At 66.4% G+C, this 57,435-nt stretch carries 49 protein-coding genes (1 of these 49 only partly in view); 21 read left to right on the top strand and 28 right to left on the bottom strand.

The genetic code is table 11. The features are described from left to right. The 12 genes from QZH66_RS06400 to QZH66_RS06345 form a co-directional block, all read left to right on the top strand. Positions 1-815: the 3' portion of a NarK family nitrate/nitrite MFS transporter gene (locus QZH66_RS06400; RefSeq protein WP_305805129.1), read on the top strand. It extends 601 nt beyond the left edge of the window; 815 of the gene's 1,416 nt are visible here — the last part of the coding sequence; its start codon lies beyond the left edge, outside the window; its stop codon occupies positions 813-815. Positions 816-888: 73 nt separating this feature from the next. Then, positions 889-4,683, top strand: a complete 3,795-nt coding sequence (locus QZH66_RS06395; RefSeq protein WP_305805128.1) for a nitrate reductase subunit alpha — start codon at positions 889-891, stop codon at positions 4,681-4,683. Further along, positions 4,683-6,221 (top strand): nitrate reductase subunit beta, encoded by a 1,539-nt coding sequence (narH, locus tag QZH66_RS06390; RefSeq protein WP_305805127.1) that lies wholly within the window; start codon positions 4,683-4,685, stop codon positions 6,219-6,221. Before QZH66_RS06395 ends, narH begins: the two co-directional genes overlap by 1 nt. Beyond that, positions 6,218-6,901, top strand: coding sequence for a nitrate reductase molybdenum cofactor assembly chaperone (gene narJ, locus QZH66_RS06385; protein ID WP_305805126.1), 684 nt, complete (start codon positions 6,218-6,220; stop codon positions 6,899-6,901). The genes narH and narJ overlap by 4 nt, the downstream gene beginning before the upstream one ends. Beyond that, positions 6,898-7,608, top strand: a complete 711-nt coding sequence (narI, locus tag QZH66_RS06380) for a respiratory nitrate reductase subunit gamma (protein ID WP_305805125.1) — start codon at positions 6,898-6,900, stop codon at positions 7,606-7,608. Before narJ ends, narI begins: the two co-directional genes overlap by 4 nt. A gap of 5 nt (positions 7,609-7,613) precedes the next feature. Continuing rightward, complete coding sequence (locus QZH66_RS06375) at positions 7,614-8,516, top strand: peptidylprolyl isomerase (protein ID WP_345783836.1); 903 nt, start codon at positions 7,614-7,616, stop codon at positions 8,514-8,516. Between the two features lie 130 nt (positions 8,517-8,646). Continuing rightward, positions 8,647-9,987 carry a nitrate/nitrite transporter gene (locus QZH66_RS06370; RefSeq protein ID WP_305805123.1) on the top strand — a complete coding sequence of 447 codons (1,341 nt, stop codon included), beginning with the start codon at positions 8,647-8,649 and terminating at the stop codon, positions 9,985-9,987. A gap of 44 nt (positions 9,988-10,031) precedes the next feature. Further along, positions 10,032-11,276 (top strand): coproporphyrinogen III oxidase, encoded by a 1,245-nt coding sequence (locus QZH66_RS06365; RefSeq protein WP_305805122.1) that lies wholly within the window; start codon positions 10,032-10,034, stop codon positions 11,274-11,276. Between the two features lie 36 nt (positions 11,277-11,312). Beyond that, a complete protein-coding gene (locus QZH66_RS06360; protein ID WP_305805121.1) occupies positions 11,313-12,083 on the top strand; it encodes a helix-turn-helix domain-containing protein in 771 nt (256 codons plus the stop codon). Between the two features lie 51 nt (positions 12,084-12,134). After that, complete coding sequence (gene modA, locus QZH66_RS06355; protein WP_305805120.1) at positions 12,135-12,911, top strand: molybdate ABC transporter substrate-binding protein; 777 nt, start codon at positions 12,135-12,137, stop codon at positions 12,909-12,911. Continuing rightward, positions 12,901-13,581: a molybdate ABC transporter permease subunit gene (gene modB, locus QZH66_RS06350; RefSeq protein WP_305805119.1), complete on the top strand. Its 681-nt coding sequence runs from the start codon at positions 12,901-12,903 to the stop codon at positions 13,579-13,581. Before modA ends, modB begins: the two co-directional genes overlap by 11 nt. Further along, the gene (locus tag QZH66_RS06345) at positions 13,581-14,270 is read left to right on the top strand and encodes an ATP-binding cassette domain-containing protein (RefSeq protein ID WP_305805118.1); all 690 of its coding nucleotides are present in this window, start codon (positions 13,581-13,583) and stop codon (positions 14,268-14,270) included. The genes modB and QZH66_RS06345 overlap by 1 nt, the downstream gene beginning before the upstream one ends. Positions 14,271-14,297: 27 nt before the next feature. Here the strand turns inward: QZH66_RS06345 and QZH66_RS06340 are convergent, their stop codons facing one another. From QZH66_RS06340 to QZH66_RS06320, 5 genes are all read right to left on the bottom strand, one after another. Then, positions 14,298-14,537, bottom strand: a complete 240-nt coding sequence (locus QZH66_RS06340; protein WP_305805117.1) for a hypothetical protein — start codon at positions 14,535-14,537, stop codon at positions 14,298-14,300. A 73-nt stretch (positions 14,538-14,610) separates the two neighbouring features. Next, on the bottom strand, positions 14,611-15,840 hold the full coding sequence (locus QZH66_RS06335; RefSeq protein ID WP_305805116.1) for an NnrS family protein: 1,230 nt from the start codon (positions 15,838-15,840) through the stop codon (positions 14,611-14,613). Positions 15,841-16,074: 234 nt separating this feature from the next. Next, positions 16,075-16,830, bottom strand: a complete 756-nt coding sequence (locus QZH66_RS06330; RefSeq protein ID WP_305805115.1) for a helix-turn-helix domain-containing protein — start codon at positions 16,828-16,830, stop codon at positions 16,075-16,077. Between the two features lie 508 nt (positions 16,831-17,338). Continuing rightward, positions 17,339-18,844 carry a YifB family Mg chelatase-like AAA ATPase gene (locus QZH66_RS06325; RefSeq protein WP_305805114.1) on the bottom strand — a complete coding sequence of 502 codons (1,506 nt, stop codon included), beginning with the start codon at positions 18,842-18,844 and terminating at the stop codon, positions 17,339-17,341. A 10-nt stretch (positions 18,845-18,854) separates the two neighbouring features. Continuing rightward, positions 18,855-19,124 carry an accessory factor UbiK family protein gene (locus tag QZH66_RS06320; protein WP_305805113.1) on the bottom strand — a complete coding sequence of 90 codons (270 nt, stop codon included), beginning with the start codon at positions 19,122-19,124 and terminating at the stop codon, positions 18,855-18,857. A 176-nt stretch (positions 19,125-19,300) separates the two neighbouring features. On the opposite strand from QZH66_RS06320, the gene QZH66_RS06315 reads away from it, so the two are divergent. After that, positions 19,301-19,639: a P-II family nitrogen regulator gene (locus tag QZH66_RS06315; RefSeq protein ID WP_054662546.1), complete on the top strand. Its 339-nt coding sequence runs from the start codon at positions 19,301-19,303 to the stop codon at positions 19,637-19,639. A 200-nt stretch (positions 19,640-19,839) separates the two neighbouring features. Here the strand turns inward: QZH66_RS06315 and speE are convergent, their stop codons facing one another. Then, positions 19,840-20,691, bottom strand: a complete 852-nt coding sequence (gene speE, locus QZH66_RS06310) for a polyamine aminopropyltransferase (protein ID WP_305805112.1) — start codon at positions 20,689-20,691, stop codon at positions 19,840-19,842. A 277-nt stretch (positions 20,692-20,968) separates the two neighbouring features. On the opposite strand from speE, the gene speA reads away from it, so the two are divergent. Further along, entirely contained in the window at positions 20,969-22,867 is a 1,899-nt protein-coding gene (speA, locus tag QZH66_RS06305) for an arginine decarboxylase (RefSeq protein WP_305805111.1), read from the top strand. A 741-nt stretch (positions 22,868-23,608) separates the two neighbouring features. On the opposite strand, the gene QZH66_RS06300 is transcribed toward speA, so the two are convergent. The 12 genes from QZH66_RS06300 to radC form a co-directional block, all read right to left on the bottom strand. Then, positions 23,609-24,097 carry a hypothetical protein gene (locus QZH66_RS06300; RefSeq protein ID WP_305805110.1) on the bottom strand — a complete coding sequence of 163 codons (489 nt, stop codon included), beginning with the start codon at positions 24,095-24,097 and terminating at the stop codon, positions 23,609-23,611. Positions 24,098-24,147: 50 nt separating this feature from the next. Continuing rightward, complete coding sequence (locus QZH66_RS06295) at positions 24,148-24,552, bottom strand: hypothetical protein (protein ID WP_305805109.1); 405 nt, start codon at positions 24,550-24,552, stop codon at positions 24,148-24,150. A gap of 204 nt (positions 24,553-24,756) precedes the next feature. Next, complete coding sequence (locus tag QZH66_RS06290) at positions 24,757-25,407, bottom strand: OmpA family protein (RefSeq protein ID WP_305805108.1); 651 nt, start codon at positions 25,405-25,407, stop codon at positions 24,757-24,759. A 38-nt stretch (positions 25,408-25,445) separates the two neighbouring features. Beyond that, positions 25,446-26,966, bottom strand: a complete 1,521-nt coding sequence (locus QZH66_RS06285; RefSeq protein ID WP_305805107.1) for a hypothetical protein — start codon at positions 26,964-26,966, stop codon at positions 25,446-25,448. Then, positions 26,963-28,222 carry a hypothetical protein gene (locus QZH66_RS06280; RefSeq protein ID WP_305805106.1) on the bottom strand — a complete coding sequence of 420 codons (1,260 nt, stop codon included), beginning with the start codon at positions 28,220-28,222 and terminating at the stop codon, positions 26,963-26,965. Before QZH66_RS06280 ends, QZH66_RS06285 begins: the two co-directional genes overlap by 4 nt. A gap of 4 nt (positions 28,223-28,226) precedes the next feature. Then, on the bottom strand, positions 28,227-29,165 hold the full coding sequence (locus QZH66_RS06275) for an ATP-binding protein (protein WP_305805105.1): 939 nt from the start codon (positions 29,163-29,165) through the stop codon (positions 28,227-28,229). Positions 29,166-29,189: 24 nt separating this feature from the next. Next, positions 29,190-30,212: a WYL domain-containing protein gene (locus tag QZH66_RS06270; protein WP_305805104.1), complete on the bottom strand. Its 1,023-nt coding sequence runs from the start codon at positions 30,210-30,212 to the stop codon at positions 29,190-29,192. A 79-nt stretch (positions 30,213-30,291) separates the two neighbouring features. Further along, complete coding sequence (locus QZH66_RS06265; RefSeq protein WP_305805103.1) at positions 30,292-31,044, bottom strand: HEPN domain-containing protein; 753 nt, start codon at positions 31,042-31,044, stop codon at positions 30,292-30,294. 324 nt (positions 31,045-31,368) lie between these two features. Then, a complete protein-coding gene (locus QZH66_RS06260) occupies positions 31,369-32,121 on the bottom strand; it encodes an SDR family NAD(P)-dependent oxidoreductase (RefSeq protein WP_305805102.1) in 753 nt (250 codons plus the stop codon). 1,012 nt (positions 32,122-33,133) lie between these two features. Next, positions 33,134-34,006, bottom strand: a complete 873-nt coding sequence (locus tag QZH66_RS06255; protein WP_305805101.1) for an SPOR domain-containing protein — start codon at positions 34,004-34,006, stop codon at positions 33,134-33,136. Between the two features lie 18 nt (positions 34,007-34,024). After that, positions 34,025-35,713 (bottom strand): arginine--tRNA ligase, encoded by a 1,689-nt coding sequence (argS, locus tag QZH66_RS06250; protein WP_305805100.1) that lies wholly within the window; start codon positions 35,711-35,713, stop codon positions 34,025-34,027. A gap of 126 nt (positions 35,714-35,839) precedes the next feature. Then, a complete protein-coding gene (gene radC, locus QZH66_RS06245) occupies positions 35,840-36,514 on the bottom strand; it encodes a DNA repair protein RadC (RefSeq protein WP_305805099.1) in 675 nt (224 codons plus the stop codon). Positions 36,515-36,610: 96 nt separating this feature from the next. Between radC and coaBC the strand changes: the two genes are divergently transcribed. From coaBC to QZH66_RS06230, 3 genes are read left to right on the top strand one after another with little or no spacing between them, the layout of a single operon-like run. After that, positions 36,611-37,870: a bifunctional phosphopantothenoylcysteine decarboxylase/phosphopantothenate--cysteine ligase CoaBC gene (coaBC, locus tag QZH66_RS06240; protein ID WP_305805098.1), complete on the top strand. Its 1,260-nt coding sequence runs from the start codon at positions 36,611-36,613 to the stop codon at positions 37,868-37,870. After that, the gene (gene dut / locus QZH66_RS06235) at positions 37,867-38,340 is read left to right on the top strand and encodes a dUTP diphosphatase (RefSeq protein WP_305805097.1); all 474 of its coding nucleotides are present in this window, start codon (positions 37,867-37,869) and stop codon (positions 38,338-38,340) included. Before coaBC ends, dut begins: the two co-directional genes overlap by 4 nt. 15 nt (positions 38,341-38,355) lie before the next feature. Continuing rightward, complete coding sequence (locus QZH66_RS06230) at positions 38,356-40,686, top strand: phosphomannomutase/phosphoglucomutase (RefSeq protein WP_305805096.1); 2,331 nt, start codon at positions 38,356-38,358, stop codon at positions 40,684-40,686. Between the two features lie 80 nt (positions 40,687-40,766). On the opposite strand, the gene QZH66_RS06225 is transcribed toward QZH66_RS06230, so the two are convergent. From QZH66_RS06225 to pyrE, 8 genes are all read right to left on the bottom strand, one after another. After that, positions 40,767-41,510 (bottom strand): response regulator transcription factor, encoded by a 744-nt coding sequence (locus tag QZH66_RS06225; protein WP_305805095.1) that lies wholly within the window; start codon positions 41,508-41,510, stop codon positions 40,767-40,769. Then, positions 41,491-44,151 (bottom strand): sensor histidine kinase KdpD, encoded by a 2,661-nt coding sequence (locus tag QZH66_RS06220; RefSeq protein ID WP_305805094.1) that lies wholly within the window; start codon positions 44,149-44,151, stop codon positions 41,491-41,493. The genes QZH66_RS06225 and QZH66_RS06220 overlap by 20 nt, the downstream gene beginning before the upstream one ends. A gap of 37 nt (positions 44,152-44,188) precedes the next feature. Further along, entirely contained in the window at positions 44,189-44,827 is a 639-nt protein-coding gene (kdpC, locus tag QZH66_RS06215; RefSeq protein WP_305805093.1) for a potassium-transporting ATPase subunit KdpC, read from the bottom strand. Continuing rightward, entirely contained in the window at positions 44,824-46,881 is a 2,058-nt protein-coding gene (kdpB, locus tag QZH66_RS06210; protein WP_305805092.1) for a potassium-transporting ATPase subunit KdpB, read from the bottom strand. The genes kdpC and kdpB overlap by 4 nt, the downstream gene beginning before the upstream one ends. Then, positions 46,878-48,614 (bottom strand): potassium-transporting ATPase subunit KdpA, encoded by a 1,737-nt coding sequence (gene kdpA / locus QZH66_RS06205; protein ID WP_305805091.1) that lies wholly within the window; start codon positions 48,612-48,614, stop codon positions 46,878-46,880. Before kdpA ends, kdpB begins: the two co-directional genes overlap by 4 nt. A gap of 10 nt (positions 48,615-48,624) precedes the next feature. Further along, positions 48,625-48,717 (bottom strand): potassium-transporting ATPase subunit F, encoded by a 93-nt coding sequence (locus QZH66_RS06200; RefSeq protein WP_305805090.1) that lies wholly within the window; start codon positions 48,715-48,717, stop codon positions 48,625-48,627. A gap of 409 nt (positions 48,718-49,126) precedes the next feature. Further along, entirely contained in the window at positions 49,127-49,792 is a 666-nt protein-coding gene (locus QZH66_RS06195) for a hypothetical protein (RefSeq protein WP_305805150.1), read from the bottom strand. Between the two features lie 18 nt (positions 49,793-49,810). After that, entirely contained in the window at positions 49,811-50,470 is a 660-nt protein-coding gene (gene pyrE / locus QZH66_RS06190; RefSeq protein ID WP_305805089.1) for an orotate phosphoribosyltransferase, read from the bottom strand. A gap of 112 nt (positions 50,471-50,582) precedes the next feature. On the opposite strand from pyrE, the gene QZH66_RS06185 reads away from it, so the two are divergent. From QZH66_RS06185 to QZH66_RS06175, 3 genes are all read left to right on the top strand, one after another. Continuing rightward, complete coding sequence (locus tag QZH66_RS06185) at positions 50,583-51,383, top strand: exodeoxyribonuclease III (RefSeq protein ID WP_305805088.1); 801 nt, start codon at positions 50,583-50,585, stop codon at positions 51,381-51,383. After that, on the top strand, positions 51,380-52,672 hold the full coding sequence (locus tag QZH66_RS06180; protein WP_305805087.1) for an MFS transporter: 1,293 nt from the start codon (positions 51,380-51,382) through the stop codon (positions 52,670-52,672). Before QZH66_RS06185 ends, QZH66_RS06180 begins: the two co-directional genes overlap by 4 nt. An 82-nt stretch (positions 52,673-52,754) precedes the next feature. Continuing rightward, complete coding sequence (locus tag QZH66_RS06175) at positions 52,755-52,982, top strand: hypothetical protein (protein ID WP_305805086.1); 228 nt, start codon at positions 52,755-52,757, stop codon at positions 52,980-52,982. Positions 52,983-53,208: 226 nt separating this feature from the next. On the opposite strand, the gene QZH66_RS06170 is transcribed toward QZH66_RS06175, so the two are convergent. Further along, the gene (locus QZH66_RS06170) at positions 53,209-54,336 is read right to left on the bottom strand and encodes an anhydro-N-acetylmuramic acid kinase (RefSeq protein ID WP_305805085.1); all 1,128 of its coding nucleotides are present in this window, start codon (positions 54,334-54,336) and stop codon (positions 53,209-53,211) included. Between the two features lie 74 nt (positions 54,337-54,410). Beyond that, positions 54,411-55,865: a peptidoglycan DD-metalloendopeptidase family protein gene (locus QZH66_RS06165; protein ID WP_305805084.1), complete on the bottom strand. Its 1,455-nt coding sequence runs from the start codon at positions 55,863-55,865 to the stop codon at positions 54,411-54,413. Between the two features lie 168 nt (positions 55,866-56,033). Here QZH66_RS06165 and tyrS point away from each other — a divergent pair, with 168 nt between their 5' ends. Beyond that, positions 56,034-57,245, top strand: coding sequence for a tyrosine--tRNA ligase (gene tyrS, locus QZH66_RS06160; protein WP_305805083.1), 1,212 nt, complete (start codon positions 56,034-56,036; stop codon positions 57,243-57,245). The last annotated feature ends 190 nt before the right edge of the window (positions 57,246-57,435 follow it).

Genomic DNA, 57,435 nt, shown 5'->3' with positions numbered 1-57,435 from the left:
TCGCCGGCGGCCCGCAAACCACCACCGCCGGCGGCACGCTGTATTTGCAGAACGCCGGCTTCATCTGGGTGCCGGCGCTGGCGTTGATGGCCATCGTGGCCTGGTTCGGCATGAACGACCTGACCAGTGCCCGCTCGTCCTTCGGCGAGCAGGCGGTGATCTTCCGGCGCAAGCACAACTGGCTGATGTGCTGGCTGTACGTGGGCACCTTCGGTTCCTACATCGGCTTCTCCGCCGGTTTCCCGATGCTGGTCAAGAGCCAGTTCCCCGGCGTCAACCCGATGACCTACGCCTTCATCGGCCCGCTGCTGGGGGCGTTGATGCGCTCGGCCGGTGGCACCCTGGCCGACAAGGCCGGTGGCGCGTTGCTGACGTTCTGGGTGTTCGTGCTGATGATCGTGGCGGTGATCGCGGTGCTGTACTTCCTGCCGGCACACGGCGATCCCGGCAACTTCTACGGTTTCCTGGCCGCGTTTCTGGCGCTGTTCGTGCTGAGCGGCATCGGCAACGGCAGCACCTTCCGCATGATCCCGGTGATCTTCCGCACGCTGCACGAACGGCTTTCGGCCCACCAGCCGGAAGCGCAGAAAAGCGATTCGATGCGCCAGGCCGGTATCGAGTCCGCCGCCGTGGTCGGCTTCTCCGGGGCGATCGGCGCCTATGGCGGGTTCTTCATTCCCAAAAGCTACGGCACGGCGATAACGCTGACCGGCAGCCCGCACCTGGCGCTCTACGGTTTCATCGGGTTCTACGTCAGCTGCCTGGCGCTGACGTGGTGGTTCTACTACCGCCGCGGCGCCGAAACGCCGTGTTGATGCACAGGCAAGCCGCTTCATTCCTGCACCTGCCCCTGGCCAAGACGTACGCGACAGCGATGGGAGATCCACCATGAGCTATTTCCTCGACCGGCTGCAGTTCTTCAAGCGCGAGCCGGAAACGTTTTCCGATGGTCACGGTGTCACCCGCAGCGAGAACCGCGACTGGGAGGACGGCTATCGCGCGCGCTGGCAGTACGACAAGATCGTGCGCTCCACGCATGGCGTGAACTGCACCGGCTCATGCAGCTGGAAGATCTACGTCAAGAACGGGCTGGTCACCTGGGAAACCCAGCAGACCGACTATCCACGCACGCGGCCGGACCTGCCCAACCACGAACCGCGCGGCTGCCCGCGGGGCGCCAGTTATTCCTGGTATCTGTACAGCGCCAACCGGCTGAAGTACCCGCTGGTGCGCGGCGCGCTGTTGCGCCTGTGGCGCGAGGCGCGCAAGACGCTGGACCCGGTGGATGCATGGGCCAGCATCGTCAACGATCCGGTAAAGGCCACAAGCTACAAGACCCAGCGCGGCATGGGCGGTTTTGCGCGTGTGGGCTGGGACGAGGCCAACGAGATCATCGCCGCATCCAACCTGCACACGGTCAAGCAGCATGGCCCTGACCGCGTCGTCGGCTTCTCGCCGATTCCGGCCATGTCGATGGTGTCCTACGCCTCCGGTGCGCGCTATCTGTCGCTGCTCGGTGGCGTGTGCCTGTCGTTCTACGACTGGTATTGCGATCTGCCGCCGGCCTCGCCGCAGGTGTGGGGCGAACAGACCGATGTGCCCGAATCGGCCGACTGGTACAACAGCCGCTACATCATCGCCTGGGGCTCCAACGTGCCGCAGACGCGCACGCCTGATGCGCACTTTTTCACCGAGGCGCGCTACAACGGCACCAAGACCGTGGCGATCACGCCGGACTATGCCGAAGTGGCCAAGCTCACCGACCACTGGCTGCATCCCAAGCAGGGCACCGACGCCGCACTGGCGTTCGCCTTCGGCCATGTGATCCTGAAGGAATTCCACGTCGACCGGCCGGCCGGCTACTTCCTGGAGTATTGCCGCAAGTACACCGACATGCCGCTGCTGGTGCGGCTGGAACGGCGTGCCGACGGCCGCCTGGTGCCGGAGCGCTTCCTGCGCGCCAGCGATCTGGGCGGGCTGGGCGAGAGCAACAACCCCGAATGGAAGACCCTGGCCTGGGACGAGAACAGCGGCGAGGTCACGGTGCCCAACGGTTCGATCGGCTTCCGCTGGGGCGAGAAGGGCAAATGGAACATCGAGGAGAAGGACGGCGCCGGGCGTGAAACACGCTTGCGGCTTTCGCTCAAGGATGCCCACGACAGCATCGAGGCGGTCAGCTTCCCCTACTTTGGCGGCATCGAACATGACCGCTGGACCGCGTCGCGTTTCGACGAGATCCTCGAGCGCAACATCCCGGTGCGGCGCCTGCAGCTGGAAGACGGCAAGCAGTGGGAAGTGGCCACCGTGTACGACCTGTTGCTGGCGCAGTACGGCGTGGACCGCGGCTTTGGCGGCGGCAATGTCGCCGGCAGCTTCGACGATGACCTGCCGGGTACCCCGGCGTGGCAGGAAAAAATCACCGGCGTGCCGCGCGCCGACGTGATCGAGATTGCCCGCGAGTTCGCCAACACCGCGGTCAAGACCCGCGGCCGCAGCATGATCATTGTCGGTGCCGGCATGAACCACTGGTTCCACAACGACATGAACTACCGTGGCCTGATCAACATGCTGATGATGTGCGGCTGCATCGGCCAGACCGGCGGCGGCTGGGCGCATTACGTGGGCCAGGAAAAGCTGCGTCCGCAGACCGGCTGGCAGCCGCTGGCGTTCGCGCTGGACTGGAGCAAGCCGCCGCGCCAGATGAACGGCACCTCGTTCTTCTACTTCAACTCGGACCAGTGGCGTTACGAAAAGCTGCAGATGAAGGAGATCCTGTCGCCGCTGGCCGATCCGGCCAGATACGGCGGCAGCCAGGCGGACTTCAACCTGCGCGCGATCCGCATGGGCTGGCTGCCGAGCGCACCGCAGCTGGACCGCAACCCGCTGGGCATCGTCGGGCAGGCCGAGGCCGCCGGGGTCACGCCGGCCGACTACGTCGTGCAGCAGATGCGGCAGGGCACGCTGGATTTCGCCTATGCCGATCCGGACGCACCGCAGAATTTCCCGCGGGTGCTGTTCATCTGGCGCTCGAACCTGCTCGGTTCCTCGGGCAAGGGCCACGAGTACATGCTGCGCCACCTGCTGGGCACGCGACACGGCATCCAGGGCAAGGATCTGGGCGAGGCCGGCGCGGTCAAGCCGGAAAGTGTCACCTGGCGTGACGAAGCACCGGAGGGCAAGCTCGACCTGCTGGTCACGCTCGACTTCCGCATGTGCACCACCGCGCTGTACTCCGACGTGGTGCTGCCGACTGCGACCTGGTACGAGAAGAACGACCTCAACACCTCGGACATGCATCCGTTCATCCATCCGCTGTCCAAGGCGGTGGACCCGGCCTGGGAATCGCGCAGTGACTGGGACATCTTCAAGGGCGTGGCGCGCACCGTGAGCGGGATGGCGCCGGGCGTGCTCGGTGTCGAAAGGGATGTGGTGCTGACCCCGGTGCTGCATGACACCCCCGGCGAGCTGGCGATGCCGATGGGGGTGCAGGACTGGACCCGCGGCGAGTGCGATCCGGTCCCGGGCAAGACCATGCCCGCGATTACCGTGGTCGAACGCGACTATCCGAACCTGTACAAGAAGTTCACCTCGCTCGGGCCGCTGCTGGACCAGCAGGGCAACGGCGGCAAGGGCATGAGCTGGGATACAAAGGACGAGGTCAAGTTCCTGGGCGAGCTCAACCATCGCGTGCTGGAGCAGGGCATCAGCGCGGGCCGGCCGAATATCGACAGTGCCATCGACGCCTGCGAGGTGATCCTGCATCTGGCACCGGAAACCAACGGCCACGTCGCGGTCAAGGCGTGGGAGTCGCTGGGCACCTTCACCGGCCGTGACCATACCCACCTGGCGGTGGGGAAGGAGCACGAGGCGATCCGCTTCCGTGACATCCAGGCGCAGCCACGCAAGATCATCTCCTCGCCGATCTGGTCCGGGCTGGAAGACGAGCACGTCAGCTACAACGCCTGCTACACCAACGTGCACGAACTGATTCCGTGGCGCACGTTGACCGGTCGCCAGCAGTTCTACCAGGACCACGAGTGGATGATCGCCTTCGGCGAAGGTTTCATGAGCTACCGGCCTCCGGTGGATACCAAGACCGTCGAGCCGCTGCACAACACGCGCAGCAACGGCAACAAGGAGATCCTGCTCAACTGGATCACCCCGCACCAGAAGTGGGGCATCCACAGCACCTACAGCGACAACCTGATCATGCAGACGCTGGCGCGCGGCGGTCCCATCGTTTGGCTGAGCGAGACCGATGCGCGCGAAGCGGGCATCGAGGACAACGACTGGATCGAACTGTTCAACGTCAATGGCGCGATCGCCGCACGTGCGGTGGTCAGCCAGCGGGTGATGGCGGGCATGGCGATGATGTATCACGCCCAGGAACGCATCCTCAACATCCCCGGTTCGGAAATCACCGGTACCCGCGGCGGTATCCACAACTCGGTCACCCGCATCGTGCTCAAGCCCACCCACATGATCGGGGGCTACGCGCAGCTGTCGTACGGTTTCAACTATTACGGCACTTGCGGCACCAATCGCGACGAATTCGTGGTGGTCCGCAAGATGGGCAGGATCGACTGGCTGGATGATGAACAGGGAAGTCCGGACGCCGCGGGCGCAGGACGCGCAGCAGCGGCGGGCGATGGTGTCCCGGCCGCCGCCAAGGAGGTGGTGTGATGAAGGTGCGTGCGCAGATTGCGATGGTGCTGAACCTGGACAAGTGCATCGGGTGCCATACCTGCTCGATCACCTGCAAGAACGTGTGGACCTCGCGCGAAGGTGTGGAGTACGCCTGGTTCAACAACGTGGAGACCAAACCCGGCATCGGCTATCCCAAGGAATGGGAGAACCAGGACAAGTGGAACGGCGGCTGGGTGCGCACCCGCGCCGGCAAGCTGGTGCCGCGCGCCGGCGGCCGCTGGCGGATGCTGGCCAAGATCTTCGCCAATCCGGACCTGCCGCAGATCGACGACTACTACGAGCCGTTCGATTTCGACTACCAGCACCTGCACACGGCGCCGGAGCTCAAGCACCAGCCCACCGCGCGGCCACGTTCGCTGATCAGCGGCCAGCGCATGCAGAAGATCGAATGGGGCCCGAACTGGGAAGAAATCCTCGGCACCGAATTCGCCAAGCGGTCCAAGGACCGCAACTTCGACAACGTGCAGAAGGAGATCTACGGCGAGTTCGAGAAGACCTTCATGATGTATCTGCCGCGCCTGTGCGAGCACTGCCTGAATCCGGCGTGCGTGTCGGCGTGTCCGTCCGGCGCGATCTACAAGCGCGAGGAAGACGGCATCGTGCTGATCGACCAGGACAAGTGCCGCGGCTGGCGCATGTGCGTGTCGGCCTGCCCGTACAAGAAGATCTACTACAACTGGAAAAGCGGCAAATCCGAGAAGTGCATCTTCTGCTACCCGCGCATCGAGATGGGCGAGCCGACGGTGTGTTCGGAAACCTGCGTCGGCCGCATCCGCTACCTCGGCGTGATGCTGTACGACGCCGACCGGATTGAAGCGGCGGCCTCGGCACCGGCGGAAAAGGACCTGTACCAGGCCCACCTGGACATCTTCCTGGACCCGTTCGATCCGGACGTGATCGCGGCCGCGCGCAAGGAAGGCATCCCCGACAACTGGCTGGACGCGGCCAGGGCCTCGCCGGTGTACAAGATGGCGATCGAATGGAAACTGGCGCTGCCGCTGCATCCGGAATACCGGACGCTGCCGATGGTGTGGTACGTGCCACCGCTGTCGCCGATCCAGTCCGCGGCCGAGCGCGGCCGGGTGGGCATGAACGGCGAACTGCCGGACGTGGCCTCGCTGCGCATCCCGGTGCGCTACCTGGCCAATCTGCTCACCGCTGGCGACGAGAAGCCGATCATCCTCGCCCTGGAGCGGTTGATGGCCATGCGGGCGTGGCGCCGCGCGCTCAATGTCGACGGGGTGGAGGACCACGCCGTGCTGCGCCAGGCCGGCCTCACCGCCGCCCAGGCCGAGGAGATGTACCGCTACCTGGCCATCGCCAATTACGAGGACCGCTTCGTGATTCCCACCGCCCATCGCGAATACGCCAATGATGCGTTCGGTGAGCGCGGCGGCTGCGGCTTCACCTTCGGCGACGGCTGCAACGGCGGCAGCCCGGCCGACCTGTTCGGCCAGCGCAAGACCACCACGTTCTCGGTGCGCCCGGCGCGCAAGCCGGAGGTGGTGAAATGAGCCTGCTCAAGCTGGTGGGCGTGCTGCTGGACTACCCGCGCGATGAACTGTGGCAGCACCGCGAGGAGCTGCTGGCCGCCGCCGCCGATCCGGCATTGCCCCGGCACCGTCGCGCCGATCTGGTGCGGTTCGTGGGCGAGCTGCTGGACAGCGATCCGCTGCAGGCGCAGGAAGCGTGGCTGTCGCTGTTCGACCGCGGCCGTTCGATGAGCCTGCTGCTGTTCGAGCACATCCACGGTGAATCGCGTGACCGTGGCCAGGCCATGGTCGACCTGATCGAGGCCTATCGCAAAAACGGCTTCCAGCTGGATGCGCGCGAGCTGCCGGACTACCTGCCGCTGGTGCTGGAATACCTGCAGCAGCGGCCAGTGGAAGAGGCGCGTGACTGGCTGCATCACGTCGGCCATATCGTCGCGCTGCTGGCGGCCCGTGCCGAGCAGCGGCGCAGCCCGCATGCGCTGCTGTTCCAGCTGCTGCTCGAATACACCGATGGCAAGTTCAACCTGGAGGTGATGCGCCAGCGTGCCGCGCAGGAGCCGCGCGATGACACGCCCGAAGTGATGGACAAGGTGTGGGAAGAGGAAGCCATCCGCTTCGGCGCCGAAGCCCCCGATGAGAACTGCGCGCCGCCCACCCGTTCCCCCGCACGCCCCGCCGCAGCCAGACAGGTGCAGCCATGAACCCTTACCTCCACCAGTTCGCCTTCCAGATCTATCCCTACATCGCCCTGGCGGTGTTCTTCATCGGCAGCTGGGCGCGCTTCGACAAGTCGATGTACACCTGGCGCACCGGCTCCAGCCAGCTGCTGTCCGATCGCGGCATGCGCATTGGCAGCAACTGCTTCCATGTCGGCATCCTGGCCATTCTCGGCGGCCACCTGGTCGGCCTGCTGACCCCGCACCGGCTGTATGAGCCCTTCATCACCGCCCCGCAGAAGCAGGTGCTGGCGATGGGAGTGGGCGGCATTTTCGGCCTGCTGTGCCTGGTCGGCATTGTCATCCTGACGGTGCGCCGGCTGTTCAATCCGCGGGTGCGGGCCACCGGCACGCGGGGCGATACGCTGATTCTTTTGCTGCTGCTGGCGCAGCTGCTGCTGGGCATGGTCAGCATCTTCTATTCGGCCGGACACATGGATGGCGGGGTGATGATCATGCTCGGCGAATGGGCGCAGCATATCGTCACCTTCCGCTGGGGTGCGGCCGACTACATCACCGATGTGGCATGGGTCTACAAGCTGCACATCTTCCTGGGCATGACCCTGTTCCTGGTGGCGCCGTTCACCCGTCTGGTGCATGTGTGGAGCATTCCGGTCAGCTACCTGTGGCGGCCCTACCAGGTGGTCCGTCGCCGCCAGGCCACGCTGGACTATGGCAACAAGGAGCGGTGATGAACCTGGCAAAGCCGCCGGCACGGACGTTGCCGATCACCATCATCGACTCGCAGCAACCGGTGGCGCAGGAGGCGCGCGCGCATCACCACGCTCACGCCGGGGAAGGCCCGCGCTCGCTCGGACAGCCGGCACCGTGCCTGCTGTTCGTGGGTGATACCGCGATCAGCGAGGCCGACATCGCCCGGGAGATGCAGTTCCACCGCGCCATGCGCCCGGAGCAGTCGCGTGCCGATGCCGCCCGGGCATTGGTGGTGCGCGAACTGCTGCGACGGGAGATCGGGCAGCTGGATCTGGCCAACGAGGCGCAGCCGGTAGGCGGCGAATCGGCCGAGGAGGCGCAGATCCGGGTGTTGCTGGAGCGCGCGATCGATGCACGGCTGCCGGACGAGGAAGACTGCCGGCGCTATTTCGAGCAGAACCGCGAACGCTTCCGCTCACCGGATCGCATGCGCGTGCGCCACATCCTGCTGGGCGCGGCCGCCGATGACATCAACGGCCGCTTCACCGCCCGCAGTGAAGGCGAGCGCCTGATCGCCGGGCTGAAGGAGAACCCGGTGCTGTTCGCCGACTTCGCCTTGCGCTTCTCCGACTGTCCGTCCAGAACCGGCGGCGGCGACCTTGGCTGGTTGCAGCGCGGCCAGACCACGCCTGAATTCGACCGCCAGCTGTTCCGGCTGAGCGCCGGGCTGACGGCGTTCCCGGTCGAGTCGCGCTGGGGCTACCACGTGGTCTGGGTCGACGCGGTGCAGACCGGCCAGCCGCAGCAGTTCGAACAGGTGCGGCAGCAGCTTTCCGACTATCTGGAACTGCAGTCGCGGCAGCGGGATCTGCAGCGTTATCTGTTGCAGTTGCAGGACCGCTACGGGGTCCGGGGGCTGGCCGAGATCGAGGCCGCCGCCGACTGAGCATGTCTGCCACCTGCAAAACGTTTCAGCGGATGCGTCGCCACGGAAGGGAGGGTGGCATCCGCACAGAGGATCCCTCCACGCGTTGCGATCAGCACCGGGCCTTGTCCCCACAACCGGAACCACCATCATGTCCGATCCAGCCCAGGTGACGGGCGGCCAGCAGCAACGGGCGCTGTGGCTCAGCACGTTCGCCTTCACCACCTGTTTTGCGGTGTGGATGATTTTTTCGATCATCGGCATCCAGATCAAGCAGCAGCTTTCGCTCAACGACACCGAGTTCGGTCTGCTGATCGCCACCCCGGTGCTCAGCGGTTCGCTGCTGCGGATCTTCCTCGGCGTCTGGGCCGACCAGGTCGGCGGCCGCAGGATGATGACCTTGGTGATGCTGTGTGGCGCCATCGCCACCTGGATGCTGACCTATGCCCACAGCTATGTGCAGTTCCTGCTTGCGGCGCTGTTTGTCGGTATCGCCGGCAGCTCGTTCTCGGTCGGCGTGGCCTATGTGTCCAAGTGGTTTCCGGCGTCGCGGCAGGGCACGGCGCTGGGCATCTTCGGCGCCGGCAACATCGGCGCGGCGGTGACCAAACTGCTGGCACCGATGGTGATGGTGGCGGCCGGCTGGATGATGGTTGCCAAGCTATGGGCGGTCGGCCTTGCTGTGGTCGCCATCCTCTATTACCTGTTCACCCAGGAGGATCCGTCACTGGCCGAGCGGCGCCGCACCGGGGTCAAGCCGATGCCGTTCCGCGCGCAAATGGCGCCGCTGAAAAACCTGCAGGTGTGGCGTTTCTCGCTGTACTACTTCTTCGTGTTCGGCGGCTTCGTCGCGCTGGCGCTGTGGCTGCCGCGCTATCTGATCGGTGCCTACGGCCTGGACGTGGCCACCGCCGGCCTGCTGGCGGCGTGCTATTCGATCCCGGCCAGCCTGTTCCGGGTGGTGGGGGGCTGGATGTCCGACAGACTGGGCGCGCGCAAGGTCATGTACTGGACCTTCGGTGTCTCGGTGGTCTGCACTTTCCTGCTGGCCTATCCCGATACCCGCTACATCGTGAAGGGCATCGAAGGCGACATCGCCTTCCATCTGGCGATCGGCCTGCTGCCTTTCACCGTGCTGGTGTTCGTGCTGGGTTTCTTCATGTCGCTGGGCAAGGCCGCCGTGTACAAGCACATCCCGGTGTACTACCCGCAGTACGTGGGCGCGGTCGGCGGTGTGGTCGGCATGATCGGCGGCCTGGGCGGGTTTGTGTTGCCGATCGCCTTCGGCGCGCTCAACGATCTGACCGGGGTATGGACCAGCTGTTTCATGCTGCTGTTCGTGGTGGTGGCCAGCGCGCTGGTGTGGATGCATTTCGCCATCCGCAGGGCCGAACGTCGCAGCTTCCCGCAGCTGGACCAGCAGACGGATCTGCCCGAGGCCATCGACGCCGCGGCGGCCTACCGCTGCCAGCTGCGGAAACAGCCGGTCTGAGCCTGCGCCTGCCCACCGCCATCCCCCGGAGACAGGGTTCAAGCATGGATACCACGCCCAGGATTTCGCGTCCGCCGGTTGTGCCCGGTGGCCTTGCAGCGGCTGGCGGATGGGCGCTGCATCCGCAGCCGCAGCAGTACATGGCCGGTTTCGGCGATGCCGCCTTCCGCCGCGCGGCCACGATCAGCAACGGCCACCTGATTCCGCGTTCGCTCACGCTGTCATTCGCCACGCCCGGGACCGCCGTGGTGGCGGGGGTTGCAGCCGACGCCTATCTGCACGCGCTGATGCTGGCGTTGCGGCGGACCACCGAGCTGTTCGATGAGGACCGTGAAGTGATGCATGTGGTGCTGGCGCAGGGACTGGCCGAATACCTCGGGCTGCGCAACCTGGGCGACCTGCTCGATGCGGTGCCGCGCTATCTGCGCACCACGGCGTTGCCGGAGGTTGCGGTCACCATCACCCCCGGCAGCCCGCTGGTGCCGGCGCAGCTGGTCGCGGCTGGTTGCAGCCGCTGCATCCTGGTCGACGACAGGGGCGGCGCCGAGCCGGAATTTGGGAGCGCCTGGGCGGACGCCGGATTCCAGTTGACCGAGTACCGGCTGGACGTGGGCCTGTCCTGCGCGGATCGACCGGCGCTGGCACGGATCGAACGGGCACTGGCGTGGCAACCGGACCAGCTGCGGCTGCCGTGGCCGGGGCCGGAGCCGGACGGTACCGCGCCAGCAGTGGCGGGGGGATGCGCGGTTGCGGCCACGCTGGAGCGGCACGGCTACGTGGCCGGCGGCGCCGATACGTATGTCAGGCACGCCGCGGTGCCGTTGCGAGCGGTGCCACCGGGAGCCCGCTATTGCGACCTCCACGGTCTGCTCCGCGCCGAGCGCACCGACCTGGTGGGTGTGGGCCCGGGTGCGGCCAGCCAGGTGGGGGACGTCTACTGCCAGTTCGGCGGGGACTACCCGCGTTGGCACGCAGCGCTTGAACGCGGGCATCTGCATGTCGCGCGCGGATTGATCCTGTCGGCGTGGGAAAGCATGGTCGCCGAAACCCTGCAGTCGCTGGCCTGCGACTACGCGCTGGATACCGTGGCAATGGAATCCCGGCACGGGTCGTTGTTCCTGCAGCTGAGGCACGCCGCGAGGCTCCGTCTGCAGCGCGTGCTGGATGACGGCCTGGCGGTGTGGGAGCGGAAAACTCTGCGGCTGACCCCGCGCGGAAAACCGTTGTGGCGCGGGGTGGCCGATTGCTTCGGTTCTCCGGATGTCGCTGCGCCTGGCCTGGAAATGTAATCTGGTGCGGTCTTCATTACGCCCAAGGACAGCCCGATGAGCGCTGCCCCGCTCGACAGCCGTGGATCGCCGGTGGTGCCGCTCAATCCCGCTGCGGCCGATGACGGCACCCCGCTCCGGTTCTGCCGGACCTGTGCGTTCTCCGAGGCCTGCCTCACCCAGGGCTATGACAAGGCGGCCTTGTCCGAGCTGCACATCCTGGTCGACCATGTGGGCCCCTACCATGCAGGCGATCCGGTGTTCAGCACCGGCGAGGAATTCAACGCGATTGCCGCGGTACGCGCCGGCATGGTCAAGACGTTCGTGATCGACAGCAGCGGCAATGAACAGGTACTGGGTTTCAGCCTGCCGGGCGAGCTCATCGGCCTCAATGCCATCCACACCTCGCGCTATCCGTGCAATGCGGTCGCGCTGGACACGGTGCACCTGTGCCGGTTCTCGTTTCCGCGGATGAGCCTGCTGGCATGCCGGATGCCGGGATTGCAGGACAAACTGTTCAGCCTGCTCAGTGCGGAGATCGGCAAGGCCGGGCTGCTGGCGACCAACTGCCGTACCGAAGCGCGGATGGCCGCGTTCCTGCTGGATCTGTCCGAGCGCTATGCGCAGCGGGGTTTTTCCGCGACCCAGTTCAACCTCGCCATGAGCCGGGCCGACATCGCCAATTACCTGAGGATGGCGCCGGAGACGGTGAGCCGGGTGCTGAAACGGTTGTCCGATGAAGGCGTGATTGCAGTGAAGCAGCGTGCGGTGGCAGTGCTGGATCCGGAGCGCTTGGCCGGTTTCGCAGCGATGGCCGGCAATGATTGAGCCGCGCGCCCGTCGCGCGGCATTGCGCGACACCCCCTGGGGAAACCGGACATGGGCATGAATCCCTGCGCCACACTGCGGATCATCGGACTGCTGCTTTTTTCCGCCGCGGCGCAGGCCGGCGAGCTGACAGTTTCGGCGGCCGCCAGTCTCGGCACCGCCTTTACCGATATCGCCCGCGCCTATGAACAGCAGTACCCGGGAACCCGGGTCCATCTGAATACCGCCGCGTCCGGCGCGCTGATGCAGCAGATCGTCCATGGCGCACCGGTGGATGTGCTGGCTACCGCCGATGAATTCACCATGGACCAGGCCAGTGAACGCGGGCTGGTCATCGCCGCCGACCGCCATGTGTTCATTGCCAACACGCTGGTGGTGGTGGTGCCCAAGGCCGTGGTGCAGAGGCCCGCCGGGCTGGCGCAGCTGGCATTGCCGCGGATACGCACAATCGCACTGGGCAATCCGGACTCGGTGCCGGCCGGCCGCTATGCGCGTGGCGCGCTGGAGGCGGCCGGGCTGTGGAGCGTGCTGGCGGACAAGCTGATCACCACCCAGAACGTGCGCCAGGCGCTGGATTACGTGGCGCGCGGCGAGGTGGATGCCGGCTTCGTCTATGGCAGCGATGCCCGGACCCTGCGTGAGCGGGTGACGCCGGCGTTCCGGGTGCCGACCACGGTGCCGATCCACTATCCCATCGCGCCGGTGGCCAGCAGCAGGCAGCCGCAGGAAGCGCGGCGTTTCATCGCTTTTGTGCGTTCGCAGCGCAGCCGGGACATCCTGCTTGGCTACGGTTTTGTGGCGGCGGAGCGCCACGGCGATGATGGTTGAATGGACCGCGCTGCTGCTGTCGCTGAAAGTGGCCGGGTGCGCCATCGCGCTCAACCTGGTGGCGGGGGTGGGGCTGGGGGCCGTACTGGCGCGCTGGCGCTTCCCGGGCCGGGAGCTGCTGGACACCTTCTGCACCTTGCCCATGGTGCTGCCGCCGACTGTGCTGGGCTACTACCTGCTGGTGCTGATCGGCAGGAACGGGCCGCTGGGGGCGTGGCTGGAGCGGTATTTCGGCATCCATCTGGTGTTTACCTGGCAAGGCGCGGTGATCGCCGCGGCGATCGCCTCGTTTCCACTGGTATTCAAGCCGGCGCGCGCCGCGTTCGAGAATGTGGATCGGCAGCTGGAGCAGGCGGCGCGGGTGCTGGGCGTGGCCGAAGCCGGCATCTTTTTGCGGGTGAGCTTGCCACTGGCCTGGCGCGGCATCCTGCCCGGAGTGCTGCTGGGCTTCGCGCGGGCGATGGGCGAGTTCGGCGCGACGTTGATGGTGGCCGGCAGTATTCCGGGCAAGACCCAGACGCTGTCCATCGCCATCTATGAAGCGGTCCAGGCCGGCCAGGACGGCCGGGCCAACTTCCTGGTGCTGGTGACCTCGGTGATCTGCATCGTGACCCTGCTGCTGGCCGGCACCGTGGGCGCGCGCCGCATCGTGCCCGGGCAACGTCGCTGATGCTGTTCGATTTCCATATACGCAAGGTGCTGCGGGCCGCTGATGGTGAATTCAGGCTCGATGTCAGCCTGCACACCGACTGTCGCCGCGTGGTGGTGCTTGGCGATTCCGGGGCCGGCAAGAGTCTGACCTTGAAGGCGGTGGCCGGCTTGCTGCGCCCGGATTCGGGATTCATCCGCGTGGCCGGCACCTCCCTGTTCGACCGGGCCGCGGGCGTGGACCTGGCACCGCAGGCACGCGCGCTGGGTTACGTGTTCCAGGATTACGCCCTGTTCCCGCATCTGACGGTGCGCCAGAACATCGGTTTTCCATTGCACAAGGGGCTGTTCAATCCCCGCCGCGGCCGCCGCTGCGAGGCGGTGGACTACTGGTTGGACGCGTTGCAGATCGGCCATTTGGCGGAGCATTACCCGGGCCAGATATCCGGCGGCCAACGGCAGCGCACCGCGGTGGCGCGGGCACTGGTGGCCCGGCCGCGGGCCCTGCTGCTGGATGAGCCGTTTGCCGCGCTGGATCAGGGCCTGCGCCGCAGCCTGCGCCTGGAGCTGTTGAGGCTGCTGGACGTGGCGGGGATTCCGCTGTTGCTGATCACCCATGACCGCGAAGACGAGGCTGCATTTGGAGGGCAGGTGCTGCACCTGTCGCAGGGGCGCAGTGTCGACTCCGGCGCGCCGTTCGCCGCACCCTGAGCCGCGCTGTGTGACCTGGCAAAGCAATCAGCCGCCGCAGCCGCCACAGCACACCGACGGCAGCCGTTCGATCTGCGCCAGCGTCGCGGCACAGCCGGCGTTGCCGAGGATCATCAGCAGCTCGCTCTGCCTCACGTTGGCGCAAACGCGCAGCGTCGTGCCCGACCCGGCCACGTCCACCAGTCCGGCCGGGTCCAGCTCCTGCAGTCCGGTTTCAATGGCGGGAAGGTCGATCTGTGCGGAGGCCAGGCGGACAGTGAATTCCATGGTGGAATCCCGGAGGTGGGTGGTTGATGAGGGGCACGACCGGGCCGGGCCGGCCAGCGGCGCCGGCGGTCGACTATCCGGGCCGGCCGTCGAGACGCGGACTGAGATAGATCCAGCCGATGCGGCTGACCCACGGCAGCAGCGCCAGCAGCCAGCCGGCCGCGGACAGCACTTGCCACAGCAGGGCATCGGGAACGATCTCGGCCACCACCCGCATCACCGCCACCCCCTGCAGCGTGAAGAAGGCGAACCAGGCCGCGGCATACATGGCCAGCGGCCGCCCGGAATGGCCCTGGGTGACGCGGGTCACCATGGCCACCAGCACGCTGCCGAAAAAGCCGATCGACAGCGCATGGATCGGCGCCCGGCCCAGAATGAATTCACCCGACAGCGCGTAGACCGCGCTCTGCAGCAGATACAGCGAGAAGGTGACCGGCAGCCAGGCCAGGCCAATGAACAGCGCCGCCAGCAAACCCGGCATCCGCGCGCGCGGCCACCAGTGCCACAGCGCCTGCAGGGACAGCAGCAGCAATGCCGCATCGGCGACCCACAACCACTCATGGACCTGCGCCAGTTCCAGCGGCAGCCGCAACAGCAGCGCCGTCCACACCGCCGTCAGCCACGGCAGCGGCCGCCACAGCGTGTAACCGGGCACCACGTTGCCGGCGAAGAACGGGAACATGCGGTGTGCCACGGTCAGGTACACCGGCAGCAGCAGGCCCATGCCACCGAGTTTGATGCTGAGCAGCGCCAATGCCGGCGGGGCGCCCACGGTGAAGGCGATGAAGCACAGCACGCCGGCATAGCCGATCAGCAGCGCGGCAAAGCATGAGCGCGCATGCCAGGTGCGGCCTTTTTCGGCGAACAGCAGCCGCCCCAGGATCAGCAGCCCGGCCGTCCAGCCGGCCGCCGCCAGGAGCAGGCCCGGAATGAACAGCAGGCGCCAGCCGCTGAGCGACAGCAGGATCAGCAGTTGCCCGCCCATCAGCCCCGCGCCGACCGGGACATGGCGCCAGCGCAAAAGATCCGGCAAGCCCATCCAGCGCGGGAATACGGTCAGCAGGAAGCCGAAGATGAAGCTGGGCAGCACCAGGTACAGCATGACGAAGGCATGCACCCAGCCGGCATACACCGGCGTCTGCGGCATCGGCCAGCCCTTGCCCAGATGCGAGGCCAGCCACAGCGCCCACCACAGCATCGCCAGCAGCAGGTTGCTGGCCCCGACGAAGAACAGCAGGCGATGCGGGGCCTGCAGCAGTTGCCGGGCCGAGGCACCCTGGGCCAGTGCGGAAGCGGTCTCCATGGCCGCAGTCTGCGGTGGCCGAGCGCGCGCTACCTTGACGTGGGTCAGGTGAAGCGCAGATTGCGGGTGCAGGCGCCGCAGGCCTGGGCAGCCGGGGCGGTGCGGTGCAAGAAAGCCTGCGCAGCGGCAGGTGGGGACCAGTGGCGCAAGGCGCGGATCGGCGCGGCGCGGGCACAAGCGGACGGTGGCGATGCTGCAGGCAACGCCTCGCCCCCCGGGCGGGGCGGCAGGGTGTCAGTCGCGCAGAACGGCGCGGGCCAGCGTTTCCAGCCGCGGCATGTCCAGGATTTCGACATCGCGCTGTCTGATGCGCACCAGCCCGTCCTGCTCGAACCGGCGCAATATCCGGCTGACCGTTTCCGGGGCCTGCCGCAGGTAGTTGGCAATGTCGGTTCGCGACATCGTCAGCTGGAAACGCCGCGGCGAGAAACCGCGCACCGCCAGTCGCCGCGACAGGCCGATCAGGAACGCCGCGATGCGTTCGTCGGCGGTGTTGTCACGGGCGAACAGCGAGGCCACGCCGATATCGCGGCTCATCAGCCGGAACAGGTGCTGCTGCAGGTTGGGCAGGCGGGTGGCCAACAGCGCGATCCTGGGGAAGGAGAACCGGCACAGCATCACCGTATCCAGCGCGACCGCATTGCAGGGATAGCGATCGCCATCAATCCCGTTCAGACCGATCACTTCGCCCGGCAGATGGAAACCCAGGACCTGCTGCTGGCCATCGGGATCGACCCGGTAGGTCTTCACGGTGCCGGCGCGCACGGCGGCGATCGTGCCGAATGCATCGCCTTCGCGGAACAGGTGCTCACCGGCATGCAGCGGTCCGACATGCTCGACCAGCACGTGCAGCTCCATCAGCGCCCGCTTGTCCATCCCTTCCGACAGGCAGGCCTGCGAAAACGCACAGGTGGAGCAGAAGCGCAGGGCATTGCCATCGTCGGACAGCACGCTGCCGTCGGTGCGCGGGAAAACCACCGGTGAACTCATGCGGGCGCTCCCGCGGCGCGGGCCGGACCGTCACGGGAAACCGTGCCGGTGCAACTCTTGACCGCGCAGGGGAGGTTCAGTCGTAGCACCGCGCCATGATACATCCGCCACTTCGCGTGATACCCGGGCCGATCCGTGCGCGCGCGCCGATCAGGTGTGGCGGGCCGTCTTGCGCCACTGCCGCGCGACCGGGCCGCAGCGGCGGTGGATCCGTCTGCGCCTTGTGGATATTCCGGTAGTCCCGGTTGTCAGCCGGCCCGTGTTTGCAAGGAACTCCACGCTAAGGCCGCCTTGCACCGGCCTGGGCGGGTCGGCCCCGGTGCGACGCAGGAATGCGGCGCAGGCGGCGTGCGTCATCGCCTGATCCGCCACATAGGAAATGGCAACAGGCGATGTGCGCTCTTGCCTCGTGGGGTCGGCGCCAGAATGACTGGCCGCTTCCCGCCAGACGCAGTGAAGCGCCCCCGATCGCGTTGTCGCAGGCCGCCGGCGTGCGCGCTGGGGCGGATCAGCCGGTGACGGCCCGGTCCAGCTGGCGGTAGCCGATCGCTTCGCTCAGATGCGCGCTCCGGATGTCGGCCGCGTCCGCCAGGTCGGCGATGCTGCGCGCCACCCGCAGGATGCGATGCATCGAGCGCGCCGACAGCTGCAGGCGGTCCATCGCCCGCTCCAGCAGGGCGTCGTCGGCCGGGGTCAGGCGGCAATCGCGCAGGGTCTCGGCCTGGTCCAGATGGGCGTTGGCTTTGCCGGCGCGCTGTTGTTGCAGCGCCCGCGCGCGCTGCACGCGTTCGCGCACCATCGCCGTGCTTTCGCCGTCGGCGCGGTCCGCGCGCAGATCGGCCGGCGGCAACCGCGGCACCTGCACATGCAGGTCGATGCGGTCCAGCAATGGCCCGGAAATGCGCGCACGATAGCGGCGGATGTGTTCGCCCGAACAGCGGCAGCGGCCGCTGCTGTCGCCGGCCCAGCCACAGGGACACGGGTTCATTGCGGCGATCAGCTGGAAGCGGGCCGGAAACTCGGCGCTGCGCGCCGCGCGCGACACGGTGACGCTGCCCGATTCCAGCGGTTCGCGCAGCACTTCCAGCGCATGCCGGTTCCATTCGGGCAACTCATCGAGAAACAGCACGCCGTTGTGGGCGAGCGATATTTCTCCCGGCCGTGGATGTGAGCCGCCACCGACCAGCGAGACCGCGCTGGCGGTGTGGTGCGGCGCGCGATAGGGGCGCTGGCGCCAGCGGGTCGGGTCCACCCCGCGGCCGCTGACCGAGGCCACCGCCGCGGTTTCCAGCGCCTCGGCCTCGCTGGCCTCGGGCAGGATGCCGGGCAGGCGCGAGGCCAGCAGCGTCTTGCCACAGCCCGGTGAGCCCATCAGCAGCAGGTGGTGGCACCCGGCTGCGGCGATTTCCAGTGCGCGGCGGGCCTGCAGCTGTCCGCGCACGTCGGCCAGATCGGCCACCCGCGCCGGCTCGGCGGCCGGTGCCACGGCATCCGGCAGCTGCCTGCTTCCGCCCAGCGCCGCACAGACTTCCAGCAGCGTACGCGCCACCTTGACCGTGGCCTGCTGCGCCAGCGCCGCCTCACCGGCATTGCCCGGCGGCACCACCAGGATGCGGCCATCGCGCGCGGCGGCAATCGCCGCCGGCAACGCGCCATCCACGCTGCGCAGTTCGCCGGTCAATGCCAGCTCGCCGAGGAATTCATAGCCGGCCAGCGCCTCGCGCTCGATCTGGCCGCTGGCGGCGAGAATGCCCAGCGCGATCGGCAGGTCGAAGCGGCCGCCCTCCTTGGGCAGATCGGCCGGGGCGAGGTTGATGGTGATGCGCCGGGCCGGGAACTCGAACTGGGCGCACAGGATCGCCGCGCGGACCCGGTCGCGCGACTCGCGTACCGCCGCTTCCGGCAGGCCGACGATCTGGGTGGAGGGCAGGCCGCCGGAAAGATGGACCTCGACCCGCACCGGAGGCGCATTCACCCCCGCGCGGGCACGGCTGTGCACCAGCGCCAGGCTCATGGGGGCCGGTTCAGGGGGCGGCGGAAGGCGGGGTGGCGGCGGCGCGCGATTCCATTGCGGCCACGGTCCGTTCCAGTGCGTCCAGTTTCTCGCGGGTGCGCAGCAGCACCGCGCGCTGCACTTCGAACTCCTCACGGGTGACCAGGTCCAGCCTGGCCAGCCCGGCCTGCAGCGCGTTCTTGAACGTGGCCTGCAGTTCCTCGCGCGATTCGCGCAATCCCGGCGGCACCAGGTCGCTCAGGCGGCGGGCAAGCTCGTCAATATGGTTGAGGTCGATCATGGTCGGTCTCCGCAGAATGGCTCGAGCCTAGGGCTGCCGTGCACGTGCGGCTATCGGTAGGGGGAGCACGGGGGCGTAAGGATAATCCGATACGCCGCTGCCGGCACCCACCGGCGGCGGTCCACAGCGCGGGTGGCCGCGCTATCCTTCCGGGGAAATGGACAGGGGAATGCCCGATGAAAATGATCATGGCCATCGTCAAGCCGTTCAAGCTGGATGACGTGCGCGAGGCACTGGCCGAACGTGGGGTTGCCGGTATCACGGTGACCGAGGTCAAGGGGTTCGGGCGGCAGAAGGGCCACACCGAGCTCTATCGCGGCGCCGAATACGTGGTGGATTTCCTGCCCAAGGTGAAGATCGAGGTGGCGGTCACCGACGCGCAGGCCGACGAAGTGGTCGAGGCCATCGTCAAGGCGGCCGGCACCGGCAAGATCGGCGACGGCAAGGTGTTCGTGTACGACCTGGGCAGCGTGGTGCGCATCCGCACCGGCGAGCTGGACGCCGACGCGCTCTGAGGGGTGCGGCCGGGCCTCAGCCCTGGCGCTCGAGCTGGCGGCAAAGCCGCATCAAGAGTGCAGGCGCATTTTGGCCGCACCGGATTCCTGCGCGCCCAGCGCTGGCGCCGGACGCATGACCAGCCGGCCGTTTTCCGGCGGCAGCTACGAAAAGCCCCGCGCTGACAGACAGCGCGGGGAACAGGCACACGGGCTGACGCTTATTCGCCCAGCGCCTTGGCCACGAACGGCGGCGACACCAGCACGCCGGTGTGCAGCGGTGCGGTGTAGTACAGCGTCTCGAACGGCTTGGCGGCCGCGTCGGCCTGGCGGAACTCGAAGCCGCCGCCCTTGCGCGCCAGGGTCACGCTCCACCAGCCGGTCGGGTAGCAGGGCTGCGGGAACGGCAGGGTCTTGAAGGTGCTGAAACCGGCCTTGCCCATTTCGGTGCGCATCTCGTTGATCAGCGCCAGCTGCGCCAGCGGCGATTCGGACTGCTGCACCAGGATGCCGTCGTCCTTCAGCGCCTTGAAGCAGCTGGCGTAGAAGGCCTTGTTGAACAGGCCTTCGCCGGGCCCGACCGGGTCGGTCGAGTCGACGATCACCACGTCCACGCTGCCGGCCGGGCAGTTGGCCATGTACGCCACGCCGTCGTCGAACAGCAGCTCGGCGCGCGGATCGCTGTTGGAATCGCACAGCTCCGGGAAATACTTCTCGGCCATGCGCGTGACCTGCTCGTCGATATCGCACTGGGTCACGCTCTCCACGCCGGCGTGCTTGAGCACTTCGCGCAGGGTGCCGCAATCGCCGCCGCCGATGATCACCACGCGCTTGGGCGCGGCGTGGGTGAACAGCACCGGGTGGCTGATCATCTCGTGGTAGAAGAAGTTGTCGCGCGTGGTCAGCATCACCGCGCCATCGATCAGCATCAGCTTGCCCCAGTCGGTGGTCTGGTAGATCTCGATCTTCTGGAATGGCGACTGCACCTCGTCCAGCTTGCCGCTGATGCGGTAGCCGATGGCCGAGCCGGTGGGCTGGAAGTGTTCGATGTACCAGTTGTCTTGGGTGGTCATGCGGTGATCCTGGAGGCAGGTCTTCTCCTTGCACGGAGAAGGGGGGCGGTGAAGGGCAAGGACGTAACGGCCGGCACGCTCGCGTGACGCGGGTTTCCCCTGGCCGGCGTATGGCGGCACGTTTATCGTCGTTGCAGCCGGAAGGTGGTTGCGGCGCGGCGCGGATTGTAACGGACCCTTGGGCAGGCAAGCGTTAGAATGCACGTCCGCGCCGCAACGGGGTTCCCGCCACGGCAATGAAGAACGCGTCGCCACGCGCCAGAAATAGCGAAAAGCCATGACTTCCAGCAGTACTTGGTCCCTCGACCAAGCCCGCAAGACCTATTCCATCCCGCATTGGGCCGATGGCTACTTTGACGTGGACCAGGCCGGGCACATGGTGGTGAGACCGACCGGCACGACCGGTCCGATGGTATCGCTGCCGCAGGTGGTGGATGCCGCACGTGCGGCCGGTGCCAGACTGCCGATGCTGGTGCGTTTCCCGGACATCCTCGGGCAACGGCTGGGCAAGCTGCAGGCGGCGTTCGCCCAGGCGCAGCAAGATTTCGACTATCCCGGCGGTTACACCGCGGTGTATCCGATCAAGGTCAACCAGCATCGCGGCGTGGCCGGTACGCTGGCCAGCCACCACGGCGAGGGGTTCGGCCTGGAAGCCGGTTCCAAGCCGGAGCTGATGGCGGTGCTGGCACTGAGCCGGCCGGGTGGCCTGATCGTCTGCAACGGCTACAAGGACCGCGAGTACATCCGCCTGGCGCTGATCGGCCGCAAGCTGGGCCTGCAGACGTTCATCGTGATCGAGAAGCCGTCCGAGCTGAAACTGGTGCTGGAGGAGTGCAAGGCGCTGGACGTCAAGCCCGGCCTGGGCGTGCGCATGCGGCTGGCCAGCCTCGGCGCCGGCAAGTGGCAGAACAGTGGCGGCGACAAGGCCAAGTTCGGCCTGTCGCCGCGCCAGCTGCTGGACCTGTGGAAGTCGCTGCGCGACACCGAGTACGCCGACTGCCTGAGCCTGCTGCATTTCCACATGGGCTCGCAGATTTCCAACGTGCGCGATATCGCCAACGGCATGCGGGAGGCGACGCGCTACTTCGTCGAACTGTCGCGGCTGGGGGCCAGGATCACCCACGTGGATGTCGGCGGCGGGCTGGGTGTGGATTATGAAGGCACACGTTCGCGCAGCTTCTGCTCGATCAACTACGGCCTGGACTCATACGCCAGCAATATCGTGCAGCCGCTGGCCAATGCCTGCGAAGAGCACGGCCTGACCCCGCCGCGCATCGTCACCGAATGCGGCCGCGCGATGACCGCGCACCATGCGGTGCTGATCGCCAACGTGTCCGAGGTCGAGCAGGCGATGGAAGGCCGTGTGCCGGACCAGCACGACGACGAGCCGGCCGCGATCCGCCACCTGCGCGAGATCCATGACGAACTGGACCGGCGCCCGGCGGTGGAACTGTTCCAGGAAGCGCAGCATTTCCATGCCGAAGGCCTGGCCAGCTACGCGCTGGGGCAGATCGACCTGCCGCAGCGGGCGCGCATTGACGACCTGTTCTATGCCATCGCCCATGCCGTGCGCGCGCGGCTGAGCTATGACGAGAAAAGCCACCGCCCGGTGCTGGACGAATTGAACGAGCGCCTGGTCGACAAGTACTTCGTCAACTTCAGCGTGTTCGAATCGATCCCGGATGTGTGGGCGATCGACCAGGTGTTCCCGATCGTGCCGATCGAACGCCTCAACGAGGTGCCCGAACGCCGCGGCATCATCGCCGACATGACCTGCGATTCGGACGGCATGGTCAAGACCTACGTCGAGAACGAGAGCCTGGACAGCTCGCTGCCGCTGCACGCGCTCAAGCCCGGCGAAAGCTACCGCATCGGCTTCTTCATGGTCGGCGCCTACCAGGAAATCCTCGGCGACATCCACAACCTGTTCGGCGATACCGACGCGGTGGAAGTGGTGGCCGACGAGGACGGCTACATGATCACCCAGCAGCGCCGCGGCGATACCACCGACGTGATGTTGGACTACGTCGGCTACTCGCTGGCCGAGCTGCGTGCGACCTACGCGCAGCGCGTGGCCGCCGCCAACCTGCCGGCCGAACGCGCCGAAGAGCTTGCCGCCGCGCTGGAAGCGGGTCTGACCGGTTACACCTACCTGTCGGACGAGCCGTTGGGTTGAGAGGCTTTGCTACATAGCTGCCGGCTGTAGCCGGCAGCTATCTCACCACAACAGCGCTTTTCTGGTCGGGTACGGATAACCCATATGACCGCTAGGTTGGTGTCGGTACCCATTGCCGACATTGGTCAGTACCGCTGCCGCAGACGTGTGTGCTGTGCCTTGGGGCTGCGTGGGAGCAACGGCCAATCAGCGCCGTTTCAAGATTTTCGCCAGCTGCGCCAACTGTGTTGCAGCTATCTCCGCTACGTTGGCGTGGCGTGATTCCACCGCGCTGTCACAACGCGGACAAGTATTGAAGTGATCCAAGCCGGGAATACGGCAATCACTGACCGGGCCGGGTGTAGTGTGTTTCCAGCCGCAGGTACGGCAGACGAAGGTGAGTGGCGGTGATGGCCATGCCATATGTATGTCCTCAGTCTTCCCGCAGGTTGTCATGCAGGGTTTTCACGTACTTGGCCAGGCCAAACAGTGCAAAGCCGTATACGACCGCACCACCAATCACTTTGAACATTGCATTCTCCACTGGTGGGAAAGGCCGCTCCCGGTATGAGAGCGGTGTGGAGACAGGATGTGGGAGGAATGCGACGGAATGTGTCGTGGCAAGAAGGCATTCACGATTTCCGACGTCACCCGGCAGGCTTCAGGTCTACGCCTTCCGTGAAGCTCTGCACTGATGCCTCCTTACAGGTCACTGTGGCCACATGCCGACATGCGCGCCGGCTTCGACTTCATGCGCATCGCTCATGCGGTCCACTCCCCAGAACACGCTGTAGACCGTGTTCGCATTGGGAAGGTCGATATGGTCTGTGCAGCCACGCCCAGTGAGGTGGTGGCATCGCTGCGCGGTACGGACAATTGCATCTCCGGGTCGCCGGCACCCATCGGGCCGAAGGTGTAGCGCAGGCTGCTGCCGGCATCGCACAGGGTGACCAGCTTGGCGTTGGTGGTGCCGCAGTGGAACAGCAAGGTTTCTCCAGTTTCGCAGGCATACGGGTCGCCTTTCTCCTTCGGCTCTGCATCCAGGGAATCGGCCCAGGTGCATTGGCCGTCGTTGCAGGTGCGATCGTCCTTGCAGGCGGTGTACTTGCCGCATTGCAAGGCCGTGGCCGGCAAGCCTGATGCGGCAATGGCTGGTTCGCCCCCCCCCCCCCCGCCTTTGCAGGCAACAAAGGGGGTAGCCAACGCCAGCAGCGCGGTGGTGGTGGCCAGGCGGTGGGGATGACGGCGCATTGAGGCTTCCGGTTCGGGTAATGGAGGGCGGACGAGTGAAACCGGGCGCATCAGCGCCCTTGACCGAACACGAAGCCCCTGAATCCCAGGGCCGCGAACAGCGGAATCAGACACAGCCATGAGATGAACGGCGCATCAAAGAAACGATCAGTCATGCCGAGGCCGTAATAGAGATCGTTGATTCGCATCAGCAGGCCGTGGTCGTTCATCACCAGCGCTTTTTTGGTGCGCCATATTGTTGCGCCCCAGGTGATCTTCCAGCCGCCGACATAGGCAATGGCAATGGCAATGACGGATTCGATCAGCCGCGAGGCACCGCCACGCTCCTCCTCAAAATCTTCGTCCTCGTCCTGCTCGTCCACTTCTTGCTGGTGCAGGTCGTTTCGGGCCGGCACTGCAACGTTGGCGTTGTTCTCTTCGCCGGGCAGCGGCGGCGGCAGTACTTTTTCGGTCATGGGCTTCTCCTGGTCGTCGAGAGGGGGCGACGCGAGAGCGGGCTTGTCCCTCAACGCCACTCACCATGGGTGGTGATGGCATGGAGCGATGGTGGGGGAGATGCGCGACAACTGGTGTCGCCAATCCATGTTGTTCACATCGTGGACTGACGAAAACAAATATGACCGACACGGCAGGCGTGCCGCGGTATTATTGCCGCAGATTCACGAATGGTCCGTGCGCTCCGCGATGACCAGACGGATTTCCACCCGGCGCTGGCGTGCATCCTCCGGCGGAATGCCCTCAAGCGGTTGCGAATCGCCAAACCCTGCAACGACAATCCGTTTGGAGTCGGAGGACTGAAGATTGTCCGCCAGCACTTTCCGAGTCTCACGCGCTCGTGCCGCCGATAACGTGTAGTTGTCGTCATAGACGGTGCAAAACCTAGCATAATCCGTAACTGGGCGTGACACCGGGCGATCATCGGTATGCCCTTCAACATAAACCCGCCCGTCCGGTACGCTTTCTAGAAAGGCGATCAGCTGTGCCTGAACATTGCTCAGCGCGGGGTGGGCAATATCGACAACACAGGCGCTGCCACGATTGAATACTCCGTCACGCAACGTGATCTTTCTGGTGCCTGTATCCACCGTGATCATGTCTCCGTTGATGGTATCGGAAAGTGATGCGTGCAATTGCCCCATTATCATGTTCAGTTTCTGTTGCTGCGGATCGCTAGCTTGCTCCAGCTCGGCCATACGCTTCTCCGCAGCAGTCTTCTGCAATACGGACATGACCAGAAGCAGCATCACCACCGCAACCACGCCTGCCATCAGGTCGGAAATTGCGATCCATTCGCTGGGCTTGTCTTTCATATATATATCCCTGCCGGATCAGTGGGTTGTGGTTGTTTTCAGGTTCTGGCCGGCCGAAAGGGGCCGTTGGGTTGCTTTCGAGGCTCGGGAGTTGTTGCTTCGGTCGGCTCGGCTGGTGTAGGCAGTTGACTGGTGTCGTGTTGGGAACTCTTGAGGGAAATGATCTTATCCATTCGGTCCATTAACTGGGGAGCAACATCACTGATTTTCCCAGAAACCCTTTCCATATTGGTGGCTATTTCATCCATCTTGCCAGCCAAACTTCCGACTGCCTCGGTCGCCTTTTTTACCTGCATCCTGGTGTCTGAAACAGCATTCAGTCCTGTGGTGATGGAATCTCTTGTGGAGACCTGCTCGCGGATTGATTCATTAATGCTCTTTGCAACATTTTCCGTCTGAACGGAAAAGTCATTTTGCAGGCTTTCCTGAATCTTGAGGGATCGTTCGGTAGATTCTTTTACTTGCTGGAGAGTGTCCTGGACATTGTGCGACAAAGTGTCCAGCGCGCTGGATATGTTCTCCGTTGCCTTGGAAAGGCCGTCACTGCCTGCTTTTAGCGTGGCAGCAGACTCCTCGCTCATATGGGCAATGGCGTTTCCAAGGTCTTGGCGCACATCGGAAAGGACTTGCTTGAACTCGGTATTGAATTCGTCAACTACTCGCTTCAAGTCTTCAGCTGCTTCCGCAACCTTCTTCGAGCCGCTGGCCATGTGTTGGCCGGCAGTAGCCATCTGCTGAACAATTTCCCGGGTTCCAGTACTGAACTCGACCATCTCGGAACTGGTTCTGGTCGTTGCAGCGCAGATGTCGCGCAGCAGAACGTTGGTGGCCTGAATCCCGGATACCGAATTGCAGGTCTCTCTCAGCATCCTGTTTGCGTCATCTTGACGCTGCATGAACCCGGAATCCGCATCGAATTTATTTTCGATCGATGCGATGGCGGAAACAATGTTTTTCCCGGTGGCGGCAATGGCAGAAAAAAGAAGCTCCTGTTTGTTGAGCTCTGAGTTTTGGTCTTCGTCTCGACGCTTCTCGAGGTCATCCTTCACCTTGTCGATGACCCATGCCAGACGATTCTCTTCGAGACGCCATAAAGCTAGATATATCTTCAGTGAGATGAAGCCGATGATTCCCCAGCTGGAGGTCTTGAATTTGCTGCCGAGATTGTTGAGCAGAACCCCTAGCTCATCATTCATGGCGTTGGTTGAGATTGTCCTGGACTGGTCCAGCAGCTCGGAGGCATTGTTCAGTGCCATGCCAAGCCCAATAAACGTGCCCAATAGGCCGAATACCAGAAGCAAGCCGGGCATTATGTCGGCGATCTTCTCGGGAGAAGTTGCGACTGCATTCCAGAGGTCGGTCACACTGCCATGGTCGATATTAAGGCTCTTTCCAGACCTCCCTCCGTTCCATTTCTTTTCCCAAGCGGCGGGGCGGGCAGTCCACGGGGTGATGATGGCGGTAATGAGAACGAATGCCGAGATGACAACAAAAACTCCGATTTGAAGCATGTCCTCCCTATTTGGTAAGAGAAACCCGATAAGCTCCTCAAGAATCATGCTGTCACCTCAATCACGCTTTCCATGCGGGACTTGGATTCCTTGCGGAAGACATTGGAAAAGTCAATGATGATCTCCTGCTCTTCATCGGAGAGTTCCTCGAAGGGGGTGTTTTTCTGGGCGGCCATCACGATTATTTCACCGATGCGACTGCCATCGTCGATGACATATTCACGACCCTCTTCCGAAAGCTGCTCCTCGCTCTTCTCCAGCATCTGCAGGAAACCTTCCATGGCATTGGCGAAGATTTCCTTGTCGTGCCTCTCCGTCCTGAGAGTCTTCAATTCGGTTTCTTGGGCTGCAACCGTCTCTTCAAGACTTGCCAGCCGTGCCGCTTCGGTATCGTCCAGCTCACCCTGCACTCGCTTCGCCGTTTTCAGACGTGTGATGGCAATGTTGTTGGAGTCCTGTTCGCCTCCCAGTGCCTTGATCTGCTTCCCCAGATCCTTGGCCTGCTGCGTCAGTAGTACACAGATTTCTTCCTGGACAAAAGACTGAAATGTCTTGCCGTGGTTTTCGTTGAGAAGGCTGTCAAGCCGTTTCGCACTGGCTTGAGTCAGCTCCGGGTTGGCCTTGATCAGATCGGATGCCGTGCGGATGACAAATTGATCATCAGCCGTCAGTGCATCCAGTGACTTTTGCTTAACCAGCTTACCTTTTACGGCACTCAGAAGTTTCTGGGTTGCCCGCAGGCGCAAGTAGTGGTCGTAGCTGGCCGGTTCGGAATCAATGACGTGTTGCAGGTCGGTTTGGGCGATACCCAGATCGTTGAGCGCATTTGCCAGTTCCAAGCCAGCACGTTGCTGAGCATCAAGTCCTGCCGAATCAGCCTCCGCGGTACGCAGTGAATCCCGATTGCCAACGGCTTGCTCGTATTCTTCCGCGGTGAAGAACGGAACCTCTCCGTTCTTGATCTGTTCCTCCATTTTCCTTGCCCACTTCCCTGCACTCTCAATGGCGCTGCCGACCTTCTTTGCGATTGGTGAATTTTCCAATGCCAGAAGGGCGTCTATACCCTTGGAAATTGCAGTTAGGGCAGCTTTGGCATACGGGTGGGGAACGCTGGCGGCCGCCATCTTAAGTGGAGCTTGGGCCTTTTCGATATAAGGCTTCACCTTCTTCCAGACCTCCTTTACCTCGCCAACGAATTTTTCGGCATTTTCCGCGACGAAATTGATGGCTTTCGCGGCAACGCGCTTGACCGTGGACACCACGGCGGTGGTAACGGATTCGAAAAGGTCCGAGAAAAATCCCATTTCATTAGCCTTGTTTATTGGAGGTTGCGTTGGAGAGGCCCAGCAGCTTTATGCTGGAATTAATTTCGGCGTCGGAAGAGCGGGCAAGGTGGGCTTGCTTCCCGACATTGCGATTTGCGTTGCGTACATCGGCGATGGCGCCTTCAAAGTCCGACCAGGTCACCTGGGGCTGCTCCGGATTGGCGACCAATGCGCGGGGAAGTGCAGTTCGCATGACAGTGCGAAGCTCCCGACCGGAGAGCCCTTTGGACGCTTCGGCGGCACGTTCGATCAGAGCGTCCCGGTCTTCGGCTAGTGGGATGCCCGGGACCATCAATCGTTGCCAAAGCCGCTTGCGGCCATCGAGATCGGGCAGTTCGAACGTGATGTGATAGCGAATACGGCTGACAAAGGCGTTGTCGTAGTTGTTGGCGAAGTTGGTGGCAAACACGACGATGCCTTCGAACCTTTCCAGCTCTATCAATAGAGTGGAGCGCATTGCATTGATTTCGTTGTCGATGCCTTGGGTTACTGATGACAGGCGGGCGCCGAGCAGGGTATCGGCCTCATCGAAGAACAGCAGCGCGCCAGCCACTGCAGCGGATTTGAAGGCCACGGATATGTTTTTTGCGGTTTCACCGACGAACTTGCTTTCCACTTCGGAAATTCCGATGTGAATGAAGGGGCATTGAAGCGTGCCAGCCAGGGCCTCGGCAGCGAGAGTCTTTCCGGTTCCGGGCGGGCCGTAAAAATTTAGGACCATGTTCCGACCCGTTGGGTCGACGGCGCCCAGGCCCCAATCGGAATAGATAATCTTGTGGTAGCGCATGGCGCCGATGGCTTCATCGAACATCCGCCGGGTTTCCGGCCCGAGCACCATGTCGCCTTCCAGCGTGATTCTCGGATCCCGTACCTCATAGGGCGATTGCAAAAGGCGCTCAGTTTGTTCTTCGTTCTGGGACATGGAGTTGGGCATGAGCTGTGATGGTCAGGAGGTGGGTGTTGCGTACAGTGCCAAGGTGCGCTGGATCGATGCCGTCAGTACATCCCGCATGGAAGCTGGTTCGCGGACGAGAATCTGCTCCCCCAACCCGAACGCCCACCAGAGCGTTTCTTGGTCATCGGCCACGCTCGCGGTCAGTCGCAACCATTGCGTATCCGGAAGGGGCTTCAGAGCTTGGTCTTCGCTCAACGGGGTTTCCCGCAATATCCACGCGGTATCGGGGTGCACATCGGCCACCAGCTCCACCATTCCAGTGCCCTGCCTGGGCGTAAACGCAGCCGTGGGGAGGTAGGCGTCGATATCGAAGTCGTCGTCACGCGCCGGGGCGCTCAACACTTCGGCGCGCTGGATGCGGTGCAGGGCGAAGTGGCGCAGGTCGGTGTAGTCGCCGACGCTGGCGATCAGATAGCTGGCCGGGCCGCGGGAGACCAGACCTTTCGGGTGCAGGGTCATGGTTTTGACCTCGCCCTTGACCCGGCTGAGGTAGTCGACCTGCAGCTGGCGCTGTTCCAGCAGGGCGTTGGCCACCTGTTCCCATACATCACCGTTCACGCTGGCCGGTAGCAGCGCCTTGCCATTGGGCAGGCTGCGCACGCGCTGCGCCCAGCGGGTGAGCGGGTTGTGCTGCAGGGACTGCAGGTGATTGCGGGCGGTGGCGAACTGCGGTTCCAACAGGGCCAGCACGCCGGGCGGCAGCAGGTGCTTGAGGTGGCCTTCGGCCAGGCTCATCGCCAATGCGGCGGCGGTATCGGTGGCGGGCAGGGTGATCTGCGCCTGGCTGTCGAAACTCCAGCGAAAGGCCTGGCCATCGTCCTGGCAGATCAACGGGAAGCGGGTGCTGAGCTTTTCGCTCAGGTCACGCTGCAGGGTACGGGCGGTAACCGAGAAGCCGCGCTGTTCAAGTGCTGTCTTGAGTTCCTGCACCGAGGCACTCTTGGGGTAGCGGGGAATCAGACCAAGCAGAACGAGGTTGCGGACGAGCGGATCTTTTGGATCTTTGTTGGACATGGCGTAGGCAAGGGCAGTCAGTCTGGTATTGCAAGGAAGTGCCGCGCTGGACGGCGCGTGGCATTGGCAGAGACCGACGTTAGTCAGTGGGCGCAACGGTTTCTGTCGCGGTTGCCGGGCCTTGCGAACAAGGGGTAGTACTGACCACCGCTACCGTGCTTTTTCGCGTGGTGGAGTACTCCGGAACCACCGGATAGGCGATGGCGTCGTCTGAGAATGCATCGGTTTCCATCATCAGACTGATCATGGCCGGAAGCAGCGCACTGAGCAGGGCGCAGCCATCGCGCAACTGCGCGCGGTTGATACTGCTGTTCCAGGTGGCGCCGCCGTGCACGAGCTGGTTGCGCAGCACGTAGAGGCGGTCCAGCACGATGCTCAGCAGTTCGGCGGTGCGCTGGCCGAGCGCGGCATCCATCGCCGCTTTGCGGCTGGCGTCGAAGCGCTGTTTCCAACGATCGCTGGAGTCGTGATCGCGTAATGCACGCCAGAAGGGGGCGAACACGTAGCGGTTATCGATCAACAGGCGCACCGGTCCGCTGAACTGCTGGAACAGCAGGCGGTGCAGTTGCTGTTGCGAATCCACGGCCACCAGCCGGGAGATGAAGTCGGCAACACGCTGGCGCTCGCTCTGCTCGCCGTCGAATTCGCCGGCATAAGCGGCGTTGAAAGCGATCCATAGCAGGATGAAGCGGGCATCGTCATCGCCGTTGTCCTGTCCGGCGCGGTGCAGCCAACTGATAGCCCGGTGCAAGCGGACAGCAAGCACCTCGTTCTGGTTCGCGCGCACGACGCGATGCCGCTCGCGCAGCGCTTCTACGGTTGCAACATCCATAGTGCCAGGTAGTCCCTTGCTTCCTTGATTACAGCTGCAACGCTTTGTCGATCCTCGACAAAGCCCCCTTGTGTGGAAGATGCCCTGCCAAAATAAATATGGCAATGCATATGCATTAGCGGCCGCGCATGCGAACTCTTGAATCGTCGCAGCGGCGGGACGTTGGATCGATTGCGCGAGGCTGCGCGTACAAAAAAGCCCCGGACGCAGTACCCGGGGCTTGATGATGATGGGGGGGGCGAGCGGATCTTCTGGCTTCTGTGCCGTCTATTGCCGCGCCAAGGGTTTGGCGTAGATCAGGAACGTTTGGTTCACCGACGTGGATCAGCTCTCACGCGCGACCTGGAAGCCGGCGAACGACTGGCTGGTGGGCATGATCTCCAGCCGGTTGATGTTCAGATGGGCCGGCAGCGTGGCCACGTAGAAGATGCTGTCGGCGATGTCTTCGGCGGTCATCGGGGTGGCGCCGCTGTAGAGCTTGTCCGAGGCGGCTTGGTCGCCGTGGGTGCGCACCAGAGTGAACTCGGTCTCGGCCATGCCCGGTTCGATCGTGGTCACGCGTACGCCGCTGCCGTGCAGGTCCGCACGCAGTCCGAGCGAGAACTGGCTGACGAACGCCTTGGTGCCGCCATACGCATTGCCGCCCGGATACGGATACACGCCGGCCACCGAGCTGATGTTGATGATGGCGCCGCGGCGCTTCACCAGCTGCGGCAGCAGGCGGTGGGTCAACGTGACCAGCGCGGTGACGTTGGTGTCGATCATCGTGCGCCAGTCCTGCAGGTCGGCGCGCTGCGCCGGCGCGGTGCCCTGCGCCAGGCCGGCGTTGTTCACCAGCAGGTCGATCTGGCGGAAGTTCTCCGGCAACGCGGCCAGGGCGGCGTCCATCGCGGCCGCATCCCGGATGTCGAACACCGCGGCGTGGATCACGTCGGCACCGAACTCGTTGACCAGCGGCTGCAGGCGCTCGGCGCGGCGGCCGGTGGCAATAACGCGCCAGCCGGCGGCGGCGAAACGGCGGGCGGCGGCGGCGCCGAAGCCGGAGGTAGCACCGGTGATGAGGGCGGTCTTGGGCATGGGTAGATTCCTTGGGAGCAGATGGCCGATTTTCGCACTGCATTGCGTGCGGGGGTATCGCGCAGTGCCGGCCGGGGGAGTGGCGTGGCAACCGCATGCGGTGCCGGGGGCGAAGAGCGTGCCCTCATCCGCCCTTCGGGCACCTTCTCCCGCAGGGAGAAGGGAGCGTTGTTTCCGGTGGCAGAGGACGGGTGATGCTTGCGGGCGGGAGAAGGCATTGGTGAGCTGCACGGCGAAGGCGGGCGCGGTGCCGGGCGGTGTGGCAGGTCACCCTCATCCGCCTTTCGGGCACATTCTCCCGCAGGGAGAAGGGAGCGTTGTTTCCGGTGGCAGAGGACGGGTGATGCTTTCGGGCGGGAGAAGGCATTGGTGAGCTGCACGGCGAAGGCGGGCGCGGTGCCGGGCGGTGTGGCAGATCACCCTCATCCGCCTTTCGGGCACCTTCTCCCGCAGGGAGAAGGGAGCGTTGTTTCCGGTGGCAGAGGACGGGTGATGCTTTCGGGCGGGAGAAGGCATTGGTGAGCTGCACGGCGAAGGCGGGCGCGGTGCCGGGCGGTGTGGCAGATCACCCTCATCCGCCTTTCGGGCACCTTCTCCCGCAGGGAGAAGGGAGCGTTGTTTCCGGTGGAAGAGGGGGGATGCTTTCGGGCGGGAGAAAGCATTGGTGAGCTGCACGGCGAAGGCGGGCGTGGTGCCGGGCGGTGTGGCAGGTCACCCTCATCCGCCTTTCGGGCAGGTTATCCCGCAGGGAGAAGGGGGCGTGCTCGCGGGTAGGAAGCGGGTGCTGTGCACGGCGGGTGGGCAGTGGCACGGGTTCCCGGGGGCGGAAGAAGTGTGCTTTCGCCAAGGGTCAGGCCAGGGCCGCTGCGTTGCGTCAGGAGACGGCAGCAGTGGGGCAGGAATCAAGCGGCGGACCGGAGGCAACAGGCGACCACCACGCGCGGCTTTTTTGAAAAGCAAAAGCCCGGCGCGGGGCCGGGCTTTCCGTGGTCCAGCATTGGCGTGGCGCGGGTTACTGCGCCTTGATCGCCATGGCCTGCAGGCCGCTGCCATTGAGCTTGGCCTTGGCTTCGGCCAGCTCGCTGGCGGTTCCATATGGGCCCATGCGCACGCGGTAGACGGTCTTGCCGCTGATCTGCGCCGATTCCACCCGCGCGGCCAACCCCATCATGGCCAGCTTGGCCTTGGTGGCTTCGGCGTCGCCGGAGGCCCCGAAGGCGCCGGCTTGCAGGATGTAGCGCACGTTGTCGCTGGCAGCGGTTTCCGGCGCCAGCGCCGGTGTCAATGCCGCCTTGGGTTCGCTGGCTGCAACCGTCGGTACCGGGGTGGCGCTGGCGACCTGGGTCGGGCGCGTTGGCGGGGTTTCCGGCACCGGCGTCGGCTGGCGCGCGGCTTCGCTGACCGCTGCCGGCAGCGCGGCCGGGAGGGCCGCCGGCAGCGGGCGCCCTTCCAGTGCGGCCTGCGCGCGCTGTGCTTCGCTGCTTTCTCCGCCGCGTGCGGCCTGCTGGGTGCGGCGCAGTTCCTCGGCGCGGGCGCTGGCGGCCAGTTCGGCGTCGGACATCTGTACTTCCTTGCCCGGCAGCAATGTGTAGAAGTCGTACTGGGTGGCGGCGGATTTCGCGGCTTGGTCGTTGCCAGCCCGCGCTGCCGGACGCGGCAGTTCCGCCGCCGCATCCACGTCGACATCGGTCACCGGCGCCGGCTGCGCATCCGGGTTGGGATGCGGGCCCACGCGCAGGAAGCCGTCACCCTCGGTCTTGAACAGGTTGGGCGCTGCCAGAAACGCCACCGCGGCGATGGCCACACCGGCCACCAGCCACACCCAGCCGGGGGTGCCCTGGTTGCTGTTGCGCCGTGCCTGGGTTTTGCCGCGTCGTGCTGCCATTTACGGGATCTCCTCGACTTACATCTTTTCCGGAGCCGACACGCCCAGGATGTCCAGGCCGTTGGCCAGCACCTGCGCAGCGGCCGAGGCCAGGGTCAGCCGGGCGTTGCGCGCGGCCGCATCGTCCACCAGCACCGGTGTCCCGTGATACCACGTGTGGAAAGCGTGGGCCAATTCACGCAGGTACTGCGCGATTTGGTGCGGCTCCAGCGCGATGCCGGCGGCTTCGACCACTTCCGGATAACGCGAAATTTCGTTCATCAGCTCCAGCGATGCGGCATCGTCGAGCTGCGGCAACGCGGCCAGCCCCTCGGCCTGCACGTAATCCAGGCCTTTTTCGTGGGCCTGGCGCAGCAGCGAGCAGACCCGCGCGTGCGCGTACTGCACGTAGAACACCGGGTTGTCGTTGCTCTGCTGGCGGGCTAGGTCGATATCGAAGGTCAGCTGCGAATCGGGCTTGCGCGCGATCAGGAACCAGCGGGTGGCATCGCGCCCGGCTTCCTCGATCAGGTCGCGCAGGGTCAGGTAGCTGCCGGCACGCTTGGACAGCTTCACTTCCTCGCCGCCGCGCATCACCGTCACCATCTGGTGCAGCACGTATTCCGGCCAGCCCTTGGGAATGCCGACGTCCAGCGCCTGCAGGCCGGCGCGCACGCGCGCCAGCGAGCCGTGATGATCGGCCCCCAGTTCGGTGATCGCACGCTCGTAGCCGCGCTGCCACTTGCTCAGGTGGTAGGCCACGTCCGGCAGGAAGTAGGTGTAGCTGCCGTCGGACTTGCGCATCACGCGGTCCTTGTCGTCACCGAAGTCGGTCGAACGCAGCCACAGCGCGCCACCTTCCTCGTAGGTGTGGCCGGCGGCGTTGAGCTGGGCGACGGTCTCTTCGACCTTGCCGTCCTTGTACAGCGAGCTTTCCAGGAAGTAGATGTCGAAATCCACGCCGAACGCGGCCAGGTCCTGGTTCTGCTCGTTGCGCAGGTATGCCACGGCAAAACGGCGGATCGCGTCGAGATTGCCGGCATCACGCTCGCCGATGACGACGTTGCCTTCCAGATCCACCGACTCACCTGCCAGATACGCGCGTGCCACTTCAGCGATGTAGTCGCCGCGGTAGCCCGACTCCGGCCAGCCGGCGTCGTCCGGCTGCAGGCCCTGGGCCCGCGCCTGTACCGACAGGGCGAGATTTTCAATCTGCACCCCGGCATCGTTGTAGTAGTACTCGCGCTTGGTGTTCCAGCCGTTCATTTCCAGCAGGCGCGCCAGGCAGTCACCGATGGCGGCCGCGCGACCGTGGCCGACATGCAGCGGCCCGGTCGGATTGGCCGAGACGTATTCCACGCCCACGGTGCGGCCATTGCCGGCCAGGTTGCGGCCGTAATCGGCGCCTACCTTGATGACCGTGGCGATTTCACGCTGATAGGCGTGGGGCGAGAGATGGAAATTGATGAAGCCCGGGCCGGCGATCTCTACCTGGGTGATGTCGTCGCTGGCGGGCAACGCGGCGACCAGCGCCTGGGCCAGTGCGCGCGGATTGCTGCGCGCCGCCTTGGCCAGCAGCATCGCGGCGTTGGTGGCGAAGTCGCCGTGCTCACGGGTCTTGGGCCGTTCGACCACGAAGTCCGGCGGCAGGGTGTCGGCAGGCAGGCTGCCGTTGGCGCGCAAGGCTTCGATGCCTTGGCCGATCAGGGCGCGGAGTTGGGGTTTCACGTGATATCTGCTTGAAGCGCGGAACTGCCCATTTTACCCGACCGCGCGCCTGCTGGCCGCCACGTATTCAAGACGGCGTTGATTGGCCCCAGTCAGTAGCCTGAACAGGCCGCCGGCATGCCGGAGTCAGACCCAGCCGCGTGCGGCCAGCGACACGGCCGTGCCATCGCCGATCACGAAATGGTCCAGCAGGCGCACGTCCACCAGCTCCAGGGCGTGGCGCAGGCGCTGGGTGACCGCGCGGTCGGCGGCCGAGGGCTCCGGATTGCCGGAGGGATGGTTGTGGCCGACGATCACCGCCGCGGCGTTGTGGACCAGTGCACGGCGGACCACTTCGCGCGGGTGGACTTCGGCGCCATCGATGGTGCCGGTGAACAGCTCTTCGAACGCCAGGGCGCGGTGGCGGGTGTCCAGGAACAGGGCGGCAAACACCTCGAACGGACGCGGTCGCAGGCGCTGGGCGAAATAGCGGCCGGCAGCCATCGGGTCACTGAGGGCGGCGCCGCGCTCCAGATCGGCGGCCAGGTGGCGCTGGCCCAGTTCCAGCGCGGCGGCCAGCTTGCAGGCACGGGCCGGTCCCAGTCCCGGCAGTTTGGCCAGATCGCCCGGTTCGCGGTCGAGCAGGCGCCGCAGCGGGCCGTGGTCATGCAGCAGGTCGCGCGAGGTCTGCACCGCATCGCGGCCGCGCAGCCCCGAACCGAGGAAAATGGCCAGCAGCTCGGCATCGGACAGCGCGCCGGGGCCACGCGCCAGCAGCTTTTCACGGGGACGCTCGGCGGTGGGCCAGTCGCGGATGTGCATGGCCCCACACTGGCGCTTGCGCCGACGCGCGCCTATCGGGCGCGCGGGACCCTTCGGGTAAGCTAAACATTCTTGTTCGGGTAGGAATTTCCCCACGTGACCGGCTCTCAACATGCTTCCCCGGTGCAGGCGCGCCCGCTGGAAGGCCAGAAGCTGCTGCTGTGTGTCGGCGGTGGCATTGCCGCCTACAAATCCTTGGAGCTGGTACGGCGCCTGCGCGATGCCGGGGCGCAGGTGCAGGTGGCCATGACCGCCGGGGCGCAGCAGTTCGTGACCCCGCTCAGTTTCCAGGCGCTGTCGGGCCAACCGACCCGCACCACGCTGTGGGACAGTGCCGCCGAGCAGGCGATGGGGCATATCGAACTGGCACGCTGGGCCGATCGCATCGTGGTCGCCCCGGCCACCGCGGACCTGCTGGCACGGCTGGCGCACGGCCATGCCGATGACCTGGTGACCACGCTGTGCCTGGCCACCACCGCGCCGCTGACCGTGTGTCCGGCGATGAACCACCGCATGTGGCTGCATCCGGCCACCCAGGCCAATATCGCGTTGCTGCAGCAGCGCGGCGCGCAGGTGATCGGGCCGGAGGACGGCCCGCTGGCCGAGGGCGAATCCGGCCCGGGCCGGCTCAGTGACGTCCCCGCCATCATCGCCGCGCTGGTCGCGATCAGCCCCGGCGGCACTGCCGCGACTGCGGGTGAGTCGCGCCTGCGCGGGCTGCGGGTGGTCATCAGTGCCGGTCCCACCTATGAAGATCTGGACCCGGTGCGCTATGTCGGCAACCGCTCCAGCGGCAAGATGGGCTATGCGCTGGCCGCCGCCGCCGCGCGCCACGGTGCGCAGGTGGTGCTGGTCAGTGGTCCGGTGCAGTTGCCGACGCCGGCAGGGGTGCAGCGCGTGGATGTGCGTTCGGCGGCGCAGATGCGCGAGGCGGTGCTGGCCGCGCTGCCGGCCGACATCTATATCGGTGCGGCGGCCGTGGCCGACTACACCCCGCGCGCGGTCGCGGCGCAGAAGCTGAAGAAGACCGCCGCCAGCCAGACGCTGACGCTGGAGCTGGTGCGCACGCCGGACATCCTGGCCGAAGTGGCCGCACAGACCCAGGCGCTGAAGCTGGTGGTCGGCTTTGCCGCCGAGACCCACGATGTGGAGAAGTACGCGCGCGGCAAGCTGGTCGCCAAGCATCTGGATCTGATCATCGCCAACCAGGTCGGCATCGCCGGCAATGGTTTTGAGAGCGACCAGAACGCGGCCGTGGCCTACTGGAATGGCGGCCAGCGCGAATTCCCGGGTACCGCCAAGACCCGGCTGGCCGAACAGCTGCTGGACCTGATCGCCGAGAGGTTGGATGCATGAATGATGGAAACGCGCTGCAGCCGCTGCAGGTGAAACTGCTCGACCCCCGTTTTGGCGACGAATGGCCGTTGCCGGGCTATGCCACCGAATCCAGTGCCGGCCTGGACCTGCGCGCGGCGATCGAAGCGCCCGTGACGCTCGAACCCGGTGACGCGGCACTGCTGCCCAGCGGCATCGCCATCCATATCGGTGACCCGGGGTTGTGCGCGGTGGTGTTGCCGCGCTCGGGACTGGGCCACCGCCACGGCATCGTGCTCGGCAACGGCACCGGGCTGATCGACGCCGATTACCAGGGACCGCTGCTGATCAGCGCCTGGAACCGCGGCCGCGAACCCTTCACCATCCAGCCCGGCGACCGCATCGCGCAACTGGTGGTGCTGCCTTTAACGCGCGTGGCGTTGCAGGTGGTGGATACTTTCCTCGACAGTGCGCGGGGAACGGGTGGATTCGGCCATACCGGGGTGCGCTGACAGGGGACAGTCACGATGAGCGATGGGAATCACGGCGGGCGTCCGCACGCTTCGTTTGGCAGGTCGACACCGCTGCTGGCGGTACTTTTACTGCTGTTGGCCGGCTGGTTCGGCTGGAGTGGCGTGGCGCAGTGGCGCCAGGCGGGCGTTGCGACGAGCCTGGAAGCCGCGCGCGACCGCATCGTCACCGGCTTGCAGGGCGCGCTCGATGCGCAGACCGCGCAGCTGGCCAGGCAGCTGCAAACCGGACCGGTGAAGGCGGCACTGGCGCGCGCTGATGCGCACGCTGCGGCGCTGGCGATCCGCGAACAATGGCCCGGGGTGGAGGATGTGCAGGTGCTGCCGGCCACGCTGGAGCAGGCCTACCGCGATCCGGCCGCGTTCGGCTATTCGCGCCTGGCGCTGCTGGAAATGGCGCTGGCCGATGAGCAGCCGGTGGGCCGGGTGGTGCGCGATGACGGCAGCCAGCGCCTGGGGCTGTCGGCACCGGTGATGCTCGGTGATCAGCCTGCGGTGGTCTACGTGCGCCAGCCGCTGCTGCGCCTGACCGGGGTGTTCGACGAGGTCCATGGCCCGGGCAGTGCCTATCTGGCCCTGCGCCAGGGCGGCCACAATGTGATCGAGCAGGGCAGCACTGCCCTGGGTACGGGCGCCGAGGCGCTGGCGCGGCCCATTGGCAAGAGCGGGCTGCGGGTAGCCGCGGCGGTGCCGGACGTCAACGCCGGGCCGTTCGGCCTGGGGGCAATTCCCTCGCTGGTGGTGGCCGTGCTGTTGCTGCTGGTGGCGGGGCTGCTGGTGCTGGGCAAGGGCCGGGTGCGTTTGCCGCGCCGCAAACTGGCCGGAGAAACCGACGATAGCGGCCCGACCCTGCAACAGAGCCTGGAGGAGGCGCCGTTGCCGGTGGCCAGCCCCCGCCGCAGCGACGGCGAGGCGGCTCCGGCGATGGCGGGGCAGGCGGTGGCGGCGGGTATTTTCCGTGCCTACGACATCCGCGGCGTGGTCGGCAGCGACCTCAACCCGGGCGTGGCCACGTTGATCGGCCAGGCCATCGGCAGCGTGATGCAGGCCCAGGGCCTGCGCGACATCGTGGTGGGCCGCGACGGCCGCCTGTCCGGGCCGGAGTTGAGCGAGGGCCTGATCGAAGGGCTGCGTCGCGCCGGCTGCGAGGTGTTCGATATCGGCCTGGCGCCGACCCCGGTGGTGTATTTCGCCAGCTACCACCTGCGCGCCGGCAGCTGCGTGGCGGTGACCGGCAGCCACAATCCGCCGGACTACAACGGCTTCAAGATCGTGATCGGCGGTGAAACCCTGTCCGGTGACGCCATCACCGAGCTGTACGCGCGGATCAGCGAGGGCCGCCTGCACACGGCCGCCGAACCGGGCAGCGTGCAGCCGCGCGAGGTGATGGCCGATTACGTGCAGCGCATCGCCGATGACGTGCAGCTGGACCGCCCGCTCAAGGTGGTGGCCGATGCCGGCAATGGCGTGGCCGGGGCGGTGGCGCAGCAACTGCTCGAAGCGATCGGCGCGGAAGTCATTCCGCTGTACTGCGATGTCGATGGCAGTTTCCCCAACCACCATCCCGATCCCGGCGAGCCGGAAAACCTGCAGGACCTGATCCAGACCGTAAAGCGTTTCGACGCCGATATCGGGCTCGCGTTCGATGGCGATGGCGACCGCCTGGGCGTGGTCACCCGCGAGGGCAAGATCATCTATCCCGACCGCCTGTTGATGCTGTTTGCCGCCGATGTGCTGCAACGCAATCCCGGCGCGATGGTGATCTACGACGTCAAATGCAGCGGCAAGCTGTCCGACTACGTGCTGCGCCACGGTGGCAGCCCGATGATGTGGAAGACCGGGCATTCGCTGATCAAGGCCAAGATGCGCGAGACCGACGCCGAGCTGGCCGGCGAGATGAGCGGCCACTTCTTCTTCAAGGAGCGCTGGTACGGGTTCGACGACGGCCTGTATTCGGCGGCGCGGTTGCTGGAAATCCTCGCCCAGCGCGATGAGGACCCCTCGGAGGTGTTGGCCGAGCTGCCCGAAAGCGTGGCCACGCCCGAGCTCAAGCTGCCGGTCACCGAAGGTACCCAGCATGCGCAGGTGGCGTTGTTCGTGGCCGCCGTGCAGGTCGAGGATTCGCCCTTCGCCGCCGCACGGCTGTCCACCATCGACGGTCTGCGCGCCGACTTCAGCGATGGCTGGGGCCTGGTGCGTGCCTCCAACACCACCCCGGTGCTGGTGCTGCGGTTCGAGGCCAACGACGAGGCCGCGCTGGAGCGGATCAAGCACCTGTTCCGCAACCAGCTGCAGCAGCTGCTGCCGGGCGTGGAGCTGACGTTCTGACCCCGAAGCGGGCACGCGCGCCCTGTGTGTGCCCGACGCTGAGCCCGGCAGTGGCGCGCCGCGCTGGAATCCGCGGCGGGTTATTCGCGGCGGCGCGGGCGCGCCTCGTCGCAGAAACGCAGGCCCACCCCGGGTTCGGTGAACAGATAGCGTGAATCCAGCGCCGAATCGCCCAGCTTGTGGCGCAGCTTGCCCACCAGGATGCGCAGGTAATGGGTGTCGTGGCGGTGGCTCGGCCCCCACACCTCCTGCAGGATCTGCGGCTGCGTCACCACCCGCCCGGCATTGCGCAGCAGCAGCGACAGCAGTGCGTATTCCTTGCGGGACAGTGCGACCGGCTCACCTTGCAGCTTCACTTCGCGGCGCTGCAGGTCGATCTGCAGGTGGCCGTCGTCGAACTGCACCGCGCCGCCATCGCTGGCGGCGGCATGTGTGCGCAGCAACGCGCGGATCCGCGCCATCAGCTCCTGGATGCCGAATGGCTTGGTCACGTAGTCGTTGGCGCCGCTGTCCAGCGTGCGCACTTTCTCCGCCTCGTCGGCGCGCACTGTCAGCATGATCACCGGCACCTGGCTCCACTGGCGCAGTTCGGCCAGCACCTGGTGGCCTTCCATGTCCGGCAGGCCCAGATCCAGGATCACCAGTTCGGCGCCTTCGGTGGCCAGCAGCGCCAGCCCGGCCTGGCCATCGCCGGCCTGCAGAACCCGGTAACCCTGGGTGCGCAGGCTGATGTCGAGGAAACGCCGGATCTGGGTTTCATCGTCGATCACCAGCACACGTGCGGGCGGCACGCCGGTGGCGGGATCAGGCAGGGGCGTGGTCATCGTCGGGATGCGGACGCAGCAGCGGCAGGGTGATGCGGATCAGGGTACCGCGACCGTCGCGTCCGGGCAGGGCCTGCACGTGGCCGCCGTGGGCGCCGATCATGCCCTGGCAGATGGTCAGCCCCAGACCGGTGCCATGGCGGCCGCGATCGCCGCGTTCGACGCTGTAGAACATGTCGAAGATGCGCGCGCGTTCCTCGTCGGGGATGCCGGGGCCGGAGTCGAGGATGTCGATGCGCAGTTCGTTGTCCACCTGCCGCGCCTGGACCTCGACCGCGGCCCCGGGCGGGGAGAACCTGGCCGCGTTCTCCATCACGTTGAACAGCGCCTGTTCCACCAGTGCCGGGTGCACCCAGATCGGCGCCAGTGTGGCGGGAATCTCCAGCTGCAGGCGCACGTCGGGCTGATAGCGCTGCAGCCGTCGGGCCGCCGAGCCAACCAGTTCGTCCACGCCGATCCAGTCGCGGTTGATCTTCAGTCCGTCATGGCCGAGCCGGGTCATGTCCAGCAGGTTCTGGATGTAGCGGTCCAGGCGCTCGCCTTCGATCAGGATGGTGTCGAGCAGGGCTTGCCGGTCACCGGCATCCATCGCCTCGGCATAGCTGGACAGGCTGTCGGCCGAGCCGATGATCGCCGCCAGCGGCGAGCGCAGGTCGTGCGACACCGACGACAGCAGCGCCGAACGCAGGCGCTCGGTTTCGTTGCTGACATGGGCGCTTTCCAAGTCGGCCACCAGCTGCGCGCGCTGCGCGGCCAGGGCGATGTCGTCGGCCATCGCTTCGGCCAGTTGCCGCTGCTCCGGCGCCAGCCGGGTGTGGTGGCGTCCGAAACGCATGCCGGCCACGCCCACCGCGTGCGCGTCGCCATCGAGCAGCGGCAGGAACCACCAGTCGGCGCCGGCCAGCGTGTCGGTGAAGCGGCCGCTGGGCTGGCCGTGGCGCAGCGCCCAGTCGGCCGCGGCCAGGTCGGTCTCGCCGGGGGCGGCACTGCCGCTGGTGCTGGTGTCGTGGCCGATGCGCAACCACGCCGGTGCGTCCAGTGCCTGTTGCAGTGCTTCGCGGCCGGCCTGGGCGACCTGCTCGTTGTTGGCGGCGCTGGCCAGCCGCCGGCCCAGCATCTGCCGGGCATTGGCGTGGCGGTTGGCCGCGCGCAATGCCACCACCTGCATGCGCAGGCGCGAGGCCAGGCGCCCGGCCACCAGTGCGGCGGCCAGGAACAGGAACACGGTGATCACGCCCTGGCGCGCGCTGATCGCAAAGGTGAAGCGCGGCGCGATGAAGAAAAAGTTGTAGGCCAGAAAGCACAGCGTCGCGGCCAGCACCGCGGCGCTGGTGCGGGTACGCGCCGCGGTGATCACCACCGCCACGATGAACACCATCGACAGGTCATACAGCTCCACCCAGCGCTCGGCGAGCAGCGCCACCAGACAGGCGGCCACAGTGCCCCCCACGGCCTGCAGCGCGTCCCGGCCGGCACTGCGCGTCGGCAGCGCCAGGCCGAAACGGCGCGCCTGGGCCCGCGCCTGCGGGGTGCTGATGATGGTGATCTCGTAGTGCGCGCCGCGCTGGATCAGCTGCTGGGTCAGGGTGCGGTTGAACAGGCGCGCCAGCGGCCGTTCGCGGGTGCGCCCCAGAATCAGGGTGGAGACGCTGTTGTGGGCGGCGTGGTCGAGCAGCGCATCGGCCACGCTGGGGCCGTGCAGCAGCGCGCTGTCGCCGCCGAGCCGGCGTGCCAGCGCGAAGGCGGCGTCAATCTCGCGGCGGGTGGCTTCATCGTGGTGGTGGGTCTGCACAGTGACCACCATCCACGGCGCATCGCGGCGTTCGGCGATACGCCGCGCCACCCGCACCAGGTATTCGCTCTGGCCGCCGCCATCGATCGCCACCAGCACCCGCCGCCGCAGCGGCAGGTTGCCTTCGCCCTGGGCGGCGCGGGTCTCGCGCAGGCTGGTATCGACGCGGTCGGCGGCCTCCTGCATCGCCAGTTCGCGCAATGCGGTGAGGTTGGCCGGCGAGAAGAACGCCTGCAGCGCCTGCGCCGCCTGCTCGGGCACGTACACCTTGCCCTGCTGCAGGCGCTCGATCAGCTCGCGCGGCGGCAGGTCGACCAGCACGATGTCATGCAGACGGTCGAGCACCGCATCGGGCACGGTCTCGGTCACGCGTACCCCGGTGATGCGCATGACCACATCGTTGAGGCTTTCCAGATGCTGGATGTTGAGCGTGGTCCAGACATCGATGCCGGCTTCGAGCAGTTCCATCACGTCCTGCCAGCGCCGCTCGTGGCGGCTGCCGGGGGCATTGCGGTGGGCCAGCTCGTCCACCAGCACCAGCGCCGGATGCCGTGCCAGCAGCGCATCCAGATCCATCTCCGGCAGCAGCCGCTGCTGGTACGGCAGCTGCGCCAGCGGCACCTGCGGCAGCCCTTGCAGCAGCGCCGCGGTCTCGGCGCGGCCATGGGTTTCGACCAGCCCGACCATCACGTCCACGCCGCGGCGCAGCTGTTCGTGCGCCCGGGTGAGCATGCTGAAGGTTTTGCCGACGCCGGGCGCGGCGCCGAGGAACACGGTCAGCTTGCCGCCGGCTTCGCGTTGCAGGCCTTCGACCAGGGCATCGGCCTGGCGGGAACGGGGGTCGCTCATGGGCGGCGATTGTGCGCCCGTGGTGGCGCCGGCCGCATCACGGCGTGGCCTGCCGCGCGTCCAGGGCCAGGTTCAGCTGCAACACATTGACCCGCGGTTGGCCGAACACCCCCCATTGCGCTGCTTCGGTATGCGCCTGCACCAGCGCGGCCACCCGGGCCGGCGACAGCCCGCGCGCGCGGGCGACCCGGGCGACCTGGATCCGCGCGGCCTGCGGTGAAATCTGTGGATCCATGCCGGCACCGGACTGGGTGACCAGGTCGCCGGGCACCTCGGCGGCGGCCACGCCTTCGCGCCGGGCGACCGCGGCGATCGCCTGCCGCACCCGCCTCTGCAACGCCGGATTGCTGCGGGCCAGATTGCTGCCGGCCGCGGCCATCGGATCGTAGTTCGCCGCCGAGGGCCGTGGCTGGAAGTAGCCGGCGGCGGCGAATGGCTGCGCCAGCAGCGCCGAGCCACGCACCTGGCCATCGCGCACGATCAGGCTGCCGTTGGCCTGGGCCGGGAACAGCGCCCGGCCGGCGCCGGTGCCGGCCAGTGCGTAGAGCAGGCCGAACAGCAACAGGCTGGCGATGCCCAGGCCGAGCGCCGGACGCAACGCGCCGTGTTGCTGCAGCGCAGCGGCGGCGGGCGGGTGGGTGGGCGCGCGCGGCCCAGCGGAAAACGGCTGTTTCATGGGCCCGATACCAGGCGGAGCAGGAGGTCGATCGCCTTGATCGCCACGAACGGCAACAGCACCCCGCCAACGCCATAGAGCAGCATGTTCCGGCGCAGCAGCACGGTGGCGCTGGCCGGTCGGAAGCGCACACCGCGCAGCGCCAGCGGAATCAGTGCCGGGATGATCAGCGCGTTGAAGATCAGCGCCGCCAGCACCGCGTTGCGCGGGTTCGACAGCTGCATCACGTTGAGCGCCGCCATGCCCGGTACCGCGGCGGCAAACAGCGCCGGCAGGATCGCGAAATACTTGGACACATCGTTGGCCAGCGAGAAGGTGGTCAGCGCACCACGGGTGATCAGCTGCTGCTTGCCCACTTCCACCACCGCCAGCAGCTTGGCCGGGTCCGAGTCCAGATCGACCATGTTGCCGGCCTCCTTGGCCGCCTGAGTGCCGGAATTCATCGCCAGGCCGATGTCGGCCTGGGCCAGCGCCGGGGCGTCGTTGGTGCCGTCGCCGACCATCGCCACCAGCCGCCCGCCGGCCTGTTCGGCGCGGATCCGTGCCAGTTTGTCTTCCGGCCGCGCCTGGGCGATGTAATCGTCCACCCCGGCCTCGGCGGCGATGGCGGCGGCGGTCAGCGGGTTGTCGCCGGTGATCATCACCGTGCGGATGCCCATCGCCCGCAGCTGCGCGAATTTCTCGCGCATGCCGTGCTTGACCACATCGGCCAGCTCGACCACGCCCAGCACGTGGCGGCCATCACTCACCACCAGCGGGGTGGCGCCTTTGCGCGCCACCTGTTCCACCCGCCCCTGCAGCTCGGCCGGCACGCTGCCGCCGAGCTCGCGCACATGCGCGGTGATCGCATCGGCGGCGCCCTTGCGGATCCGGCGGCCGCCGTCCAGATCGACCCCGGACATGCGCGTCTGCGCGCTGAAGGCCAGGTACTCGGGGCGGTCCGGCTCGGCGGTGCTGCAGCCCTGTTCGCGCGCCAGGCGCACGATCGACTTCCCCTCCGGGGTCGGGTCGGCCAGCGAGGACAGCAGCGCGGCCTCGCGCAGTTGCGTGGTGTCGATCGCGGCCAGCGCATGGAAATGCGTGGCCTGGCGGTCGCCGTAGGTGATGGTGCCGGTCTTGTCCAGCAGCAGCACATCGATGTCGCCGGCCACTTCCACCGCCTTGCCGGACTTGGCCAGCACGTTGGCGGCCAGCGCCCGGTTCATGCCGGCAATGCCGATGGCCGGCAGCAGTCCGCCGATGGTGGTGGGAATCAGGCACACCAGCAGCGCGATCAACAGCAGCGGATCGACCTGCACCCCGACGAAGGCGGCAATCGCCGGCAGCGTCGCCACCACCACCAGAAAGGTCAGGGTCATCGCCGCCAACAGCAGGGTCAAGGCGATCTCGTTCGGGGTTTTCTGCCGGTTGGCGCCTTCCACCAGCGCGATCATCCGGTCCAGGAAGCTGTGCCCGGGTTCGGCGGTGATCCTTACGATGATCTGGTCGGACAGCACCTTGGTGCCGCCAATCACGCCGCTGCGGTCGGTGCCCGCCTCGCGCAGCACCGGCGCCGATTCCCCGGTCACCGCTGCCTCGTTGATGGTGGCCAGGCCCTGCACGATCTCGCCATCGGCCGGAATCAGCTCACCGGCACTGACGATCACATGCTCGCCCGGCCGCAGTTCGGCGGCCGGCACCCGGGTTTGCGCCGCATCCGGATTGGCGGTTGCCAGCCGGCGTGCGCTCAGGTCCTGGCGGGCGCGCCGCAGCGAGGCGGCCTGACCGCGGCCACGGGCCTCGGCCACCGCTTCGGCGAAATTGCCGAACAGCACCGTCAGCAGCAGGATCGCGCTGACCGCCAGGCCAAAGCCGGGCGGGCTGGTGCCGCTCACGGTGATCAGCAGGCCCAGCGCGGTGCCGGCCATCACCACCGCCATCACCGGGCTGTGCAGCAGGTGGCGCGGCGAAAGTTTGAGCACCGCGTCGTGCAGCGCCCGGCGCAGGCCGGCGGCATCCAGCAGCGGTGGGCGGGGACGATGGCGGGAGTGCGATGAATGCGGCTGGTGGCTCATGGGCGGAGCTCTGCGTGCGGGATCAGCGACAGGTGCTCGGCCACCGGGCCCAGTACCAGGGCCGGCATGAACTGCAGCACCGTCAGGATGGTGATCAGTGCGATCAGGGTCAGCGCGAAGGTCGGGGTTTCAATCTGCAACGTGCCGACCGATTCGGGCGCGCGGCGTTTGCCGGCCAGTTGCGCGGCCACGACCAGCGGCACCAGCAGCGCCGGATAGCGACCCAGCAGCAGCACCGCGGTGCAGCTCAGGTTCCACCACGGCGTGGTGTTGCCCAGTCCGGCAAAGCCCGACCCGTTGTTGGCAAAGGCCGACACATACTCGTAGAACACCTGGCTGATGCCATGGAAGCCGGGGTTGGAGGTGCCGGCCACCGTCGGCATCGCCAGGGTCAGCGCGGTGAAGCCCAGCACCGTGATCGGCTGCAGCAGCACCAGCAGCGCCAGCAGGCGGATCTGCGGCGTTTCCAGCTTGCGGCCGAACAGTTCCGGGGTGCGCCCGGTCATCAGCCCGGCCAGGAACACCCCCAGCAGCAGGTACACGAAGAACTGCTGCAGGCCGCAGCCGATGCCGCCCCAGATCGCATTGACCAGCATGTTGACCATCGGCACCGCACCGCCCAGCGGGCTGAACGAGTCATGCATGCCGTTGACCGAGCCATTGGACGTCTGGGTGGTGAACGCCGCCCACAACGCGGTGGCGTCGGCGCCGAAGCGCACCTCCTTGCCCTCCATCAGCAACGGCAAGGTGGCGCTCCTGCCCGGGTGCCCTTCCAGCCATACCGTGGCGGCGCTGGAAAGCACGGACATCGTCAGCATGCAGGCAAATACCAGCCCCGCCAGCCGCTTGCGCCCGGTGAATGCGCCGAGCATGAACACCACGCTGACCGGAATCAGCAGGATGCCGCCCAGTTCCAGCGCGTTGGACAGCGGGGTCGGGTTTTCCAGCGGCATCGCACTGTTGGGGCCGTACCAGCCGCCGCCATTGGTGCCCAGCTGTTTGGCCGCCACCATCGCCGCCACCGGGCCGAGCGGGATCTTCTGCGTGGCCATGCCGGCGGACGTGTCGACCGGGGTCGCCCGCGGGCCGCCGGCCAGCGTCGCCGGTACGCCCTGGCTGGTCAGCAGCAGCGCCCACAGCAGGCACAGCGGCAGCATGAAACGCACGCAGGCGCGGATCACATCGACGTAGTAGTTGCCGACCGCAATGTGCCGGTCGGCATCCGGCAACCCGGCGTCCACGGGGGGGGCGGCCTCACCGCGTGCGCCGAACAGTGCCCGCAGCGTGGCCACCGCCAGCGCCAGGCCCATCATCGGCGTCACCACCTGCAGGCCGGTGATCGCGGTCATCTGCGCCAGGTAGGACAGCTGTGCCTGGCCGGCGTAGTGCTGCTGGTTGGTGTTGGTCAGGAACGACACCGTGGTGTGCAGCGCGGTGTCCCAGCGCATGTTCGGAATCTGGTCGGGGTTGAGCGGCAGCCAGGCCTGGGTCATGAACACCGTCATCGCCAGCACCCCGATCACCGCGTTGTTCAGCACGAACGCGCCGGCATAGCCGCGCCAGGACATTCCGTGCGCCGGGCTTACCCCGAGCAGCCGGTACAACGGCTGTTCGATCAGTCCGAACAGCGCATCGCCCCGCATCGGCCCGCCGCGCATCACGCGCGCCAGATACAGGCCCAGCGGGAAGGCCAGCGCGATGGTGGCCAGGGGGATCAGCAGCATCTCGATCATGGTCGGCCGCTCAGACGGATCCGGGCCGGAGCACGACGTACAGCAGGTAGGCCGCGGCGATGAGCACCACCGCGCCGCATACCATGGAAAGCCAGACAGGCATGGTCAGGACCTCGCGAACGTGGCTGCGCACGCGCCGGCGCTGGCGCGGGACCGGTGCCGACGGCCACGGCAGTGAAGAAACAACGGCAACGTCCGCAGTAGACGGCCAGGGACACCGAAGGTCTGTGAAAGCATGGAAGCCCCTCCGGTGGAACCGTTCCACTGCGGAGGCCATGGTCCCGCCGCCGCGCATAAAGGCGCTATCGGTCGCCGCGGGCGGCTCCGTAAAAAGTGCGTAAAACCCGGGTGCGACGGGCCGCGCATGAAGAGGCGCCGCGCTGGTCGCGGACAGCCGGTGCGGGCGGCATGGAAACGACACCCCCCGGCTTCCACCGCCAGCGGCGCAACCATGGACCATGAAAAAGGGCGGCCCATGGGGCCGCCCTTGCAGTGGACCGGTGCGTCGCCGCTCAGCCGGCCGGCGCGTCGTGGTCGATGCCCTTGAGCAGGCGGTAGCGGGCCACGGTCTGTTCGATCTCCACGTCCAGTGCCTGCCGTTGCTGTTCAAACGAAGCCTGCATGCGCTTCTGCAACAACAGCTCGGAGTGGCGCTGGCGGATATCGGCGACTTGTTTGTCGCCGATCTTCTGCCCGGCCAGCTCGCGGTCACCGGCGGTGCGCAGCTGGGTGGCCAGCGCGTCGCGCAGGCTGGCGACGTTGTAGCGGGCGGTCTCGACGTTGTTGTCGACGATGCCGATGCGCTCTTTGAACACGCGCCGCAGTTCGTCCTCGCTCTGGAAGGTGGCCAGCATCGCCTGCTCGGTGCGGCGGCGGGTGTCCACCGCGGCCTGGTCGACCCGGCGTTGCGCCTCCTCGGCGGCCACCGCGATGCGTTCCTCGGCGGTGAGCGCGCGCTGCACTTCGCCGCTGCGCAGCCCGCTGCGGGCGTTGAATTCGTCGCGCGCGCTGTTCACCGCCTCCGGTGGCAGCGTGTCCGAACAGATCCGGCGCGGACCTTCGTCCCAGCAATACAGTTTCTTGGACGGCGTACCGTCCCTGGGCTGCGCGGCCGCCGGCAGCGCCAGCGCTGCCAGCACGGCCAGTGCCAGCGCAGCGGTTTTGGAAAAGCTCGGCATCATGGCAGCCCCCTGCTGTCAGCCTGACGGTTGGCTTCCGTAGCGGGCCCGGTAGGCCAGCAACGGTTCGCGGTAGCCGACAAGTTCCGGGTTTCCCGAGGCGAATGCAAGCAGGTCGCCGAGGTTGGCCACGGCCACCACCGGAATGCCCGCCTCCTCGGCCACCGCCTGCGCGGCCGAGCGCGGATCCTGCCCGGAGGCCACTTCCTGGCGGTCCAGCGCCACCACGATCCCGGCCGGGATGCCGCCGGCGGCACGGATGATCGCCAGCGCCTCGCGGATGGCGGTGCCGGCGGTGATCACGTCATCGACGATCAGCACCCGCCTGCCGGCCATGTCGGCGCCGATCAGGTTGCCGCCCTCGCCGTGCTCCTTGGCCTCCTTGCGGTTGAAGGTCAGCGGCAGATTGCGGCCGCGGTGCGACAGCTCGCAGGCGATCGCGGTGGCCAGCGGAATGCCCTTGTAGGCCGGGCCGAACAGCTGGTCGTAGGCCATGCCGGCGGCCTCGATCGCGTCGGCATAGCAGTTGCCCAGCTGGGCCAGCGCCAGGCCGGTGTCGAAACGGCCGGCATTGAAGAAATACGGGCTGACCCGCCCGGATTTGAGCGTGAACTGGCCAAAACGCAGCGCGTCGGCGTTCAGTGCCAGCTGCAGGAAACGGGAACGGTGGTCACTCATGGGCAGGGCCGGTTGCGGTACGGAAAGATGCAAAGCGTAAAGCATGGCTGCGGGGAATGCTGGTGCAAGCAGGTATGCTTTTGCCGGTTCCCGCCTTAGCTACCGGTTTTCCATGCGCATCATCAGCTTCAATGCCAACGGCATCCGTTCCGCCGCCACCAAGGGGTTTCTCGACTGGTTCCGCGCCCAGGACGCCGATGTGCTGTGCCTCCAGGAAACCAAGGCGCAGGAGACCCAGCTGAGCGACCCCATGTTCCGTCCCGACGGTCACCATTGTTTCTACCGCGATGCGATCACCAGGAAGGGCTACAGCGGCGTGGCGATCTACAGCAGGCGCGAGCCCGACGAGGTGCGCACCGCGCTGGGCTGGGCGCCGTTCGATGACGAGGGCCGTTACATCGAGGCCCGCTTCGGCAACCTCAGCGTGGTGTCGTTCTATATTCCGTCCGGGTCGTCGGGCGAGTTGCGCCAGGGCTTCAAGTTCGAGGTGATGCAATGGCTGCGGCCGATCCTCGAGCAGTGGTTGGCCAGCGGCCGCGACTACGTGCTGTGCGGCGACTGGAACATCGTGCGCACTGCGCTGGATATCCGGAACTGGAAGTCCAACCAGAAAAACTCCGGCTGCCTGCCCGAGGAGCGTGACTGGCTCAACGGGCTGTGCGCCGATCTGCCCGATCAGGCCGACCCGGCCGCCGGCCGTGGCTGGGTGGACGCCTACCGCGCGCTGCACCCGGAAGGCCAGGACTACACCTGGTGGAGCAACCGCGGCGCCGCCCGCGCCAACAACGTCGGCTGGCGCATCGACTACCAGCTGCTCACCCCGGGCCTGCGCGAGCGCCTGCGTGGCTGTTCGATCTACCGCGAGCAGTGGTTCTCCGACCACGCCCCGTTCACGGTGGATTTCGCTCCATGAGCGAGGCCGCCCCGGCGTCGTACAAGGGTTGGGCCGGAATCAAGCGCGCGTTCGGTACGCCGTCGGCGCTGACCATGGCGTTGCTCGGTTTCGGCAGCGGCCTGCCGTTCCTGCTGATCGCCTCGCAGACGTTGTCCACCCGGCTGCGCGATATCGGGCTGGATCTGGGCAGCATCGGCCTGATCAGCCTGGCCAGCTTCTTCTACCTGCTCAAATTCGTGTGGGCGCCGCTGATCGACCGCTACGCGTTCCCGTTGACAGCGTTCCTCGGCCGGCGCCGGTCGTGGCTGCTGGCCTCGCAGCTGGGCGTGGTCGGTGGCCTGTTCGGGCTGGCGTTCGTGCAACCCGAACTGGGAGTTATCCCGCTGGTGCTGTGGGTGCTGGTGGCCTCGTTTGCCGGGGCCACCCAGGATTCGGTGGTCGACGCCTACCGCATCGAGATCGCCCCGGAAAGCGCGCAGGCGGCGCTGGCCGCCACCTACACCCTGGGTTACCGCATCGGCCTGATCCTGGCCGGGGCCGGCGCGCTGTATCTGGCCCAGTTCGAAGGCTGGATCGTGGCGTACCTGGCGATGTCGGCGCTGATGCTACTGCCGATCCTCACCACCCTGCTGTGCCGCGAGCCGGAGCAGCCGCAGTCGCGGATCCAGCGGCGGATCGATTTCGCCGGTGCGTTCTGGCAGCCGATTGCCAGTTTCTTCAGCGGCAACGGCACGGTGCTGGCGCTGGTGCTGCTGGCCTTCGTCGGCCTGTACAAGTTCCCCGACCAGGTGATCGGGGTGATGGCCGGTCCGTTCTATCTGGACTCGGGGTTCAGCAAGGCCGATATCGCCACCGTCTCCAAACTGTTCGGGGTGTGGGTGGGGATCGGCGGCGCCTTCATCGGTGGCGTGGCCGTGGCCGCGTTCGGTTTCCGCCGCATGCTGCTGGTGGCGGCGCTGGGCGTGGGCCTGTCCAACCTGGCCTTCCTGCTGATGGCGCACAACCCCGGGCAGCTGTGGGCGTTCTATGCCGCGCTCAGTGCCGACAACCTGTTCCAGGGGTTTGCCGGCACCGTGCTGGTCGCCTTCATGTCCTCGCTGACCGACCGCAACTTCACCGCCACCCAGTACGCATTGCTGGTGTCGCTGGCCAACCTGCCGGGCAAATTCGTCGGCGGGGTGTCCGGCTATATCGTCGAGGCCACCTCGTACAGCACCTTCTTCCTGCTCAGTTCCACCACGGTCATTCCGACCCTGCTGCTGCTGATCTGGCTGTGGCCGCGGATCCGCGAACACGCGGCGCGCTGAGCGTTGCCAAAGCGCCAGCGGCTGTCGGATCATGCGCGCTGAGGTGCCGTGGGGGGCGGTACGTTTGCCAACCGGAGTACATATGGCCGATCTGACACTGCGGGACGTGGATCCGGTCCTGCTTGAACGCATCCTGCGGCTGGCCGTCGCCCGCGGCTGGACCCGTGAACAGACCTGTCTGGTACTGCTGGAGCAGGGACTGTTCGCGATTGAAGGCGAGGCGCGCGGCGGTTTTGCCACTTCCGAGGAAGACGCGCTGCGTGAGGCGATCAGCGCGTTGCGCGACCTGCCCGACGTTGCCAGCCCATAGTGCCGCGCCCGTTGCGCCGGCGTCGAAGGCCGGCCGGATAGGCGCGGGAGCCGTTGGCGCACGCTGCGGCCGGCAGAAGCGCGATAGCTGTGATCTACGGCGCGCGCGCGCGTGGGGCGCGCGCCATGCAGCAGGTGCGTGTGCGCCGATTTTTTTCAGGCGTAGGGAGATTGCCGATCCGGTGCGCGCAGATCCTGCGGTTGCGGCACGGGGGCGGCAGCCGGCCTCAGGCCGGGTGGATCGCGCCGAGGATGCGCGGTCCACGCGCGCCGCTGACACTGGGCAGGTTGCCGGCTCGGCCGGCAAGGGTTTCCCGCGCCAGCCAGGCAAATCCCATCGCTTCCAGGTAATCCGGGTCCAGCCCGTGCTCGGCGCTGGACTGCAGGATGACACCCGGCAGCCGCATGCCCAGCCGCCGCACCAGCTGCGGATTGCGCACGCCGCCGCCGCACAGCAGCAGGCGCCGCACTTGCGGCAGATGGGTGAGCAGGGCATCGGCCACCGTCGCGGCGGTCAGTTCGAGCAGGGTGGCCTGCACGTCGGCGGCTGAAATCGGGCTGCCTCCCAGGTGCGATTCCACCCAGTCCAGATGGAACTGTTCACGGCCGGTGCTCTTGGGCGGCGGCAACGCGAACCAGGCCTCGGCGCGCAAGCGGGCGAGCAGGGCGTCATCGAACCGGCCGCTGGCCGCAAATGCGCCGTCGGCGTCATAGGGCTGGCCGCGGTGGCGCTGGCACCAGCTGTCGAGCAGGGCATTGGCCGGGCCGGTATCGAAACCGAGAATGCCGCCGTCGCGCCCGATCAGGCTCAGGTTGGCTATCCCGCCCAGATTGAGGATGGCCCGGTCTTCGTCGGCCGCGCCGAGCATGGCCTGATGGAAAGCCGGCATCAGCGGCGCGCCATGACCGCCGGCAGCGACATCGCGGCGGCGGAAGTCGGCCACCGTGGTGATCCCGGTCAGCTCGGCGATGCGGTTGCCGTCGCCCAGCTGCCAGGTGAAGGCCGGGTCGGCCAGCGGCCGGTGGCGGATGGTCTGCCCGTGCGAGCCGATCGCCAGCACCTGTGTCCGGTCTACCGCGGCCAGCGCCAGCAGCTGGTTGGCCGCCTCGGCGAAGGCGATCGCCACGGTGGCATCCAGTTGCCCCAGTTCGTCCAGCGAGCGGAGATCGGCACCCTGGCCCAATGCGATCAGCGCGGCCCGCGTTGCCGGCGCCCATGCGTGGGTATGGCCGTACACGAAACGGCAACCGCCAGTTTCGGGAAACTGCACCAGCGCCGCGTCGATACCGTCGGCACTGGTGCCGGACATCAGGCCTAAAAAAAGCGGAAGCTGCGGATCAACGGCGATGGGCATGGGGGCAGGTCAGATGGACAGGCGCTGAGCTTCGTTGCCCGGCGCCGGTGCCGTCAATCGTATCGTGCAGGCCGTCAGCCTTGTTTGCCGCCGCCCGCGGCGGTCACGCTGGCGGTGGTGCCACGGGCCGGTTTGGCCGGACCGGCGTCGGCATAGATCAGTTTTTCCATGCCCTGGATGCGTGCCAGCGCCGGCGAGGTCTGGGCACGGAACGCCGCCAGGTCGGCACCCTTGAGCGGTTCGGGCGGCGGCATCGTCACCGACAGCGGGTTGCGGTGCACGCCATTGACGCGGAATTCGTAGTGCAAGTGCGGCCCGGTCGACATGCCGGTGGAACCGACATAGCCGATCACCTGACCCTGCGCCACGCGCTGGCCGGTGCGGTAGCTGCCCAGGCGCGACATGTGCCCGTACAGCGTGGTGTGGCCGCGGCCGTGGTCCAGGATCACCACATTGCCGTAGCCGCGCTGGGTGCCGGCGAACTGCACGCGCGCGTCGCCGGCGGCCATGATCGGGGTGCCGGTACGGGCGGCGTAGTCCACGCCCTTGTGCATGCGCATCGTGCCCAACACCGGGTGCCGGCGCGAACCGAAGTTCGAGCTCAAACGGGCGAACTGGATCGGCGAGCGGATGAAGCTCTTCTTCAGCGGCCGGCCGTTGATGTCGAAATATTCGGCCTTGCCGGCCCGCTCGAAGCGGAAGCCGCTGTAGGTCTTGCCGCCGGTGACGAAGGTGGCCGCCAGGATCTTGCTGGTATCGATGCGCTCGCCTTCGCGCCAGGTTTCATCCATGACCACGCTGAAGCGGTCGCCCGGCTGCAGGTCTTTGGAGAAGTCGATGTCGTATTTGAAGATCTCGTCGGTCATCGTGGCGATCGCCGAAGGCGTCAGCCCGGCCTTGCGCCCGGCCGCATACAGCGAGCTGCTGATCTGGCCGCTGGCGACCACGGTGCGCGTGGTGCTGACGCGCTCCATCACTTTTTCGCGGATGTCATCCCCTTTCAGCGACAGCTCGACGCGGTGGCTGGGGTCGCGGTCGAAGCGCAACGTGCGCAGCTCGCCATTGACCGGCAGGTCGAAAGCGATCTCGGCGCCGGGGCGCAACCGGGTCAGGACTTCGCGCGTGCCGGGATGCTCGAGCACGCGGTGCATCACCGTGGCCGGGATACCGGCCTGTTCAAACAGGTTGCTCAGCGTCTGTCCCGGCTGCACCCGCAGGATCTGCCAGCTGTCGCCGGGGGTTTCGCTCTGGCGGGCCAGTGACAGCGGCGGCAGCGGCAACGCCAGCGTGGAATGCGCGAACGGCATCGGCGCATCGATGGCGTTGGAGAAGCCCGGCACGATCGTGGCGGCGAGGGCGCCGATGGTCACGAACAGGCTGGCATGGATCCAATGGCGCCGGGTCCAGCGTTCATTGAATGCGGCGGGAAGGTGCCGTTTCAGCTTCCGATGCAGGGCAGTGTCGTGCAGGACGTTGAGGCGTTGCTTGAAGCGCTGCTTGCGGGCGAGGCCTTGCTCGGAATTCAGCATCAGTCGGGTTCTCTGGTCGACCCGGATCGCGGGCCCAAACGCGGGTAACATAGACACCTATGAAGACCGCGTCAAACCATTGAGCCGTATGGCTTTTCAGGTTTCTGGCGTGATTAACTTGCAATTAACACCATTCATGTTCTTGACGGCGAAGCCGGGAGTTTTAGTGTGTCCCCCATTGAAGAAGCCCTTGCCCTGATCGGTCGTGGTGCCGATGAAATCCTCAAAGTGGAAGAGCTGCGTGAGCGCCTGCAAAGCGGCCGGCCGTTGCGGATCAAGGCCGGTTTCGACCCCACCGCGCCGGACCTGCACCTGGGCCACACCGTGCTGTTGAACAAGCTGCGCCAGTTCCAGGATCTCGGCCACCAGGTGATTTTCCTGATCGGCGACTTCACCGGCATGATCGGTGACCCCTCCGGCAAGAACATCACCCGCAAGCCGCTCAGCCGTGAAGACGTGCTCGCCAACGCCCGCACCTATGAGGAGCAGGTGTTCAAGGTGCTGGACCGGGAAAAGACCGAGGTGCGCTTCAACTCGGAGTGGTTCGGCAAGATGGGCGCGGCCGACATGATCCGCCTGGCCGGGCAGCACACCGTGGCGCGCATGCTCGAGCGCGACGACTTCGCCAAGCGCTACGCCGCCCAGCAGTCCATCGCCATCCACGAGTTCCTGTATCCGCTGGTGCAGGGCTACGACTCGGTGGCGCTGGAGTGCGATGTGGAACTCGGCGGTACCGACCAGAAATTCAATCTGCTGATGGGCCGTGGCCTGCAGGAGCACTACGGCCAGAAGCCGCAGATCGTGCTGACCATGCCGCTGCTGGAGGGTCTGGACGGCGTCAACAAGATGTCCAAGTCGCTGGGCAACTACATCGGCATCAGCGAACCGGCCATCGACATCGTCACCAAGACCATGAAGGTGGATGACACCTTGATGTGGCGCTGGATCGACCTGCTCAGCTTCGACATCTCCATTGAAGAGGCCAGGCAGCTGCGCGCCGACGTCGAGGCCGGCACGATCAACCCGCGTGAGATCAAGCTGCGCCTGGCGCGCGAGCTGGCCACGCGTTTCCACGATGCCGCCGCCGCCGGGCAGGCCATTGCCGGCTGGAACGCCGCGGTGACCGGACAGGGCGATATCACCCAGTTGCCGCTGCAGGAAGTCACCATTCCGGCCGAAGGCCTGCGCATCGGTGCGCTGCTGACGGCGGCGGGTCTGACGCCAAGCAACTCCGAGGCCTCGCGCAAGCTCAAGGAGCGGGCGGTGAAGGTGGATGGAGGTGTGGTGGAAGACGCCCAGCAGGTATTCCAACCCGGATTCGAAGGATTGCTGCAGGTGGGCAAGCGTACTTTCGCGCGCGTCCTGCTTGTTGCTGCCTGAAGCGCGCCTCCGGTCCTGCAAAGGGGCGGGCAGAAATAAAGTGCCAGCCCCCCTTCACAAACCCCGGAAACAGGCACATACTTCACCTCCCCCGACGCGGGGGCCACCGCAAGGCGGCCACTGCGAAAGACCGGGAAATCAGCTGCTTCGAAAGAAGCGGTTGACGGAAACAAAAAGCCTGACATACTAG

This window comes from Stenotrophomonas sp. YIM B06876 (assembly GCF_030711595.1).
Classification (GTDB): domain Bacteria; phylum Pseudomonadota; class Gammaproteobacteria; order Xanthomonadales; family Xanthomonadaceae; genus Stenotrophomonas.
The sequence above is the reverse complement of the archived record's forward strand: the minus strand, read 5'-3'. Positions and strand labels throughout refer to the sequence as shown.

What these genes read in the sequence shown, in the direction of transcription:
- QZH66_RS06260 (WP_305805102.1), bottom strand. Translation starts at nt 32,121, where the DNA reads ATGCCCAAGACCGCCCTCATCACCGGTGCTACCTCCGGCTTCGGCGCC.
- QZH66_RS06280 (WP_305805106.1), bottom strand. Translation starts at nt 28,222, where the DNA reads ATGGGATTTTTCTCGGACCTTTTCGAATCCGTTACCACCGCCGTGGTG.
- QZH66_RS06345 (WP_305805118.1), top strand. Translation starts at nt 13,581, where the DNA reads ATGCTGTTCGATTTCCATATACGCAAGGTGCTGCGGGCCGCTGATGGT.
- kdpA (WP_305805091.1), bottom strand. Translation starts at nt 48,614, where the DNA reads ATGATCGAGATGCTGCTGATCCCCCTGGCCACCATCGCGCTGGCCTTC.
- QZH66_RS06370 (WP_305805123.1), top strand. Translation starts at nt 8,647, where the DNA reads ATGTCCGATCCAGCCCAGGTGACGGGCGGCCAGCAGCAACGGGCGCTG.
- QZH66_RS06365 (WP_305805122.1), top strand. Translation starts at nt 10,032, where the DNA reads ATGGATACCACGCCCAGGATTTCGCGTCCGCCGGTTGTGCCCGGTGGC.
- QZH66_RS06175 (WP_305805086.1), top strand. Translation starts at nt 52,755, where the DNA reads ATGGCCGATCTGACACTGCGGGACGTGGATCCGGTCCTGCTTGAACGC.
- QZH66_RS06315 (WP_054662546.1), top strand. Translation starts at nt 19,301, where the DNA reads ATGAAAATGATCATGGCCATCGTCAAGCCGTTCAAGCTGGATGACGTG.
- QZH66_RS06275 (WP_305805105.1), bottom strand. Translation starts at nt 29,165, where the DNA reads ATGTCCCAGAACGAAGAACAAACTGAGCGCCTTTTGCAATCGCCCTAT.
- QZH66_RS06200 (WP_305805090.1), bottom strand. Translation starts at nt 48,717, where the DNA reads ATGCCTGTCTGGCTTTCCATGGTATGCGGCGCGGTGGTGCTCATCGCC.
- QZH66_RS06320 (WP_305805113.1), bottom strand. Translation starts at nt 19,124, where the DNA reads ATGATCGACCTCAACCATATTGACGAGCTTGCCCGCCGCCTGAGCGAC.
- QZH66_RS06255 (WP_305805101.1), bottom strand. Translation starts at nt 34,006, where the DNA reads ATGGCAGCACGACGCGGCAAAACCCAGGCACGGCGCAACAGCAACCAG.
- QZH66_RS06285 (WP_305805107.1), bottom strand. Translation starts at nt 26,966, where the DNA reads ATGATTCTTGAGGAGCTTATCGGGTTTCTCTTACCAAATAGGGAGGAC.
- QZH66_RS06170 (WP_305805085.1), bottom strand. Translation starts at nt 54,336, where the DNA reads ATGCCCATCGCCGTTGATCCGCAGCTTCCGCTTTTTTTAGGCCTGATG.
- modA (WP_305805120.1), top strand. Translation starts at nt 12,135, where the DNA reads ATGGGCATGAATCCCTGCGCCACACTGCGGATCATCGGACTGCTGCTT.
- speA (WP_305805111.1), top strand. Translation starts at nt 20,969, where the DNA reads ATGACTTCCAGCAGTACTTGGTCCCTCGACCAAGCCCGCAAGACCTAT.
- QZH66_RS06290 (WP_305805108.1), bottom strand. Translation starts at nt 25,407, where the DNA reads ATGAAAGACAAGCCCAGCGAATGGATCGCAATTTCCGACCTGATGGCA.
- QZH66_RS06270 (WP_305805104.1), bottom strand. Translation starts at nt 30,212, where the DNA reads ATGTCCAACAAAGATCCAAAAGATCCGCTCGTCCGCAACCTCGTTCTG.
- QZH66_RS06185 (WP_305805088.1), top strand. Translation starts at nt 50,583, where the DNA reads ATGCGCATCATCAGCTTCAATGCCAACGGCATCCGTTCCGCCGCCACC.
- narJ (WP_305805126.1), top strand. Translation starts at nt 6,218, where the DNA reads ATGAGCCTGCTCAAGCTGGTGGGCGTGCTGCTGGACTACCCGCGCGAT.
- narH (WP_305805127.1), top strand. Translation starts at nt 4,683, where the DNA reads ATGAAGGTGCGTGCGCAGATTGCGATGGTGCTGAACCTGGACAAGTGC.
- QZH66_RS06225 (WP_305805095.1), bottom strand. Translation starts at nt 41,510, where the DNA reads ATGACCACGCCCCTGCCTGATCCCGCCACCGGCGTGCCGCCCGCACGT.
- QZH66_RS06360 (WP_305805121.1), top strand. Translation starts at nt 11,313, where the DNA reads ATGAGCGCTGCCCCGCTCGACAGCCGTGGATCGCCGGTGGTGCCGCTC.
- QZH66_RS06300 (WP_305805110.1), bottom strand. Translation starts at nt 24,097, where the DNA reads ATGCGCCGTCATCCCCACCGCCTGGCCACCACCACCGCGCTGCTGGCG.
- QZH66_RS06325 (WP_305805114.1), bottom strand. Translation starts at nt 18,844, where the DNA reads ATGAGCCTGGCGCTGGTGCACAGCCGTGCCCGCGCGGGGGTGAATGCG.
- QZH66_RS06295 (WP_305805109.1), bottom strand. Translation starts at nt 24,552, where the DNA reads ATGACCGAAAAAGTACTGCCGCCGCCGCTGCCCGGCGAAGAGAACAAC.
- kdpB (WP_305805092.1), bottom strand. Translation starts at nt 46,881, where the DNA reads ATGAGCCACCAGCCGCATTCATCGCACTCCCGCCATCGTCCCCGCCCA.
- speE (WP_305805112.1), bottom strand. Translation starts at nt 20,691, where the DNA reads ATGACCACCCAAGACAACTGGTACATCGAACACTTCCAGCCCACCGGC.
- pyrE (WP_305805089.1), bottom strand. Translation starts at nt 50,470, where the DNA reads ATGAGTGACCACCGTTCCCGTTTCCTGCAGCTGGCACTGAACGCCGAC.
- QZH66_RS06165 (WP_305805084.1), bottom strand. Translation starts at nt 55,865, where the DNA reads ATGCTGAATTCCGAGCAAGGCCTCGCCCGCAAGCAGCGCTTCAAGCAA.
- kdpC (WP_305805093.1), bottom strand. Translation starts at nt 44,827, where the DNA reads ATGAAACAGCCGTTTTCCGCTGGGCCGCGCGCGCCCACCCACCCGCCC.
- QZH66_RS06265 (WP_305805103.1), bottom strand. Translation starts at nt 31,044, where the DNA reads ATGGATGTTGCAACCGTAGAAGCGCTGCGCGAGCGGCATCGCGTCGTG.
- modB (WP_305805119.1), top strand. Translation starts at nt 12,901, where the DNA reads ATGATGGTTGAATGGACCGCGCTGCTGCTGTCGCTGAAAGTGGCCGGG.
- QZH66_RS06330 (WP_305805115.1), bottom strand. Translation starts at nt 16,830, where the DNA reads ATGAGTTCACCGGTGGTTTTCCCGCGCACCGACGGCAGCGTGCTGTCC.
- narI (WP_305805125.1), top strand. Translation starts at nt 6,898, where the DNA reads ATGAACCCTTACCTCCACCAGTTCGCCTTCCAGATCTATCCCTACATC.
- QZH66_RS06340 (WP_305805117.1), bottom strand. Translation starts at nt 14,537, where the DNA reads ATGGAATTCACTGTCCGCCTGGCCTCCGCACAGATCGACCTTCCCGCC.
- QZH66_RS06395 (WP_305805128.1), top strand. Translation starts at nt 889, where the DNA reads ATGAGCTATTTCCTCGACCGGCTGCAGTTCTTCAAGCGCGAGCCGGAA.
- dut (WP_305805097.1), top strand. Translation starts at nt 37,867, where the DNA reads ATGAATGATGGAAACGCGCTGCAGCCGCTGCAGGTGAAACTGCTCGAC.
- QZH66_RS06220 (WP_305805094.1), bottom strand. Translation starts at nt 44,151, where the DNA reads ATGAGCGACCCCCGTTCCCGCCAGGCCGATGCCCTGGTCGAAGGCCTG.
- QZH66_RS06230 (WP_305805096.1), top strand. Translation starts at nt 38,356, where the DNA reads ATGAGCGATGGGAATCACGGCGGGCGTCCGCACGCTTCGTTTGGCAGG.
- QZH66_RS06180 (WP_305805087.1), top strand. Translation starts at nt 51,380, where the DNA reads ATGAGCGAGGCCGCCCCGGCGTCGTACAAGGGTTGGGCCGGAATCAAG.
- QZH66_RS06195 (WP_305805150.1), bottom strand. Translation starts at nt 49,792, where the DNA reads ATGCCGAGCTTTTCCAAAACCGCTGCGCTGGCACTGGCCGTGCTGGCA.
- QZH66_RS06335 (WP_305805116.1), bottom strand. Translation starts at nt 15,840, where the DNA reads ATGGAGACCGCTTCCGCACTGGCCCAGGGTGCCTCGGCCCGGCAACTG.
- radC (WP_305805099.1), bottom strand. Translation starts at nt 36,514, where the DNA reads ATGCACATCCGCGACTGGCCCACCGCCGAGCGTCCCCGTGAAAAGCTG.